We start from the raw sequence: 57,001 nt of genomic DNA, 5'->3' as shown, positions 1-57,001 counted from the left end.
AAACACGTCGGGACATCCGCGCCGACGGTTCAGCCAACGCGCAGCCCGGCTCAATGGGGCGAAACGCCGAACGGCGGCGGAAGCCTGTTAGCGGCCCGGACGCAATTCCAGCGCAGCGAGACCCGCCGCCACGTTGAGGCCGACCTGACCCTGCACGCTGAGCGGTTGCAGCGCGATCGAATTGGCGGAGCCGCCGATCAGAACGTTGCCGCCGAGGCCAACGCCGACCGAAGCGCTGCCCTGTGCGCCCGCGTAGTTACCCGAGAGATCGCCAGGCCCGAGCCGCGCCACCGGAGCGTAAACGCCCCAGGCCAGCGCCGATTCCTGGGTAATACCGAGATCGACCCCAACCTTGCGGATCGTAGCCACATAACGGTCTTCCGGCAGGCCGTCGGCGTGAAACACGCAGCCAAGATGGGTAACGGAGCCGACGACAAACCCAACGCTCGCTCCGCCGCGGCATTCGAGAACGCCGACCTTGACAGGTTGCCGGGGCTGCTGCGCAACGGCGCCCGCATACAACGCGATCAGCGCCGCCGCCGCGCCCGCCAGAGCTGGAAAACCCCGCATGGCAAAACTCCGGATGAATTTGGTGGTGTGATGCAAAAACGGCCACTTTAATGAGTTGCGAAACGTGCTTTTTTATCGCACCTGCCTGCCGCTCACCAGACGCGCCCCGCCGTCATGAACGCCTCAACCATAAGCCATAAAAGTGAGGCCCGCTTTCGCGGGCCCCAATGGTCGTCCGATCCGATCAGTGATGATGGTGGTGATGATGATGATGATGGTGGTGCCGATGCCGCCTGTAGCGTGGCGCCGGACGCAGATCCACCGGGCGCAGATCAACATCGACGATGCCAGCCACGGCGCTAAGGCCGGTCTGGCCCTGCAGGCTCAGCGGCTGCAGCGAGATCGAATTGTTGGAACCGCCGGCCAGCAGGTTCGCGCCGATCCCAACTCCGACCGTCGCGTTAGCGCCGACCCCGCCGAAGTGACCGGCAAGTGCTCCGCGGCCCAGCCGACCACCCGGCGCGTGGACCATCCATGCCAAACCGGTCTGCTGAGTGATGCCAAGGTCAAGACCAAAGCGCTGAATGCGCGCGATATATGGTTCAGGCGGCGCTCCGCTGTTGCTGCGGAAGACGCATTGCAGCTCGGTTGTCGAACCAACGACATAGCTCACGTTCTGGCCGCCCGCACATTCGAGGACACCGGCCTGGACGGTATTATATTGAGCATGGGCGCTCGCAACTGACGCGACGAGCGTCACGGCGGCCACGGCGAGAAGTCTCGGGAAGTTCATGGAATAATCTCCGCTTGGAATCGGGAAAGGGGAAAGGCGTGGAATCGGTAAAGGTGTGGGACATGATGGAATCGCCGTGTCCAAAACAAGGCAATCGCCACATTGCGGCATCAACATGCCGGCACGTTGCTAAAACTTAATGAACATCAGGACAAAGCCACTCCAGAGTTGGGCATGTATTGCTGCCGCGAAGGCGATCAGCGCAGATTACCGCAGAACTGCTGAATGCGCTTGCAGGCCTCTTCGAGATCCGCCGTTTTAGTCGCATAAGAGATACGGAAGGCCGGTCCTAAGCCGAACGCGGACCCCTGCACCACCGCAACTCCCTCGGCCTCCAGCAACTCGGTGACAAAATCCTCATCCGTCTCGAGCTTCCTGCCCGACGGCGTGGTCTTGCCGATGGCGCCGGCGCAGGACGGATAGACGTAGAACGCGCCTTCCGGCCGTGGGCAATCAATGCCCTTGGCCTGATTCAGCATCGCCACCACGAGGTCGCGACGCTCCTTGAATATCTTGTTATTCGCTTCGATAAACCCTTGCGGGCCGCTCAGGGCTTCCACCGCCGCCCATTGCGAGACGGATGACGGGTTGGATGTCGATTGCGACTGGATCGTTGCCATCGCCTTGACGAGTTGCGCGGGACCGCCGGCATAGCCGATGCGCCAGCCGGTCATGCAGTAGGCTTTCGACACCCCGTTCACCGTCAGGGTGCGATCGAACAGTTTTGGCTCGACCTGCGCCGGCGTGGTGAATTCGAAGTCGTCGTAGATCAGATGCTCGTACATATCGTCGGTCATCACCCAGACGTGCGGGTGCTTCACCAGCACATCGGTCAGTGCCTTCAATTCGGCCCGCGTGTAGGCCGCGCCGGTCGGGTTCGACGGCGAATTGAGGATGATCCACTTGGTCTTCGGCGTGATCGCTCTTTCCAGCGCCTGGGGCTGCAACTTGAACCCGAACTCCGCCGTGCAGACCACGGGCACGGGCTCGCCTCCCGCCAACGCCACCATTTCGGGATAACTGACCCAGTACGGCGCAGGGATGACGACCTCATCACCCGGATTGATGGTCGCCATCAGCGCGTTGTAGAGCACCTGCTTGCCGCCGGTACCGACAATGATCTGGTTCGGCTTATAGGTCAGCTCGTTCTCGCGTTGAAACTTGGCGATAATCGCCTGCTTCAGCTCGGGGATACCATCGACCGCTGTATACTTGGTCTTGCCCGCCTCGATGGCATGAACCGCGGCAAGTTTGATATTGGCCGGTGTATCGAAATCCGGCTCACCCGCGCCGAGACCGATCACGTTCCGCCCCTCCGCTTTGAGCCGACGTGCTTTATCCGTGACCGCGATGGTCGCGGACGGCTTCACACGGTCGAGCGCGGCGGACAGGAACGACATCGTCATCTCCTAGCAAGCGTGGTCGGTCACCATTTCCACGCCATTTCAGTGATTGGGATCGCAAACACATTAGTGTGCGTTACGTTGCACCGCAAGAACAATGCTGACCGGCGCACATCTGATAGGTTTCAGAGAACCTTAAATACCAACGATTAGTGTCCGCCGGACCTCCGTACGCGGCGATTGGGACATGACCCGTTTTTGGCAAAAGATTCGAACCGGACAATGGCTGACTGCGGAGCGTCTGCAAGGCTACAGCATCATTTTGCTGGTTCTCTGCGCCATCGCGATCGTTGTGTGGGTCGCGGCGTCGGACGGGCTCATCGACCGACGCGGCCAGCCGATCGGAACGGACTTCTCCAACGTCTACGCCGCCGGCGCCCTGGCTTGGCAGGGGTTAGCGCCTGACGCCTACGATCCCGGGCTGCAGCATGCCGCCGAACAGGCCATCTTCGGCGGCCGGCCGGTGCCCTTCTACGGATGGCATTATCCGCCGTTTTTCTTTGCCATCGCGATGGCCGCCGCCGCCTTTCCTTACGCTTGGGGTCTGCTGTTATGGCTGGTGACCAGTCTGGCCGGCTACCTCGTGACGGTCTGCGCCATCGTCCGGCGTCCCGGGACCTGGCTGCCGGCGCTGGCTTTTCCGGCCGTCTTCATCAATATCGGCCACGGGCAGAACGCATTTTTCACCGCAACGCTTATCGGCGGCGCGCTGGTGCTACTCGATCGCCGGCCGTGGGTTTCAGGCATCCTGATCGGTCTGCTGATCTACAAGCCACAGTTTGGCGTGCTGATCCCCATTGCATTGCTTGCCGGCGGGCGCTGGACGACCTTTGCCGCGGCGGCTCTCACCGCATCGGCACTCGCGGTCGCCAGCTTCGCGATATCCGGGGTCGAAATCTGGCACGCCTTCGCGGTATCGACGACGTTTACGCGAACGGTGATCCTGGAACAGGGCGCCACCGGCTGGCACAAAATCCAATCGCTATTTTCAGCGGTCAGGATGTGGGGTGGCGGAATCCATCTTGCCTATGCAGCTCAGGCAATGCTGGCCGCCGCGCTCGCAATCAGCATTGCGTGGCTATGGCGCTCGCGAGCTTCGTATGATCTGAAAGCCGCCGCACTCTGCACCGCATCGCTGCTCGTCACGCCATATGTACTAGACTACGATCTCGTCGTTCTCGGCATTGCGATCGCGTTTCTCGCCCGTCACGGTCTGGCGCACGGTTTTATATCCTACGAACTTTCGCTGCTGGCGCTGGCGTGGATCATGCCGCTTCTTACACGCACCATTGCCGGCGCGAGCGGTCTCCCCCTTGGCCTCATCGTAATGATGATGCTCTACGTCGTCATCCTGCGCCGGGCGGCGATGGAAGCCGGCGTTATCTTCAGGAGTGATGCCTTTGCCAAGGCTTGACCGGATCCGCGACGAGATCGACGGCATGTTCGCGCAGAGCAGCATGGTGCGAAACCGAACGATCGCCGTGCTTCTCCCTTGCTACAATGAGGAAGTCACGATCGGCGGTGTGGTCCGCGGATTCCTTCGCGCGCTGCCCGGCGCCAGGGTCTACGTCTACGACAACAATTCCACTGACGGCACCTACGACGCAGCGCTCGCGGCCGGTGCTATCGTTCGCCGTGAACTGCTGCAGGGCAAGGGCAATGTCGTCCGCCGCATGCTGGCGGATATCGACGCCGACATCTACGTTCTGGCGGATGGCGATGGCACCTATAAACCGGACGCCGCCGGCGCGCTGATCGAGGCGCTTGTCGTGCGCAACCTCGACATGATGATCGGAACCCGTAACGGCGACGACAAGGCTTTTCCGTCAGGCCATCGGTTTGGCAACCTCTTCTTCAATCGCGTCATGGCGCACATGTTTGGTGACGGCTTCACCGACATTCTCTCGGGTTATCGAGTTCTCTCCCGCCGCTTCGCCAAATCATTTCCGGTGTCGTCGGCAGGCTTTGAGATCGAGGTCGAGCTCTCGGTCCATGCCCTCGACCTGAAGATCGCGACCGGCGAAATGGCACTGCCTTACGGTACACGCCCCGATGGATCGACCAGCAAGCTGCGCACCTATCGCGATGGCCTGCGCATCCTGCTGATGCTTTTCAAGCTGTACAAGGAAACGCAGCCGCTACGATTCTTCGGTGCTGCAGGCACTATGCTTCTGCTCGTTTGTCTTGGGCTCGGCGCCCCGCTCATCGCGACCTATCTGGAAACCGGCCTTGTACCCCGAATACCAACTGCGGTACTCGCTGCGGCGATTGCCCAGCTTGGATTCCTCAGCCTGGCAATCGGACTCGTGCTTGATGCCGTCGCGCGAGGTCGCCGTGAAGCCAAACGGATGCGCTATCTCGATCTTGACGCAGTTGCGAACAAACCTTGATGCTGATCGGGTCGTTGATCGCGCAATAAAATCTTCCGCACGGACTTGCGGCAGTTCAATTTTACTTTTCCAAATGGCAAGACCTTGCGGCGAGTGGCCTGCGACCACTATTCTTCCACTGCGTTGCAGGCGAGCATGCCGGGCGCTCCGGCGATCAGGCGAAGCTCCGTAATGTACAAGCTCTATTCAATGCAGCGCTCGGGAAACAGCTACAAGGTTCGCCTCGCGCTGACTTTCCTTGACGTGCCTTATCATGCCATCGAAATCGATATCCTGCGTGGCGAAAGCCGCACGCCGGATTTTCTCGCCAAGAACCCGAGCGGACAGGTACCGTTACTGGAGGTGGCAGAAGGGCGTTACCTCGCCGAGTCCAATGCCATCTTGTGGTATGTCTCGATCGGAACCGCATTGGCTCCGAATTCGCCGATCGAGCGTGCCGAAGCACTGCAGTGGATGTTCTTCGAACAGCACGCGTTGGAGCCCAACATTGGCGCCGCGTATTTCTGGCTGTCGCTGGTCAAGGGAGGCCGCGAGTTGCAGACTCACGCGCTGGAAGACTGGATGGAGCGCGGCTATGCGGCCCTCCAGGTCATGGAAAACCATCTCAGAACCAATGACTTTTTCGCTGCCGGGCAGCTGACCATCGCCGACATTGCACTTTATGCCTATACCCATGTCGCCGACCAATGCGACTTCGACCTCACGACGTTCCCGTCGATCCGCGCCTGGTTGCGGCGGGTTGAACAGCAACCCGGCTTTGTAACCATGGACGGCAGCGCGACTTTCTCGGACGATGCCGCAGTCAGAATCGCAAGGGCTTGATCCGTGCGGTCGACACCGGGCTAAGAACCGGCTTCGATATCGCAAGGCGGGAACCTCTTCGCCTCATTCAATTTGCCCCAATCCTGGCCGTGCTTGGTGAAAGATTGTCCAGGCTGGTGATTCGCCAGTGCTTGTGGAGATCCGACAATGATGCGGTCGCGAGGTTCGAGCGGATGGTTTGGAGGGCGCTTCGCACCCGTCGCATCCTCGCGTCTGACCAATGCTGTTGCGGCTTCACTGGCAATCGCTGCTTTTGCAGTCGTCCTTTCCGTCGCCTTCGCGATGATGTCGATCAAGGTCGCGATGGCTATGCCAATCGGCATCTGAACCGCACTTCCTTGCAATGTACATTGGCTCCTCACAATTTTGTGACGGCTAACCATGTCTCTCCGTGTGACCATCGCTCGCCGCCAGGAGCGTTCGATGAAAAGACCAATCGTGCGGGTTACGGCCATTCTGGGCGCGGCCACCGTCCTCGCGGCTTTCTTCGCCACCAACGTGCGCAGCGGAAGCAAATCGTTCCGGTCGTCAGCCGGGCCGATCGAGGTCTCAACCATTGCCCACGGCCTTGTCCATCCTTGGGGACTCGCCTTGCTGCCGGACGGGCGGATACTGGTCACGGAACGGCCCGGGCGCTTTCGCATCGTCAGCCGCGACGGTGATCTGTCGCCGCCGCTCAAGAACGTGCCTGAAGTTTGGGCCTCCGGTCAGGGCGGGCTGCTGGACGTTGTGCTGGACAAGTCGTTCGCGGGCAACAAGACCCTCTATTTCTGTTTCGCAGAACGGGCGGAAGGCGGCGGGCGAACCGCCGTTGCACGCGCCACATTAGGTGAGGATCGGCTTCAAGACGTCGAGATCATCTTCCGGCAGGAGGGCCCGCTGTCGTCGGGCAATCACTATGGCTGCCGCATCGCGCAAGCTGACGACGGCAACCTTTTCGTGACGCTTGGCGAGCATTTCAACCATCGCGACGAGGCGCAAAATCTGGCGAACCACCTCGGCAAAGTGATCCGGATCGCGCCCGATGGCTCGGTGCCGGCGGACAATCCGTTCGTCGGCCGCGCAGACGCCAAGCCGGAAATCTGGAGCTACGGCCACCGTAACGAACAGGGGCTCGGCATCAACCCGGCGACCGGCGACCTTTGGGAGGTCGAGCACGGCCCGCGCGGCGGCGACGAGGTCAACATCATCGGCAAGGGCAAAAACTACGGCTGGCCGGTGATCGGCTACGGCATCGACTACGACGGCGCGAAAATCCATGCCAGCACCGCGAAGGAAGGCATGGAGCAGCCCGTGAAATATTGGGTGCCTTCGATCTCGCCATCCGGCATGGCCTTCTACACCGGCACGCTGTTTCCGTCGTGGAAAGGAAGCCTTTTCACCGGCGCGCTGTCTGGCAAGATGCTGGTGCGGCTCTCGCTCAGTGGCAATGAGGTGACTGGCGAGGAACGCCTGCTGGAAGACCTCAACGAGCGCATCCGCGACATACGCCAGGGGCCGGACGGCGCGTTGTGGCTTTTGACCGATAGCACTGCCGGACGCCTCTTGCGGGTGTCGCCGGCCGGGAAATGACTCTAGATTATTAATTTTGACGCGTTTCCTTCACGCGAACCAGATTCCACTTCGCTCGAAAACACTCTAGCACCGTGATCGCCGTGCCTCGCGTCACGGAGTCCTGAGCGCGGCGAGTAGCGCGAAGCCGAAAAGCACGATAACACCGGCTATAAATCCGAACGCGAATGTCCAAAGCCCGCGGGGCGGCTTTTTCACCTCCGCTTGCTCCCACAGCGGCATTACCGATAGCGCACGCTCGCGCTCGATCATGCGGCGAGCGACATAATCCGTCACAGCTTTGACGATCGCGGCCGAGTCATGAGATTCCGCGAGTACAATCCGGCCGTGCCGGGTATCCTGGACGAAACGGTACATGCGCTTATCGCGTCCCATCAGGACGTGGGCTACAATGTCGATCCACAGCCGCGGCGTGTCTCCCTTGCTGAGGCCCCGATCGAATAGATCGATCTGATCCGGCACTTGCGCGAACAGCGGATCGAGCGCCTCGTTCAAGATCTCAAGCCGCGCCACTTCCGCGTCGCGCAGATCAACGACGACGCCGGTGCGATCCGCGGCCTCGATCCGAGCCTGCCACAGTGCCTCGCGCAGCCGCAGCGGCTTCGCCGTTTCCGCCACACTCCTTCCAATGTTCGGTCCGTCCGACATCGGTCGCCTTTCCCGCAGATACTGCCGCCTTCTTAACCTGACGGTAACCATGTAACTTAGCAGGTACTCCGTTTCGGGCAAAGGCCGTTTAGTTCCAAAGGCTTAGGCGCGCAGCCGGCTTAAGCGACCACAATCCGTCTTCTGAACGAACAAACGGCCCTGCCCGATATGCCTGGGCAGAGCCGTTGCTTCCTTGGACGCTTCTTCTTCTACGATAGATGCAACATCAGCTCGCCATTCGATTCGGCTCTTCCACGATGGAGAACCGCACGCCGGCGCGGTGACGGTTTTCCTCAGACACGACCCTCCAGGCGTCCTCCGCTTCCTTCCGCGTTTTGAACGGTCCTTGCACCTGAGCCGAACCTTCCACCAGCTTGTGGAAGTTCATTGAACCAAATTCGCCGCCAATCACCCAGAAATTGCTGCCGGTCATGAGAACCTCCTTCTGTTCCGCCGCCTACTCAGCAGCCTGGACCTTGATCTGCGAACCTTGCGACTTGAACTGCGCGGTTTCGGTGGAGTCGTGAAGCGCAGTGGTCGACGACTGGCCTCCCGTGATCGTGGTCGAAACCAGATCGAAGTAACCGGTGCCGACCTCGCGCTGATGGCGCGTCGCCGAATAGCCGAACTTCTCCGAGGCGAACTCGGCCTGCTGGAGACGGGAATATGCCGCCATGCCCTCGGCCTTGTAGCCGCGCGCCAGTTCGAACATGCCGTGGTTGAGCGAGTGGAAGCCCGCCAACGTGACGAACTGAAACTTGTAGCCCATCGCTGCAATTTCCTTCTGGAACTTGGCAATGGTGTCCTTGTCGAGGTTGGCTTCCCAGTTGAACGACGGCGAACAGTTGTAAGCCAGCATCTTGTTCGGATAGACCTTCCTGACAGCTTCCGCGAACTTGCGCGCGCCCTCCAGATCCGGCTTTGAGGTTTCCCACCACAGCAGGTCAGCGTATTTCGCAAACGCCAGCCCGCGCTTGATGCAGTGATCGAGGCCGGTGCCAGGCTTCAGGCGATAGAAGCCTTCCGCCGTGCGTTCGCCGGTGATGAACTCGTGATCGCGCTCATCGATGTCTGAAGTGATGAGCTTCGCACTCTCCGCATCGGTGCGCGCCAACACGAAGGTCGGCACCCCGCAGACATCGGCGGCAAGCCGTGCCGCGATCAGATTGCGTTCATGCGCGGCGGTCGGGATCAGCACCTTGCCGCCCATGTGGCCGCACTTCTTCTCCGACGCGAGTTGGTCCTCGAAGTGAACGCCAGCCGCGCCCGCCTCGATATAGGCCTTCATGATCTCGAACGAGTTGAGCGGTCCGCCGAAGCCCGCTTCCGCATCGGCCACGATCGGCACGAACCAGTCGATCTTGGCGCCGCCTTCAGCATGCTCGATCTGGTCGGCGCGCTGGAAGGTTCGGTTGATGCGACGGCAGAGTTCAGGACCGGCGTTGGCCGGATAGAGGCTCTGGTCCGGATACATCGCGCCCGCAGTATTGGCGTCGGCGGCGACCTGCCAGCCCGAGAGATAAATCGCGGGCAAACCGGCGCGCGCCTGCTGCATCGCCTGGTTGCCGGTGACGGCGCCGAGCGAATTCACATAAGGCATGTCGTTGAGCTGCTTCCACAGCCGGTTCGCGCCCTTCTCGGCCAGCGTGTACTTGATCTCCACCGAGCCGCGCAGCTTTTCGACGTCCGCCGGGCTGTACGGACGGCTGATCCCCTCAAAACGACCGTTTGGGGCCGGAACGAGCTGCTCAAAGGTCTGGGCCATTTTTATCTCCAGCGCCACTTTTATGACATTGCACTGCAATCGCATTGCAAGGGTGGTTTATAGATAAACGCCAAACAGACTAATCCGTACAGATAGCTTGATCTCAATTGATGATGTCATGTAACATATATACATGTCATAGATGTTATTTTGTAATTATTGTCATAAACGAGCGTAAGGATGGCCACAGATCCCGGCAAAAAACTCTTCGTCGGTCCGCGATTCCGGCGCATCCGCCAACAGCTCGGGTTATCGCAGACCCAGTTCGCGGAGGGGCTCGGCATCTCGCCCAGCTATGTCAACCTGATCGAGCGCAACCAGCGACCGGTCACCGCGCAAATCCTTCTTCGCCTCGCGGAGACCTACGATCTCGACCTGCGCGACCTCGCCACCGCCGACGAAGACCGCTTCTTCGCCGAGTTGAACGAGGTCTTTTCCGATCCACTATTTCGCCAGATCGACATTCCGAAGCAGGAATTGCGAGATCTCGCGGAGCTGTGTCCCGGCGTGACCCACGCATTGCAGCGTCTCTATGCCGCCTATGCCGAGGCGCGGCGCGGCGAAACGCTGGCGGCGGCACAGTTCGCGGGGCGCGACGAAAGCATGGGCGGACGCTTCGACGCGAACCCGATCGAGCAGGTTCGCGACCTGATCGAGGCCAATCGCAACTACTTCCCCGAGCTTGAACAAGCAGCGGAAACCCTGCGCGACGAGATCAACGTTCCCGCACAGGACTTGTTCGCGGCTTTGAGCACGCGGTTGCGTGAAAAGCATTCGATTCAGACCCGTATCATGCCGGTCGATGTCATGCGTGAGACGCTACGTCGCTTCGACCGCCACCGCCGCCAGCTCCTGATCTCAGAACTGGTGGACGGCCCCGGCTGCGCTTTCCAGCTTGCGTTTCAGATCGCGCTTTCCGAATGCACGCCCGCGTTTGATACGATCATCGCCCGCGCCGGCGCGCTCGACGACACCGCGCGCCGTCTCTACCGCATCACGCTTGCGAACTACTTCGCGGGCTGCGCGCTGATGCCCTATCAGCCCTTCCTTACCGCGGCGGAATCGCTCGGTTACGACATCCATGTGCTGGCGCAGCGCTTCAATACCGGCTTCGAGCAGGTGTGTCACCGCCTGACGACGCTGCAGCGGCCAAACGCGCGCGGCGTGCCGTTCTTCATGCTGCGCGTCGACAACGCCGGTAATGTCTCCAAGCGATTTTCATCCGGCACGTTCCCGTTCTCGAAGTTTGGCGGCACCTGTCCGCTGTGGAATGTCCACTCCACGTTTGACACCCCGGATCGCCTCTTGAAGCAGGTGATCGAGTTGCCGGACGGCAGCCGCTACTTCTCGGTTGCGCAGATGGTGCGCCGGCCGGTCGCGCCGCATCCGCTGGCGCAACCACGCTTCGCTATCGGCCTGGGTTGCGAAATCCGCCACGCCGCAAGGCTTGTCTATGCGTCCGGGATGGACCTGGACAAGTCCGAGGGCACGCCGATCGGTATCAACTGTCGCCTCTGCGAGCGCGAGAACTGCGCCCAGCGCGCCGAGCCGCCGCTCACGCGGACCTTGATTTTGGATGAAAACACGCGACGCGTGACGAGCTTTGCATTTTCAAATGCGCGAGAGGTGTGAGAATCCGGCGCATGACCGGGACTTCTCCGTCATTCCGGATGGCGCGCAGCAGCAATCCGGCGTCAATAGAGCATGAGACGGAGAGGATAGATTGCGGTTCGTTCGACACCCCCGCGACGGCATTTTTGCTCACGACAGCCTCCCTCAAACCGGAAGTTAGTTATTGGTTCGCTGCTTAAATACGGCTCCGAAATTTCTTAGAATTGAACCTAATCCGAACCGAGCGCGCGGCTTCGATCAAATTATGCTCGGACGAGCAGCCGGCGGGGAAAGCCATGCAGATCAGGCGATCGCGAAGACCGTTGCGGCTGATGATTCGGCGAGGACCGAGAGGTTGCGGCTTGTGACGTGAGCCCCCATCTGCAAACGGCAGCGCATTCTGCTGTCTCACCATCGCGTTCGCACACCAGAACAGACAAAGGCATTCCATGTCATTCTATGATTCCGCTCCGCCGGCCTTTCTGCAAACGCTCGGCGCCCTCTCCGACATTCTCAGGAAAGCCGAAGGCTACGCCACCGCCCGGAAGATCGCTCCCGAAACGCTGCTCGCCGCGCGGCTCTATCCGGACATGCTGCCGCTGACGCGCCAGATCCAGATCGCCTGCGATTTCGCCGTGAAGACTTGCGCGCGGCTGACCGGTTCAGAGGTGCCGAGCACCCCGGATACGGAAAAGACCTTCGACGAGTTGCAGCAGCGGATCGCCCAGGCAACGGATTTCGTCAAGAACGCAGCGCCCGGAAAATTCGAAGGCGCGGAAAGCCGCGATATCACCTTTCCGGCAGGTCCCGACAAAACAATGACTTTGAAGGGTCAGCAATATCTCAGCCATTTCGCCTTGCCGAATTTCTATTTCCACGCGACGACCGCATACGACATCCTGCGTCACAACGGCGTCGAACTCGGCAAGCGAGATTTCTTGGGCGTAAAATAAGGCTCGAGGCGAGACTTATGGCCGTGCTTCCGCTTCCCTTGGGCGGCCGGCCTCCGTCCGCTCCGCGAACCAGGATTCAAGCTCCGCTATGTCGGCCGCCGACATGCGCAAGCCGAGCTTGGAGCGTCGCCAGATGACATCCTCCACGGTGCATGCCCATTCGTCGGAAATCAGATAGCAGACCTCGCGTTCAGTGAGCGTGGCTCCGAATTCCCGGCCAAGATCCGTCGTCGTCTTCGCTGTACCCAGCATCTTGGCCGCGCGGGTGCCATAGGCGAGCGCGAGACGTTTCGCGTGTCCTTCCGTCAGAAAAGGATAGCTGCGCAGCAGATTAGCCGTCAACGCCGCCACCGCCGACACCTCCATGTCTCCGCCGGGCAGCGCCGCCTTCGCAGTCCAGCCCTCGCGCGCTTTTGTCCCTTTCAGATATGGCGATAGCTTTTCCAGCGCCTCTTCGGCCAGCCGGCGATAGGTCGTGATTTTTCCACCGTAAACCGAAAGCAGCGGCGCCCCGCCGGGCGTATCGAGTTCAAAGGCGTATTCGCGGGTGGCGGCCTTGGCTTCGCTGGCGCCATCATCGTAAAGCGGCCGCACCCCGGCATAGGACCAGACCACATCCTGCGGCTTCACCGGCTTCGCCAGATACTCGCTGACCGACGCGCAGAGATAAGCAATTTCCTCGCTTGAGGCCTTTACCTTGGCGGGGTCCCCCTCATAGTCGCGATCCGTGGTGCCGATCAGGGTGAAGTCATCCCGATAGGGAATGGCGAACACGATTCGGCCGTCACCGTTCTGGAAAATGTAAGCCCGGTCGTGATCGTAGAGTTTCCTGACCACGATATGCGATCCTTGCACCAGCCGCACTCTCGCACGGGTGTTGACGCCCGCGCCCAATGTCAGCACCTGTTCGACCCAGGGGCCGCCCGCGTTGACCAGTATCCGCGCGGCGATCGTGCTGCGTTCGCGGCTTAGCGTATCCTCGACCGTGATGCGCCAGAGGCCGTCGGACTGATGGGTCTCAACCGCGCGCGTTCGGGTCCGGATATCCGCTCCGCGGTCGGCCGCATCGCGCGCGGTAAGAATGACGAGGCGGGCATCGTCGACAACGCAGTCAGAGTATTCGAAACCCTTGCGGTAGCGGCCGGGGTTCAGCGGCTTGCCGACACTGTCGCGCGCCAGATCGACCGATCGCGTCGGCGGCAACAGCTTCCGGCCGCCGATATGGTCGTAAAGGAAAAGGCCGAGCCGCAGCAGCCATGCCGGCCTCAGGCCGGCGTGATGAGGCAGCACGAAGCGCACCGGATGAATGATGTGAGGCGCGATCCGCCAGAGAATTTCGCGTTCGATCAATGCCTCGCGAACCAGATGAAACTCGTAATACTCCAGATATCGCAGCCCCCCGTGCACCAGCTTGGTCGACCACGACGACGTGCCGCTGGCGAGGTCGTTCATTTCACACAGGAAGACCGAGTTGCCCCGCCCAGCCGCGTCGCGCGCGATCCCGCACCCGTTGATGCCGCCGCCGATGATAGCGAGGTCGAAAACCTGACCCACGGACGCGCCCTCTCCATCACCTTAACGCGAGATGAGATCGTCGAACCGGCGCGCGGCCGACGATCACCTCGATGCGAGGAGGGCGATAGTCGTTACAACAACAGCACCCAAGACCCGCAGGACATGCCATGGTGCTGATGTTGGACGAAGCCGTCAACGCAGTTTCCTGCGTCGGCCAGTATCTCTATCAAAAGGGAAGTTTCGGCAAAGCGCGCCGCAGCGATTTCACGAACTCGGGACACGTGGATTTCTTGGACGACGCACGGTTTTTCGCCGCGCGCTCCGCTTCACGGGCGCTGCGAAACAGCTTGCCGTCGAGGCAACTGAACCGCCGGGAGGCCGAAAAGAACCGGAACCCGGTGCGATCACGCACCACGATCCCGGCGGATTCAGAACCGACTTCGATAATATAGGTCTTCGACATGTCCCACTCGCATTCTTCCGGCCCTAAAGGCCGCGCCAATAACGGGCAATGGCGGGAAACGTTCCCTGTCGTACCAACAGGATATGGACATGGGTTCTGACGTTCGCAACTAGAATCGGTCGAGGTTGGGCACCGAGAGCATTTTGCTTCTGACGCGTTTTCTTCAGGCAAACCGCATCCACTTCGCTCGAAAACGCCATATCGGATCGACGAATTGGCGGCTGGCGGCGTAAACCGTTCCGGTTCAGCAAACAGGCTGGCTGGGAGTGCCGGCTATGCCGTAGCCGGCCGCCCGGCCTGGGGGATTTCCCGCGGGAGGCCCTGATCGTCGATCGCGACGTAGGTAAATTTGCCGTCGGTGACAAGGATGAACTGCTTCTCCTTGCGGCGCATCACCCAGGCTTCCAGATGCACCGTGATCGAAGTCTTGCCAATGCGGACGAGTGTTGCATGCACGGAGACGAGATCGCCGACAAAAACCGGTTTGCGGAAATTCATGGCGTCGATTGCAACCGTCACGGTGCGGGACTTCGCGAGCTTGGAGGCGAAGACGCCGCCCCCGATGTCCATCTGGCTCAGCAGCCAGCCGCCGAAAATGTCACCATTCTGATTGGTGTCGGCCGGCATCGCCAGCGTGCGCGTGCAGAGTTCGCCGAGCGGCGTGGCTTCACTGATCGCCGGGGCGTGAACGGCTGTGAGGTCGGTCATGATGTCTGTCATTCGTTGGTCTGAAGCAACATCACGCATCGCCTCACTTGAACGTATCCCAGCCCGGGTCCGGCGCGAAACGAGCGCCGTATTTTGCCGCGAGCTCGCGCAAATTGGCGGCGACATTCTCCGGGCCACGAGTGCGCGCATACTTCAGCGGACCGCCGCGGAACGGAGCGTAGCCGGTGCCGAAGATCATGGCCCCGTCGACAAGGTCGGGATCGTCGACGATGCCTTCGCGCAGGCATGCGACGCAGACGTTCGAGATCGGCAGCATCAGGCGGTCGATCAATTCCGGCTGAACCCGCGAATTCCCGGCATCGCCCTTCTCAGCCTTACCTCCGCGCCAGGTATAAAAACCCTGGCCGGTCTTGCGGCCGAGTTCGCCTTTCGCAACTTTCTCACGCAGCCAGTCCGGCGGCTGCGGAAGAGCTTCGCCGAACTTCGCGCGCAACTCGTCGCCAACGGCGAGGCAGATGTCCAGCCCGACCTGGTCGGCGAGTTCGATCGGTCCCACCGGCATGCCGAATTTTTCCGCCGCGGCATCGATCACCGTCTTGTCGATCTTTTCGTCGAGCATGACCATGGCTTCGAGCATATACGGCGTCAGTGCGCGGTTGACCAGGAACCCTGACGAGCTCTGCACGGGCAGCGGCAGCCGGTCTATTGCCCCGACGAATGCCATGGCCTGTTTCAGCACCTGCGGGTCGGCGGTTTCGTGGCTGACCACTTCCACCAGTTGCAACCGCGACACCGGATTGAAGAAATGCAGGCCCACCAGGCGCTCAGGACGCTGCAATGTGGTGCGCAGCTCCTGCAGCGGAATGCTCGAGGTGTTGGTAGCGAGGATCGCGCCCGGCTTCATTCTCGGCTCGATTGCGGCATAGACTTTCTGCTTCAGTTCGAGCTTTTCGGAAACCGCCTCGATGATGAGATCGGCGTGGCGCACGCCTTCGCCAACCAGGTCGGGTATCAAACGGTCGAGCGTATCGCGGATACCGGTCCGCTTGCGGACGATCTTGCTGTAAAGATCGGCTGCGCGCCTGATCGCGGCGGCGATCGGCTCCGGCTTCATGTCCGCGAGCGTGACCCGGATATTCTGATGCGCGCACCACGCGGCGATGTCGCCGCCCATGGCGCCGGCGCCGATGACGTGCAGATGCTTCACAACGTTGTCGCCGGCCGCGAGCTTCTTCATCTCCTCGCGGAGGAAGAACACCCGGATCAGGTTCTGCGCCGTCGACGTTACCATCAACTCGGCGAAGGACCGCTTTTCAGCCGCCAGCATCGCCGTCTTGCTACCGCCATGCCTCTCCCAGAGATCGATCAGTGCATAGGGAGCGGGATAATGCTCCTGCGGCGCCGCCTTCGCGGCCTCCTGGCGCATCCGCTTGGCTAGAAAGCCGCGAACGGGGCCGAGATTCAGCAGTTGATTGAGCACGCTTGGCCGGCCACGCTTCAGCCGGCCGGCCACCACATCCTTCACGGCGTTGCGGACGTGCCGCTCCTGGGTCACGGCATCGACAAGACCAAGCGATTTCGCTTTCCGCGCGTCGATGGTCTTGCCGGTGAGCATCAACGTCATCGCCTGCATCGGATTGACAAGCCTGGTAAAGCGAACGGTGCCGCCGAGGCCGGGATGCAGGCCGAGCATCACTTCGGGGAAACCGAACCGCGCATTGTCGATGGCGATTCGTGTCCGGCATGCCAATGCTACCTCGAGTCCTCCGCCGAGGCAGAAGCCGTGGATCACGGCGACGGTCGGAATCTTCAGCGCCTCCAGCCGGCCGATAATGCCGTCGGCGCGCCTGAGCGTCGTTTCGACCTCGCCTGGATCGGCGGCGCCACGGAATTCGTTGACGTCGGCGCCTGCGATGAAGCCGGACGTCTTGGCCGAACGGAGCACGACGCCGGCGGGCGGATGGTTTTCCAGCGCGGTGACGATTGCGCCAAACTCCTCCATCACGTCCGACGACAGCGTGTTGGCGCTGGAATCGGCGCGGTCAAACAGAACCCAAGCCACACCATCGCTATCGCGGGTCAGCTTGAAGTTGCGATAGGGACCGCTTGCATGGGGCGTTGGCCCAAGCTCCAGCACGCGATCCTTGAGAGCGTCCAATACCTTTGATTTCATGACGCCCTCACACCATCTCAACCAGCATCGCACCGCCCAGCCCGCCGCCGATGCATTCGGTGGCAATCCCGCGCCTTGTGCCGAGCCGCTTCATAGCGTTGACAAGATGCAACACGATGCGGTTGCCCGAAGTGCCAACGGGATGACCGAGGCTGACCGCGCCGCCATCGACATTGAGCCTGGCGCGATCGATCGTGCCGGCGGCGTCCTCAAGTCCGAGCACCTCGCGGCAGAACTTCTCATCCTCCCACGCCGCGAGGCAGCCGAGCACCTGCGTCGCGAATGCTTCATTGAGCTCCCAGGTTTCGATGTCGTGAAGCGATAGCTTGTTGCGCTTCAAAAGTTCGGTCGCCGACAGCACCGGACCCAGTCCCATGACTGAAGGATCCAGCCCCGACCACTGGCTGTCGATGATCATCGCCTTCGGCTTGAGACCGTGTTTGATGACGGCGTCTTCTGATGCGAGAATCGTCCAGCAAGCGCCGTCAGTGATCTGCGAGGAATTGCCGGCGGTGACCTGGCCCCATGGCCGCTCGAACACCGGCTTCAACTTCGCCAGCGACTCCATCGAGGAGTCGGGGCGCACGCCGTCGTCGTGATCATAGAATTTGCCGTCGCGCGCGAAAGTGGTTTCCAACTCGCCTTTCAGCCAGCCTTCGGCCTGCGCCTTGGCCAGGCGTTTGTGGCTCTCGACCGCGTAGGCATCGGACTGTTCGCGCGTGATGCCGAAAAGATGGCCGACCACCTCCGCGGTCTGGCCCATGTTGAGTTCGGTGATCGGATCGGTCAGCCCCCGCTCAAGCCCGATGATCGGCTTGAAATAGGGCGGTCGCGCTTTGGCGATCGCCTTGATTTTCTCAACGATGCCCTTGGCGGCGGCAACACCTGCGAACCAGCGCACGCCCTGCTGCGGCCATACCAGCGGTGCATGGCTCAGCGCCTCCGCTCCGCCAGTCAGAATCAAATTAGCGTCGCCATCGCGGATGTAGCGGTAGCCGGTGTCGATCGACTGCATGCCCGAGCCACAGTTGATCTGCACCGTGAACGCGACCATCGCCTCGCCCATGCCGAGCCGCAATGCCGCGACGCGGGCCGGGTTCATTTCATCGGCAATGACGTTGACACAGCCGAGGATGACCTGATCGAACGCGTCAGGCGCGAACGGCTGGCGCGCCAGCAACGGCCGGCCGCATTGCACGGCCAGATCGACCGGCGTGAACGGCCCCGGACCGCTGCGCGCTTTCAGGAACGGAGTTCGGCTGCCGTCGATGATATAGACTGGGCGCACCATCAGCCTGCCACCCTCGTCTCGGCCCGCTCCTGCACGACTTGCACGCTGACGGGCTTCTCGTGAGGCGACAATGCCTCCGGCGCAAAGTCGTCGACCTCAATAACCCGGGCCACTGCCTCTTGCGCTGCCTTGTACTGCTCGGCTTCGACCTGGGTGATGGTGCCTTGCCTGACGGCGGCATCCGCATCGCGCAGGCGCGCAGCGTGCATCCGCTTAAACACGTCCTCGGCGGCGGTAACCAGCAGGAATGCCTTCTCCAGCCGGGCTGGCCCACCGTCATCATCGACATGCGACAGTCCCTGCGTCAGGCGATCGCGCGCGACGGAAGGCTCCAACACCAGTTGCGCGCAGGCGTGGATGACCTTGTCGCTGGGTCCGCGCGCTTGCGCGCCGAGCGGCTGGATCATGAATTTGAGCATGATCGCGACAAAGCGGTTTGGCAGATTCGCCAGGATATCCGCAAACCGCTGCTCCATGGTGCGGAAGCCGGTCGCCATGCACCATTCGACCGCTGCGAGATCGGCCTCCTGACGGCCCTCCTCGTGCCAACGCTTGAGTACGGCCGACAAGAGATACAGCTCGGAAAGAATGTCGCCAAACCGTGCGGATAGCATCTCCTTCCGCTTCAACTTGCCGCCGAGCGTCAGGAGCGCCATATCGGCGCATAATGCGAAGGCCGCCGAATACCTCGAGAGTTGACGATAGAATCCGGTCACCGCGCCAGCGTCATCCGGCGCGGGCGCAAAAACTCCGCCGCTCCAGCTTCGGCCCCAGGCACGGAACAAAGTCTTGAAGCTGTGGACGATGTGAACCCAGAACGTCTTGTCAAAAGCATCAAGGCCTCGGGCCTTGTTCGTGTCGCCGAGCGCATTCATCTCCTGCAGCAAATAGGGATGCGCACGAATCGCACCCTGCCCGAAGATGATAAGATTGCGCGTCAGGATGTTGGCGCCCTCCACGGTGATCGAAACCGGCACCCCCCGATAGAGGTTACCGAGATAATTTTGAGGTCCATCGATGACCGCCTTGCCGCCATGGATATCCATTGCGTCATCGATCACGGTGCGCAGCCGCTCGGTGGCGTGCAGTTTCATGATGCCGGAGATGACCGCGGGATGGTGGCCCTCGTTCAGCGCAGCGCAAGTCAGCCGCCGCGCCGCATCGATCAGATAGGCCGTGGCGGCAATCCGCGCCAACGGCTCCTCGATACCCTCGAACTTTCCGATCGGAATGCCGAATTGTTCGCGGATGCGCGCATAAGCGCCGGTCGTCCGCGCCGAAAAAGCCGCGCCCGCAGCCGACAACGAGGGCAACGAGATGCCGCGCCCGGCAGCCAGCGCGGTCATCAGCATCTTCCAGCCCTGACCCAGACGCTCCTTTCCGCCGATGACGTAGTCGAGAGGAACGAAGACGTCCTTGCCCCAGGTTGGGCCGTTCTGAAACACCTGCATCGCAGGAAGATGGCGACGGCCGATCGAAACTCCAGGCAGGCTGGTTGGAATCAGCGCCACGGTGATGCCCAGGTCCTCCTGCGAGCCAACCAGATGATCCGGATCGTAGGCTTTGAAGGCGAGGCCGAGAAGTGTCGCCACCGGACCAAGCGTGATGTACCGCTTGTGCCAGTTCAACCTGATCCCAATGACCTCGTGGCCCTCGAACATGCCCTTGCAGATGATGCCGCTGTCGGTCATCGCCGCCGCGTCGGAGCCGGCTTCCGGGCTGGTGAGGCCGAAGCACGGAACGTCGCGACCGTCAGCCAGACATGGCAGCCATTTGCTCTGTTGATCCCTGGTACCGAAACGCATCAGCAATTCGCCGGGGCCAAGTGAATTCGGCACCATCACCGTGACCGCAGCGACTAGCGAGCGCGATGAAATCTTCCGCACGACCTCCGAATGCGCATAGGGCGAAAAGCCGAGTCCGCCATGCTCGGTCGGAATGATCATGCCGAGAAATTTTTTCTGCTTGATGAAATTCCAGACCTCCGGCGGCAGATCTCGCAATTCCCAATTGATCTTCCATTCGTCGAGCATGGCGCACAGTTCGTCCACGGGCCCGTTGAGGAATGCCTGCTCTTCTGCTGTCAAAGTTGCCGGCGGGGTATCCAGGAGCTTCGCCCACTCTGGATCGCCGGTGAACAGGTCGGCATCCCACCAGACGTCCCCGGCTTCCAGCGCCTCGCGCTCGGTATCGGACACCGAAGGCAGCACACGGCGCGCCCAGGAGAAGATCAGCTTGGAGATCACGTCACGGCGAAAGCTCATCGCAATGTCCTCTTGTTCGGGTACTCGACGCCGTCGGTCCGATTCGGGATTACTACAGGCAATGATCTTACCGCTATAAGGAAAATATCTTTAAAATAGGGAAAGGCCGGCTTCATTTCATATTTTTCATAATCGAAAACCAAACGGAAAAACGCGGTTAGAGCCTGAACCGAACGCAAGGTTTGGTTGCGAGACATCATCCACTCGCGTTTATTGGTAAAATTTTAATCCTGTAGCTCGAAGATACCGCCGATTTGAACGGTTCATGTGTCGTACCGCGGGGCCTTCTCGCCACTCAGCCGCGCATCAAAGCACAACGTCCTAGCCCGTACTACAGCGACCAAACACCAGCCTCGATCAACTGAGAACGGTTGATCGGCGAAGAGTTCACCTGCATCGGAAGGATCCGAAAATGAAGGCGAAGATAAGCGTTACACTGCCCGCGATCGTCTCCGCGCTCGTCATGATAGGCGCACTTTCCGCCGGAATGTCGGCCTATCAAGCCTACGAACAGCGACAGCAATCTGAAGCATTCCTCGAAGTGAACCACATCTCGCAATTGCTGTTGCGAAGCGCGGGACAGTGGGCGGTGGAGCGCGGACTTACGAACGCGCCGCTGAAGTCTCCCGATGCGCTGCCCGCAGAACTCCGTCCTCAGATCGCCGAAACACGGCAAGCCGCCGATCGCGCATTTTCGGAGGCCGCTCAACTGCTGCGCGGAAATCCGGCGATGAAATCTGCGGAATCGAAAATCTCGGAGGCCGAGAGCGCTTTCCAGGGGTTCGTCGGATTTCGCACGCGCCTCGACGAGAATCTTCCCAAGCGGGGATCGGAACGGAACCCGGACGTCGTGGAGAGCTTCTCGCCGACCATCACCAAGCTGATTGACGTATCCGGCAACAGGCTGCGGCTCACTTTGGAAACGCTGACCCGCCCGCCTACAGCGGCCCTGACGCAATTGGTCAGCTTACGTCATCTGACTGCGCAGATGGCAGAGAACGCCGGAAGGGAGCGCGCGCTCTTCGGAGGGATGGTTGGCTCCCGCGCCAAGATTTCCACGACCAACTTGCGGACGATCGCTCGTTTCCGCGGAAATGTTGAGCTGGCATGGGAAACCATTTCACCGGCTCGTATGCGCGCCGACTTGCCGAGAAAAGTTGCTGATGCGATCTCGGGTGTCGAGAGAGATTATTTCCAGATCTACGGCCAGACTCGCGACGCCGTACTCGCGGCAGCCGAGACGGGTGAATACAAGATCAGCGGCAACGACTATGTGGCGCAGGCGACGACCGCGATCAATTCGATACTTCGGCTGGCCAATGCAGTCGGTGAAGCGGCCGACCAGGAGGCGGCCAAGGAGGCTGCAAACAGCTCATCCAAACTGCTCATCGCCGGCTTGATATTTCTGGGCTGTATCGCCCTCGCTTTTGTCAGCTTCTGGATAGCGTTCTCGCGAATCCTGCGGCCGTTGGCGGCGCTGACGACAGCGATGGGTGAACTCGCAAAAGGCAATTTCTCCGTCGTCCTGCCCGGGCTCGACCGCAAGGACGAAATGGGCGACATGGCGCGGGCGGTCGAAACCTTCAAGGTCAAGGCCGAGCAGAAGGCGCGCGATGAAGCGGAAGCCAAGATGCAGCAGGATCAACTTGCTGCGCAGCAGCGCAAAGCGGACATGCACCGCCTTGCCGATGGCTTCGAAGCGGCGGTCGGCGCAGTGATCCAGACCGTATCCTCGGCGGCGACCCAACTCGAAGATTCGGCGACCGCCTTGACCAAGACGGCCGAGCAAACCCATCAGCTGTCATCAGCTGTGGCAGCGGCTTCCGAGGAGGCAACGGTCAACGTTCAGTCTGTGGCCTCTGCAAGTGAGGAAATGGCGGCCTCCGTGAATGAAATCAGCCGGCAGGTGCAGGAAGCCTCGAGGATCGCAAACGACGCGGCGCAGAAGGCTCATAGCGCCGACCAGCGTATCAATTCGCTGTCGCAGGCATCCACGAAGATCGGAGACGTGGTTGAACTTATCAATACGATTGCCAGCCAGACCAATCTCCTGGCACTCAATGCAACGATCGAGGCCGCTCGCGCTGGTGAAGCCGGCCGGGGGTTTGCCGTCGTAGCGTCCGAGGTCAAGGCGTTGGCCGAACAGACCGCGAAGGCCACCGCCGAAATCGGCCAGCAGATTACAAGCATCCAGTCGGCGACTGACGACTCTGTCGATAACGTGAAGGAAATCGGGATCGTCATCGGAAAGATCGCGGAGATTTCTGCCACGATCGCTTCGGCAGTCGAAGAGCAGGCGTCGGCAACTCAGGAGATATCCCGCAACGTCCAGCAGGCTGCTGCCGGAACCTCAGAAGTTTCCTCCAACATTATCGAGGTCAGCAACGGAGCTTCGGTGACAGGCAGCGCCTCCACGCAGGCCCTTGCGGCGGCGAAGTCCCTGTCCGGGGACACTGGTCGTCTCAAGCAGGAGGTCGAGAAATTTCTCGCAACGGTCAGAGCTGCTTAGTCGGGGACGATATCCTCGATCCATAGCCGCATCTGGCGCGAACATGAATCATGAGCGGATCACCCTTTCGACCCGCTCATGGACCTCTCTTCTGAATTTCTTTTTGAATGCGGAACGGCACGTCCCTTTTCCACCGCAGGAACCCTTCAACGCATTGCACGTTATGGTGCAGGCTGACGTGAAGGAGAAAAACTTATGGGTTCCACTACCGACAAGATCAAGGGTACCGTCAACGAAGCAATCGGTAAGGCCAAACAGGGAATTGGCGAAGCGGTCGGTTCGGAGAAGCTTCAGGGTGAAGGCGCGATTCAAGAATTAAAGGGTAAGGGTCAGAACGCGCTTGGCGACGCCAAGGAAGCGACCAAGGACGCTGCTGACAAAGCAGCAGCCGCAATCAACAAGAAACTCTGATCTGACTAATCTTGATCCAACTAAAACGTGCGTCGCATTTTGACGTGAATGGCCGGCCCTTTGCGGGCCGGCTTTTTCTATGCGACGAAGTATTCCCTGACGGTCGAACGGCAACAGAACCTCGTATGCAACGGCCGTTGCAGATGGCAGCAGAAGACCGGTCTGCACGACGAAGCGGGACAGAAAGGGACATTATCCGCTATCGACCCTCTATTGAATTATTGCATGGGTTTCGCGACGCGGTGCTGGCTGCTAAACCCGCCCCATGCTCAAGGTCGCCGCTTTGTACCAATTTACGCCGCTGCCGAATTTTCGCGAGTTGCGCGAACCGCTGCGCGCGCTGTGCGCCGGGCGGTCCATCAAGGGCTCGATCCTGCTCGCTGCCGAGGGCATCAACGGGACCGTCGCCGGAATGCCGAGCGCAATCGACACGCTGGTATCAGAATTACGGACCGGCCCGCTGTTCTCCGGCCGGCTGAATAATCTCGAGCTGAAATTCTCGCATGCCTCGACGATGCCGTTTGCACGGCTGAAGGTCCGGCTCAAGAAAGAGATCGTGACGCTGGGCGACCCCGCGACCGATCCGACCCGCGCGGTCGGCATCTACGTCGGCCCGAGGGACTGGAATGAACTGATCGCCACGCCCGGCACACTTCTGATCGATGTCCGCAATGCCTTCGAGGTGGCGATGGGCAGCTTTGAAGGCGCTGTCGATCCGCAACTCTCCCGTTTCGGAAAGTTCAAGGATTTCGCCGCGCGAGAACTCGATCCGCACAAGCATCACAGGATCGCAATGTTTTGCACAGGCGGGATTCGTTGTGAGAAAGCAAGCTCCTACCTGCTGTCGCGCGGGTTCGGGGAAGTCTATCACCTCAAGGGCGGCATCCTGAAATACCTCGAGGACATTCCTGAAAGCGAAAGCCGCTGGCGAGGCGAATGTTTTGTATTCGATGACAGAATCGCTCTCAGTCACGGGCTGAAGGAATCCCGATCCCCGGACCAGATGATGGACGGAATGCCGCGCGATGACTGACAAGACTTCCGCGGACCGTATCGATGCGCTGGAGATGCGCGCAACGTACCAGGAGGAATCCATCGAGGCCCTGAATCAGGTCGTCACTGCGCAGTGGAAGCAGATCGACTCGCTGATGCGACAGATTGCCGAACTCGGCGAGCGCTTGCGGGAGGCGGAAGCCGGGCGGCCAGCCCCGGCTAGCGAGCCGCCGCCGCATTATTGAGGCGCGCGTGACCCGTTTGCTCCGGATCGCCGTTGATCGGCAATCGTTCTCGGCTTATCAGGAAGCGCAACACCGCGCATCGGTGCCGCGGTCGTTGCACCGTCAACAGAACAAGCGACGTACGCCGGAAAGGATCGCATGAGCGCGGAAGTCTCGATTGGGGACGCAGAGTCCGCCCGGCTTGCTCCGCATCCGCTCCGCACCGCGATTCTCGGCGAGCTCCATGCGCGGCCCTTCACGGCGCTGACCGTTCCCGCCCGAATTCTGCATTTCGCGTTCGACACAACCGGCGAGCGCGCGCAGATAGACCTCGCCAACCTCGCGAAATTCTGCTCGGCACGTGGCCTGCCCGTACCGACCGCCTCCGAACGGCACTATCGCGTGGCCTTCGGCACCACGACGCTGCGGTGGGAGCAGCATTCCGAATTTACGACCTACACCTGGGAATTGCACTCTCCTGCCGAGGGCATTCCGTTTCACCCGCCCGCCGCCGCGCTAGCTGCCCCAATGCAACTTGTGCCGCAGCCCGGGCCGTTGCTTGTGGCGATCGACATGCATGTGCTCGCCGACGGGCCCGCTGTTCAACCGCCAGAGCGACTGTTCGAGCGAACCAGTCTGGCGCTTGCCGAAAACAACGATGGCGCAGCGATTTACGCCACGGACTTCCAGCCCGACCCGTCCGGATTCGTGAAAATCCTGGTGGTCGACCGCAAGCTCAATCCCGATCGCGCCGGCGCGCTGGCGCAACGCGTGATCGAGATTGAGACCTATCGCACGCTCGCTTTGCTCGGCCTGCCCGAGGCGCAGCGGCTCGCGCCTTCGATCAGCGAGGTCGAGCAGCGCCTTGCCGAAGTGACCGACAAGATGCGCAATAACGGCAATCTCGCGGACAACCGCCACCTGCTCGACGAACTGACGGCGCTGGCCGCGGAGGTCGAGGCTGGCGCGGCGGCGAGCGTGTTTCGTTTCGGCGCCAGCCGCGCCTATTACGAGATCGTGCAGCAGCGGCTGACGACCATCGGCGAGCGGAAGGTGTCCGGTCTGCCGACATGGACGTCATTTCTGGCGCGGCGAATGGCGCCGGCTATGCGAACCTGCGTGACCACCGAGGCGCGTCAGGAAAACCTGTCGTTCAAGCTGTCGCGGGCGGCAAACCTGCTGCGCACGCGGGTCGATGTCGAACTCGAACAGCAGAATCAGGAACTGCTAAAATCGATGAACGCCCGCACCCGGATGCAACTGCGGCTGCAAACCACCGTCGAGGGGCTGTCGGTTGCGGCCATCACCTATTATGTGGTCAGCCTGTTCGGCTACGTCGCAAAGGCGCTCCATGAGTCCGGAACGGTCGCGATCGAGCCGGGCTATCTGACGGCGGGCTTCATTCCGGTGGCGGCGTTAACGATCTGGTCGATCGTGCGCCGTATTCGCCACAAGCACATCGGCCACGACAGCTAAGTTTTCGAAAGCGCCGAGACCACAGCCGATTCTCGAATCCGCTAAGCCATAGCCATTTTGCCGTCGAGCAGACCTGTCAGCCGCTGACGGATGATGCGCTCTGCACCGCCCATGATGCGATCGATCAGCTCCTTGCAGCTCGGCACGTCGTCGATCAAACCAACCGTCATGCCGCAGCTCCAGGCGCCGGCATCCAAGTCGCCTTCAACCATGACCTTGGGATAGATGCCGGCGACCTCCTCGATAATGTCTTCGATCTTGAGGCTCTCGCCTTTCTCCCGCTCGATCTCCATGAGTCTCTCGACCTTGCGGTTGTTCAAGACACGCTCAGTGTTGCGCAGCGCGCGCATGATCAGCCGGGTATCGCGTTCGGAGGCCGCGACCAGCGCCTTCTTCACGTTGTCATGCACCGGCGCCTCTTTCGTGGCTATGAAGCGCGTGCCCATGTTCATGCCGTCGGCACCGAGCGCCAACGCGGCGACCAGGCTGCGCGCATCTGCCATGCCGCCCGACGCCACGAACGGAATCTTGAGTTCGTCGGCGGCGCGCGGCAGCAGAATCATGTTGGGGATGTCGTCCTCGCCCGGGTGACCGCCGCACTCGAAGCCGTCGACGCTGACCGCGTCGCAACCGATCTGTTCCGCTTTCAGCGCGTGCCTCACGGAGGTGCATTTGTGGATCACCTTGATGCCGGCAGCCTTGAGCGCGGCCATGTACTGCTCCGGATTGCGGCCCGCCGTCTCGACGATCCTGACGCCGCCTTCCACGATCGCCTGGATATATTCAGGGTATGGCGGCGCGGTGAACGCGGGGAGAAACGTCAGATTTACACCGAACGGCTTATCGGTCATGCCACGGCAACGCGCGATTTCCTTCGCCAGCAGGTCCGGCGTCTTCTGGGTCAATCCGGTGATGATGCCGAGACCACCCGCATTCGAGACCGCGGAGGCAAGCTCGGCGAAGCCGACATAATGCATGCCGCCCTGGATGATCGGATGCTGGATGCCGAATAGTTTTGTAATGGCCGTTTTCACACATAGCTCCCGATTCGCTTGCTGTGGCGGACGCTCCGGCAAGGTCCCATTCTGTCATCAATCCGACAAGCGCGTTCCGCGCTGCTGACCACGCAAGGGCAGACAGACCCTTCATATGGGATCACTTGACAGGCCGCTTTGCGTCGGTTTCACTTGCCCTGATAGACCATTCCGTGGCCTGCCTGTCGCAATGAGGCAGCGTATTGCTGATCGTGACGCCGCTCTGAAACAGCACCAGCGGCTTTCTCCGCGCCGGAAAAAGCGCGGGCCGGGAAATGAGCAACGTAAAAAGAACCGAGCAGCGATCAAATCAAAACAAGAATTCAAGACATGGCTGATGCAGAAGAGGGAACGATGGAGCGGCGCCCTGCTCCCCAAATTTCTGCCGAGCATACGGACCCCGGCCTGAGGCCGATCGGGGTGGTGGCTTACGATGACGGTCTCGTCAGGGATGCTCTGATAGCTCAATGCGCTGCCGTTCTGATCGCTTCCAGCTACAAGCTCGGTGGCGTCGTCCAGTCAAACCCGCATCGGGAAGGCCGGCGTCGATGCGACATGTATGTCAAGGATCTGTTGTGCGGTGACGAGGTCAAGATCTCGCTGGACCGCGGTAACGAAGCAAGGGGCTGCCGGCTTGATCAGGACGCCTTCGCGCGCATCGACGCCTGGATCGAGCGCGCGGTGCTCGAACACGTCGATTTGGTGGTCATCAACAAGTTTGGCAGGGAAGAAGCGCACGGCCGGGGGCTGCGAGCGGTCATTGCCGAGGCCCTGATTGCCGATATCCCGCTTCTCATCGGTGTTTCCACGCAAAACCTCGGTGACTTTCTGGCTTTCGCCGGAGATTCAGCCACGCGTCTGAAACCCGACATCGAGACAATGACGGCCTGGTGCCGGAACGCGATTGAACGCCGGGCTCACGATCGATGCGAACCGGGACTTCCGTCGGTGGGAGCCTAGTCAAAAGCCCGATTGCAACGGATAGGCAACGACGGATCGGCAAAGAAAGGCTGCTGGCTGGATGAACTGGAAAAGGCTAGTCTCGAATCTGGCGCACCTTTGTTAGAGAGCGGACGGCGCCATGCCACCACCGGCCCGCGCCCAGAACGACTCCAAAGGCTCCAAACGGTACCAGACAAACAGCAACCTCTAAATTCTCTGACACAAACAGATGAAACGACGCGATGGATGATAAACAGATCCTCCAGAATGCAACTCGCAGTGCAGCCCAGGCGGGTATGATTACGCTTGTGTTCGAGAATTTTACCGCCCAACTGATCCGATATGTCCTCAGTGGGCACCTCCTCGATGATACGTCTCTCATGACACTCCGAGACAACTGCCTCCGCGACCTGAAGAACTCCACAATCACTGGAATGTCGTTGGAAGACGAGGCGGAGATCTTCAGGCAGGCCGTCGAAAACGCAGAGAAGCTACTCGATGCCGCGATCGCCCGGGGACGGGAGATCTAGCATCTGCGGCCGGTTCCGACCTCCATCATGATAATGGAGCGACGCATCGCCCCCAAAGGAACGACAGTTTGTCGGCCGTCTCGCTCTGCTTGCGGGATCGCAGCGGGCGCGTCCTCTTTCCTGGTCGTTCTGATTTCCAGCTAGCTGGGCACGTTGACGCCTTGGTTCCAAGCCCTTACAGACTCGAGCCCACGGGAAAATCTGATAACCGATGGAGCGCGGGGGCACGGAACGGCGGTAGCCTTGACCACGATTTTACCCGGCCTCCCGACATGGGGCCGACGCAAGCAAGGGCAGCCAGTTCGAACCGACAGCCCCGAGCTGAGGGAATGAAGAATGCCGTGAAATAGTGCTTGACTTCGAAAGCTCGTACGAGGCTTGCTCGGCGCTTACCGCGTCACGGTGCACACTATTGCTGTTATCGTTTCGCAGAACTCTAACCTAGCGGCTTCGGCCACTTCGTACCCGTGACGGCTGTGTACCCGTGACGGCTGTGGTGGTTTCGGGCTGGAGCGCTGCCGGTCCGGACTTGAACACCTGCCGGCGGACACCGACTTTGTACGACGCATGCTTCCAGCGATCGTTCGAATGCGGACCATGCCGAGAGCTTTTCACGAGGCGCCAGTCAAGATCTTCGCGCCGTCGGTACGGCGCTTCGGCGCGAATTCGACGATCGTCTTTTTGGCGGATGTCGCGGCCAGGTCGGATTTGTCCGACTCCACGACGATGTTATAAACTAGTTGTTCAGTGAGGTTTCCACGATGTCGGTATCCGTTAGCAGCACGATCGAGGAGATGCAGGCGGAGCGCAACGTGCTCCAAAGCTTTGCCAACGATCGCGCACGCGACTTCGTCGGCAGGCAGTCGGTCCTTGCGCGCGTCACCGACCTCTGTCTCTCCCCTGCCAAGGAGCTTTCCCCCACGAGGGAAGGCGCGCCATGGGGGATCTGCATCACCGGCGATCCGGGCTCGGGCAAGAGCGCACTGTTCGGCGAGCTTCTCCGCCGCATGAAGGAAACTGATGCCTTCGTTCTCGCCCATGCTGCGGAGGCAGCCCCGCGGGCTTCATCGATCGATGCCATGCTGCGCCGCTGGATTACCGAACTCGGCAGCGCCCTCGGCGCCGGCGATGTTGACCTCGCCGCCAATATCGACCCGGAGATTGTCGAGCGGGCTTTCGCCTCCCTGCTCGCGCGGATGGCTTCGCAACGGCGCGTGATTATCCTGATCGACGCGATCGATCAGTTCAAGAAGACCTCGCGCGGGAAGTTTACCACCTGGTTGCCACGGCTTTGGCCGATCAATGCGCGCGTGGTCGCAACCGGCCTTGCCGGAGGCGCCTCCAAGGCGCTGGCCGAACGTTCGGGCATGGAAGCGCTGACCCTCCCGCCACTGGAGGCGCCCGAAGCGATCATCGACGCGGTATGCAAACGCAACCAGCGCAAGCTGGCCTCCCCGGTGATTGACGCTCTGCTCGCGAAGAAGCATGCGGGCGGGTCGGCTTGGGCCAATCCGTTGTGGCTGATGGTTGCGCTCGAGGAACTCGAGCTGCTCGCTACCAGTGATTTTGCCGACATGCAGCGCGAATATACTGGCACTCCGGAGGAGCGTCGGCAGAATGCGATGCTGGATGCGGTCGGCGCCATGCCTACGGACATCCTGCTCCTCTATCGCGCAACATTCGATAGCGCGGCCGAGCTGTTGGGTCCGGCGATCGCGGCGGCGTTTATCGGTCTTCTTTCGGCAGGCCGGACTGGATGGCGAGAGAGTGACTTTCGTCAATTGTTGCCTCAGGTCAGCGGCGAAGCCTGGGACCAGAAGCGCTTTGCTGCGCTGCGCAACCTGTTCCGCGGCCAGATTCACCAGCATGGCGATCTTGCGCAACTGGATTTCAACCACGCTCAGGCGCGGGCTGCCGCCCGCTCGCGCCTTGCCGCGCTACGCGTCTCGAATCCCGAACTGCACCTGCTGATCGCAGATCACCTTCTGACGCTTGCACCCGGCGACCCGCTGCGGGTGTCTGAAACCATGATCCATCTTTTGGCAAGCAAGGACGATGTCCGTGCTGCCCGGTACTATGGCGATCCAGCGCTTGGCGAAAAGGAGCTGCGAGGCGCCACACAAGCGCTCGCTGATGCGATCATCTCGCCGGCTGCCGGCACTTCGGCGAGCGCGGCCCGAGAGATATGCCGTCTGCTTGAGAACCCCGATAATTCTGTCCGCGCAAGCGCGGCCGAGCGTTTGCTCGTCAGTTTTGACGATGTGGCGGGTCGGCACCTTCCTTCCGATGTTCGCCTGATCGTCCTGAATGCGATCGAACAAACGTTTCAGCAACTACTCCGCGCCGAACCCGACAATGCCGGCTGGCAGCGCAATCTGTCGGTTGCACATGATCGTGCCGGCGACGTGCTGGTGGCGCAGGGCAAGCTGCCTGAAGCGCTCAAGTCGTTCCGTGAAGGACTTGCGATCCGAGAGCGGCTGACGAGCAAGACTCCCGACAATGCCGGGCTGCAACACGATTTATCAATCTCGCACGAGAAGGTCGGCGACCTGCTTGCGGTGCAAGGCAAACTGGACGAGGCGCTGGAATCGATCCGCAAGCAGCTCGCCATTGTCGAACGGCTGGCGAACGGCGCCCCCGGCGACACCGATCTGCAGAGCGAGCTGTCGCTGTGTCACGAGAAGATCGGTGAAGCGCTGATGGCGCAAGGCAATCTTCCGGAGGCGCTGGGAGCGTTCCAAAACCAGCTCGAGATCACTGAGCGGCTGGCGCGCGGCGCCGACACCGACGACAACAAATGGCAACGCGATCGGACGCTCGCCTACGACCGCGTCGGCGACGTGCTGTTGGCGCAGGGCAAGCTGCCGGAGTCTCTCGAATTTTTCCGCAACGGGCTCACGATCAAGGAGCGGGTCGCCAAGGCCCATCCCGATAACACGAGCTGGCAGCGCAGTCTGTCAATCTCTCATGATCGTATCGGGGATGTGCTGGTCGCGCAGGGCAAGCTGTTCGACGCGTTGAAATCCTTCCGCACAGGGCTTGAGATCGCGCAGCAGATGGCACGCACCGAGCCCGAGAATGTCGGCTGGCAGCGTGATCTGTCAGTGTCGCACGCCAAGATCGGCGACGTGCACGTGGCGCAGAGCAGTCTGCCCGACGCGTTGAAAGCCTTCCATGAAGGGATGACCATCAGGCAGCGTTTGGCAAACGCCGACCCCGACAATGTTGACTGGCAGCGCGGCCTGGCGGTGTCCTACGACCGCATCGGCGACGTGCTGATGGCTCAGGACAACATGGCCGATGCGCTGAAGGCCTTCGAGGATCAGTTCGCGATTGCCGAACGACTAGCGCGGATCGACCCGGGCAACGCCGGCTGGCAACGCGATCTGTCTGTATGCCATGAAAAAGTTGGCGACGTGCAGATGGCGCAGGGCAACCTGCCCGAGGCGTTGAAATCCTATCGCGCGGGACTCGCGATCAGAGAGCGGCTGGCGCGCAACGATCCCGATAACGTCAGCTGGCAACGCAGTTTGTCGGTGTCACACGATTGTATCGGCGACGTGTTGGAAGCACAGAGCGAAGTGGAGGAAGCGCTGAAAGCCTTCCGCGAAGGGCTTGAAATCAGGAAACGGCTGGCGCAGCGCAGTCCTGATAACGTCGGTTGGCTGCGCGATCTGACGGTATCTTACGATCGTATCGGCGAAGTGCTGGAAGCGCAGGGCAATGTGGACGAGGCCGAGAAATCCTTTCTTGAAGGGCTTGCGATCATGGAGCGGCTGTCGCTTGCCGATCCCGGCAACGTCGATCTGCAGCGCGGTGTTGCTGTGAGCCAAGGGCACCTGGCGGAGATGTATCGCCGGTCCAACGACCACAATAACGCGCTGGCTGCGCTGCGGCAGGGACAAGCTGCCATGGAACGGGTTGTCATGCGCGCACCCGACAATGCCGGCTGGAAAAAAGATCTGGACTGGTTCACCGAACAGATTGCGACCTTGACGGATTAGTCGGTCCATCCTCCAGGTAAACAAAGATCAGCACGGCGCTTTGCAGCTGCGCTGGCGATCGCTTGCGCCTCGTTAAAAGCGCTCAATGGTTCTGCCCGCGCGTGGGATTCTACCCGCGCGTGTCGAGTCCGATTCGCGCGCGGCTACCCCGGCCTCGCCGTTGCACGATATACAGATATCTGATATGCATTTGAGTGATAACGGCGCTGCCTGAACGGGGCGGTGATCGGAAAAATCAAATACACAGGGGGGAACGCAATGGCCGATTATGCGAACGCCAGCGTTGTGATCGAAACGGTGCCGCCGTCCGATATGGGCGCCGCGATTGCGGCGGATGCCGCCAAGAAAGCTAAGTTCGGTACCATTCACCTACTCATTCGCGGCTTCTTGTGTACACCCTTTCTGGCCTATGGAGCCTGTGTGACCTTCGCCATGGTTGCAGCGGGCATACCGCTCGCGGTAGCCGGACTTGTCTTCCCGGCGGGCTACGTCACACTGAGCTTCCTCGGCCTGGAGATGGCGACGGGCAGCTTCGCGACGATGCCCATCGGCATGTACGCCGGGACGATTACGCCGTTCCAGTTAGTTCGTAACTGGACATGGACTATGGTGGGCAACCTTCTGGGAGGCATATTCTTCGGCTGGCTGCTGTGGTTCTCATTGACCAAAGGCGGGTCCATCGAGCCGGACAGCATGCTCAAAGTGATCGCCAAGACCGCCGAGAGCAAGGTGAGCTATATCCATTACGGCGCGATTGGCTGGTGCGCCGCCATTGGCAAAGGCGTCCTTTGTAACTGGCTGGTGAGCCTCGGGTCCGTCATGTCCAAAGCCACGCGCAGCACCCTGGGCCGGGTGGTGCTGATGTGGATCCCGATCGGGATGTTCTTCGCGCTGGGATTCGAGCACACCGTGGTCAACATGTGGCTGTTCCCAACCGCTATCCTCTCGGGTGCCAACGTGAGCATCTACGAGTGGTGGGTATGGAATCAGATCCCGGTCACAATCGGCAATATCCTGGGTGCGATGGTGCTCAACGGCACACTGTGGTACTTCACGCATACCCTGCAGAGGGACTAGAGCTTTTCCGCTTCTGATTCCGATGGAATCAGAAGCGGAACTCTATCTTATGTTTTGACGCGTTTTCTTTACGCGAACCGGCATCCACTTCGTTCGAAAACGCTATAGAACGATTGCCGATTGCATAGACCCGATCTGTGCTCTTGCAATATGCGCGGGGATGGCCGGTTCGAAGAACGATGTTGTTCGACCGCCTATGACCCGCGCATCCTGATAGTTCTCGAAAGAAGAATTGCGCGGTCAGCGCCCAGACATCTGTGATCAGAACAAATTGCGAGCTATGGCTGCGGGTTTCCGATCCGGCAGACAGCGTGAATCAGATCACAAGCTCCTTGAGACTCATCAACGATTCAGTTCGCTCGGAAAGGCTCTGGAGCTTTCAGAAGGTTGTCCGTCTGAACTGAACCGAGGAAGCTGAGGTTGCAAAGCTTCGATATCCTCGAGCCTATACAACATCCACAAGAATGCGCCCCTGACACCGAAAGGTCGAGCGGCTGGTGCCGAGCGTGATCGAAGGCGGCCTCACAAAGGCCGCGGCTGCGCTCCGTTATGCCGCGATCGTCCCCACCAACCCGTTCACTTCAAAGCGTCGCCGCGCCAGCTTCGTTTTACGCAAGGCTATTTCCTCGGCATCGCCGCACGGGCAAGGACATCCAGCAGTCCCTCCGTAGCATCCGCGTCGGCCTCCTTCTGCCTTTCCGCAACTCCGAGAGCCTGCCGCCAGCGGGTGACGCGCTCGCCGAGAGCCTTCAGACGATTTAGGACGGCATCGGCGCGATCACGATGCTGCTCAAGATAGGCGTGGCCTTCGTCCGTGATGGTGAAAAGTCTCGGAGGATCAGCAGATGCGGTCAGACAGCGCTCTTCCACAAGCTTGGCCAGCATCGGATGAACGACGTTGGGACCGGGTAAAAACCAGTCAGCCGTCATTTTCTCGATCGTTTGGATGACGTCGTAGCCGTGACGGGGCGCCTCGGAGATAAGTGAGAGCGCAATGAGACGCAGATCCTCTTCGGCCACACCCTTCGATGATGGAGCCGTCATTTCTATTCTCCGTGAAGATATCTTTGCTCGAAAGAAACCCATATTATGCTGTAACGCAAGATATTTCCTTTGCTATCCTGACTGCCCGGTCGCATTCCGTGCCGGTTCCAACAACCGTCGGCGGTTCAGCTCGTCGTGACGTCAGGATCCCGCTCTAATCGCGGCCGCCCTTTTCATCCATCCGCTTCACGGTGAGGCCTCGCGGCAAAACCTGACCGCCTTGCTCGTCGGCGACGGGAATATCCGAAATGAGGCCAGCCCGCAGCGCATTTTGCCAGGCACCCAATTCCGTCGACGCTGATTCGCCGATACGTACGTCGTGATCAAAGAGTGCGTAAGGCATGGCGTTCCTCCCGATGATTCAATTTGCCAACCGTCAGAAACACCGGTCGTTCCCTCGCCAATAAAGGGGTACGCCTTTCCGCAACGGCGAGTGTCTGCTGGTGGGCAATCCCGAACGCCTCGTAAGACACCCGCGAACAGACCCGCACGCTCCACAGTAACAGCCGGATCAGCGCGGCACCGCCTGACACTGCACGATCGGACTATTGCTTGCGCCTCTGAAAAGCCGACCGAAAAGAACTGTGTCAATCATGTTGCAGCCGAATCAGCAAACATGGGCCATTCTTGCCGCGTATGGCTGCAAACAAGGTAACGGCAGTACACAGGGCTGGACGACCTCCATAGCTCGCCTTAGCCATTCCTGAAAGGGAATGGCTTTTTTTCTTGATCCCCTTGAAGCCACCCTCACAGCATCATCTGGGCAAATGTCAGCAAAACATCCGCACACGATTTCTCCACGTCGCCGGCACGTAGGCTTGACGCGAAACGGGCATAACCAGCATCACTTCGGCGTCTGCAACCCCGAGGAATTTGCCCAGCCCTCTATATGGGCCGCAATGTCCGATAGACGGCGTTTCCTCAACGCTTCATCCCCGCGCGCGTACGGAGGAAGTTCGTCGGTAGCCTTGCGGACACCTGCCACAAACTCGGCCAGACGATCTTTCAAGGACTTTAGCTGACGAGAACCACGTTGCACCCTCATGGCGTTGCTCCCTGCTTCAAAAGGGGGCGGAGCGCGGGCAGCGTTCTCCGGAACCTTAAGAGTATGCACCTGGCGCTGTCGGAAAGCGAGTCAGTTGTTCGGGAATGAGATCGTCCGCCAACCGCCCTTGCGGGATCCGCTGGCGGTTCAGGTTCAGTGATGGCCCGCTGACAGACGTAGACGGCTGGACCGCAGTGACTGGTTATGGTTCGGAACTGCCTTGGTTTCCCTTGGCTTCCCTTGGCTTCGAGCGGCAGGTACAAGTTCGCTTGACACTCCTGCCCTGCATTCCCTAAATCGCGGCTTCGTCGCCGCGCCGGGTCGGATTCGACACCGAGGCCTGGGAATCCTTCACGGCAGATGGCGATTCCGGGCGCATAGCTCAGCGGGAGAGCGTTCCCTTCACACGGGAGAGGTCCAAGGTTCGATCCCTTGTGCGCCCACCATTTTGGATTTAGCCACGCGGCGCGCCCTCATGGCCCCGCCCGATCAGTCACAACAATTTTGTTCGCGCGAACAACGCTCGCAATGCATCGGTCGCCTTGCGGCTCAGCATCGCGTTGCCAGCGGCGGCCTCGAGCGCGGCGCACGCGTCCTCGTGCAGCGTGCTAAACTCCACCCACTCGGCGGTGCTCAGGCGGGTGATGAAGTCGTAGGCCTGTCCGACCGTAGCGATGGCGACGGACTCGCCATTCAGCGTGATGCGGAACGTCGCCTGCAGTTTCGTAACCGAGTTCGAGACCTTGTCCATTGCCACACGAAGACCTGCGCCGCGAGCAGCCGTCAAGATAAAACCATCCGGCTATCCCACGAAAGAAACCGGTCGTCTTCTTATCCGAGGGGCGTGCGGTTCCAGCTTTAACCTCTTCAAAGCCGGCGTCACGAGGTCGAGGTCCCTTGAGTCGAGCCATGAACGACGATGAAATCGACCGGCCCACCAGGATATGCATCATCGAACACGCCAGTCACGAGGCGGCCGGTTCGCCACGCCCTGGTGTCGAGATTGGTCCGGCCTTGGTACATTTCCGGTCCCTCAGCAAACGAGTTGTGTCCATGCACGATATGACGGCCCTCGAATCCGGCCGCTTCGCCTTGGGGATAGCGTTTCCAGAGCAGCGTGATTTCGGGCTGCGCGTCAAGTCCAACTCCGGGATCGAGCCCGGCGTGAACATAGATGCGGTGCGCATCGATATGCATGAGCGGCAGCGCCTCGAGCCAGGCAATGTCGGCCTCCGGAATCACGAAGGGATCACTGCCGTAGGATTCCAGGACCGCATCGCCGCCGTGTTCCAGCCAGCGCGTCATTTCCGCGGGGTCACGCCACGCCGTAACCATCATCGCATCGTGATTGCCCTTGAGCGGAACGAAGGTCCAGCCGTCCGGCATTCCGCGCCGCAAGCGAGCGATGACCTTGCTGCTGTCCGGCCCCTTGTCGACATAGTCGCCGAGCATGACGAGCGTCCCCCCATTGCCAGCGGCGTGGGCATGAACTCCGTGCAAGGCCTCGCTCAACAGATCGAAGCGGCCGTGGATGTCGGGAATGACATAGGTCAGGCTCATGAAGGCTCCCGCACCCGGGGCACCTCCCCGCCGCGCTCAACGCATCGACCATTGTTTACGACTGCATCCTGCATCGTCGTCACATCTGTACGTCGATCAAGCGCGGCCCCTGCTCGGCCATGGCCTCGGCAAGCGCCTTGTTAAACTCGTCGGCCGTGGTGACAGCGCGGCCCTGAACCCCCATGCCTCTGCCAAGCGTCACCCAGTCGAGCGCGGGACGATCGAGGCTCAGCATGTCCATCGCCTTCTTGCCGGGTTCGCCAGCGCCAACACCGTCGAATTCGCCTCGCAGAATTTGATACATGCGATTGGAGAAAACGATCGTGAGGACGTTGAGGCCTTCGCGGGCCTGCGTCCATAGCGATTGCAGCGTGTACATCGCGCTGCCGTCGCCGACCATGCAGATCACTTTGCGTTCGGGGCAAGCCACCGCGGCGCCGATCGCCACCGGCGTCGAAAATCCGATCGAACCGCCCATGTTCTGCAGCCAATCATGCGGCGCGGCGAAGGCTGTCGACGGAAAGAATTTACGGCCCGTCGTGATCGCCTCGTCGATGACGATGGCATTTTCCGGAATCGCCATCGCGATGGCCTGCGCGATGGACGTATGATTGAGCGGCCCCTCCGGCCACCCCGTTTCCATTGGCTGCTGCGGTTTCGCGTCCCGCAGCCTGGCGCCGACAGCACTCGCCAATGCTTCCAGCGCAGCTATCGAGTTTTCGCCATTCGCCGTCATGCGATGCACATCGCAGCCCTCCGGCTTCAAGAAGCTCGGCTTGTCCGGATAAGCGAAGAAAGCGACGGGGTCGTTGGCTTCAACCAGGATGATGTTCCTGAACGGCTTCAGAACCGACAACGCCTGTTCGACCGGGTAGGGAATGCGATCCACGAAAAAACGGCCCCGGCCGCGCGCCATGCGCGCGTTAAAGGTCTCTCCCATCACCTTGCAGCCTGTCTTGCCGGCGATGCCAGCAGCCAGCGCCAATCCCCTTTCAGTCAGCGCGCTACCGGCGAGTAGAAGCAGAGTCTCTCCGCTGCCGCGCAGGATCTTCGCTGTGCTCTCGATCGCCTGCGACGAATAATCCGGGCGCTGCAACGTCTCGGTTACGTCGGCAACGTCATCGGCATCGCTCCATGCGGCGTCGGCGGGCAAGATCAGCGTTGCGATTTGCGGCGGCGAACTCTGGGCCGCGGCGATGGCCGCGGCGCCGTCTCGAGCGACCGACCTCGAATCCGGCGAGGTGCGGACCCAGGCCGACATCGGCCGAGCAAGCCCCTCGATATCCGATGTCAGCGGTGCGTTGCATTCGATATGGTGGAGCGCGTGCTGGCCGACAATATTGACGATGCCTGAGCTAGCTTTCTTGGCGTTGTGAAGGTTGGCAAGGCCATTGGCGAGGCCTGGACCGAGATGAAGCAGGGTACAGGCCGGCGCGCCCTTCATACGAAAATAGCCGTCTGCAGCGCCGGTCACCACGCATTCGAACAACCCGAGCACGCAGCGCATTCCCTCCACCCGGTCCAACGCTGCGACAAAATGCATTTCCGACGTGCCAGGATTGGCGAAGCAAATATCCACGCCGTTTTTGATCAGCGTTCGGACCAGACTTTCGGCGCCGTTCATCGTTGCGCTCCGGTTTCATTTTTCGGTAACCCTGAGATCAACATTATTCCCGCCACGTCCTTATCCTGGCTTGCCCTATGACTGTTGGCGGTCCCGCATAAACCAGGACTTGGAGCTGGGGCTTTTTCGTAAACGACGGCGGAGAAGGGGTATCCTTGCACGGCCGCGGCTTGCGAAATTGGACGAATTATGGCCAGTCTCACAGTGAAATCGATTGATGCGAGGAAATAATGACGCGCATTCTGGCTCTTTTGATTGCCATCGCCTTTGTTTTCAGTGGAAAGTCCGCTTTCGCCCAGTACGTTGATACGGGCGACTTCATGAATTTCGGTCCCAATTTTACATCCGCAAGTCCGGTCCCGCGACAGCTTGTCTATTTCCCGAGCCGGTATGCGCCGGGCACCATTGTCATAAGGACCGGGGAACGGAGGCTCTATCTCGTCCTCCCCCAAGGCCAGGCGCTGAGATACGGTATCGGCGTCGGCCGCGACGGATTCCGCTGGAGCGGCGTCCACCGCATCAGCGCCAAGAAGGAATGGCCGAGCTGGACCCCGCCCGCGCAAATGATCGCGCGTCGCCCCGATCTGCCGCGCCACATGAAGGGCGGACTCGAAAACCCTCTCGGCGCGCGCGCGATGTATCTCGGCTCCACGCTCTATCGCATCCACGGCTCCAACGAACCGGAGACGATCGGTCAGGCGGTGTCCTCTGGTTGTTTCCGCATGACGAACGAGGACGTGGTGGACCTTTATAACCGCGTGCCGATCGGCACGACGGTCGTCGTCGTCAATAACTAGACTAACGCAACTAGACTACCGCCCGCGACACATGGATCGGAACGCGCGCGACGCCCTGAGTGTCGCGGCGCGGGCTGAGAAAGCGCGAGCGTGAGGCAGCCTTCCGTTCAGGCTCTTTGCCACGCTGATCAGCGCAGCATTTTCATGAACGTGATCGATTCCAATATTTTGAGAAACGGGGTGCAGGCGGAAAGCCGCTGCGTCCTTTCCTCATTCCGCTCTAGGTGCTCTTCTCGAATAGCTCGCGACCAATCAGCATGCGGCGGATTTCGCTCGTGCCGGCGCCGATTTCATAGAGCTTGGCATCGCGCAGCAGGCGGCCGGCCGGATAGTCGTTGATGTAACCATTCCCGCCCAGCAACTGGATCGCATCCAGCGCGCACTGCGTCGCCTTCTCCGCGGAGTAAAGGATCGCTCCTGCCGCGTCCTCGCGCGTGATCTCGCCGCGATCGCACGCCTTTGCCACCGCATAGACATAGGCGCGGGACGCATTCATGGTGACATACATGTCAGCAACCTTGCCTTGAACGAGCTGGAAGCTGCCGATCGGCTGCCCGAATTGCTTACGCTCGTGCACATACGGCATCACGACATCCATGCAAGCCTGCATGATGCCGAGCGGACCGGCAGCGAGCACGGCGCGCTCGTAATCGAGACCGGACATCAGGACATTGACGCCGCAGCCGGCTTCACCGAGGACGTTTTCCTCTGGCACCTCGCAATCCTCGAACACCAGTTCACAGGTATCGGAGCCGCGCATACCGAGCTTATCGAGCTTCTGTGCAGTTGAGAATCCATTCATGCCTTTCTCAACGATAAAGGCGGTGATGCTTCGTGCGCCCGCCGCGGCGTCGGTCTTGGCGTAGACCACCAGCGTTTCCGCGAGCGTCCCGTTGGTGATCCACATCTTGCTGCCATTAAGAACGTAGTGGTCACCTTTCCTGTCAGCACGCGTCCTCATTGAGACCACGTCCGAACCAGCGTCCGGCTCGGACATTGCCAGCGCGCCGACATTCTCGCCGGAAATCAGCTTCGGCAGATATTTTCGCTTCTGCGTTTCGCTGCCATTGCGGCGCAATTGATTGATGCAGAGATTAGAGTGAGCACCATAAGACAATCCGACCGAAGCCGAACCGCGCGAGATTTCCTCCATTGCAATGCAGTGTTCGAGGTAACCGAGACCGGCGCCACCATAATCTTCCTCGACGGTAATCCCGTGAAGACCGAGTGCGCCGAGCTTCGGCCAGAGATCGCGCGGGAACTGGTTGGACCTGTCGATCTCGGCAGCACGCGGCGCGATCTCGTTCGTGGAAAAATCACGGACCATCTCGCGGATTGCATCGGCGGTTTCGCCGAGACCGAAATCGAAATCACCAGGACTATTGGAAATGGCCACGCGAATTCTCCCGCAGGCGCGACCGGAGACCGATCGCGTACCGTCCCGGAAGCAACCATGCCATGGCGAGATGACGGAGAGAAGAGCCGGCGCAACGACCTCTATACCAACGCTTACGCCACCGCGCGAGATGCGTCCTTGACTTTGCGGGTTGCGGCGTCGACGGACTGCGTGACGTCGGCTATCTCGCTCATGCTTGCCGTGATATCGGCAACGCTCTTGGCGGCGACCTGCATATTAGATGAGATACTTTGCGTCACAGACGCCTGCTCCTCGACCGACGCAGCGATGGCCGCAGATATTTCGTTGATCCGCGATATGGTCTGGGTGATGGCCTCGATGACGCCCACCGCGCTTCCGGTGGTGTTTTGCACTTCGGCAACCTGACCGCTGATTTCCTCTGTCGCCTTGGCGGTTTGTGATGCCAGGCTCTTCACTTCCGACGCAACCACCGCAAAACCTCGACCGGCCTCGCCTGCGCGGGCCGCTTCGATCGTGGCGTTGAGCGCCAGCAGATTGGTCTGCTCGGCAATGCTGTTGATCAGCTTGATGACGTCGCCGATTTTCTGCGCGGCGGTCGCAAGCCCGGCAACGATGGTGCCGGTCTCGTTCGCCTGGGTGACCGCCTGCTGGGAGATAGCAAGCGCGTCCGCTGCCTGGCGACTGATCTCGCCGACCGACGCCGCGAGTTCTTCGGCGCCAGCCGCGACAGCCTGCATGTTGGCGGACGCTTGCGTGGACGCATCGGCGGCCGAGCTAACGCGCCGCGACGTCGCGGCAACGGATTCAGTGATCTGACCGAGGTCCGTATCGATGGATTTCTGCAAATCCGTACGACGCATACGGTCTTGGACTTGAGCCGTCACATCGGTCGCAAACTTGACCACCTTCATGACCGCCCCCTCCGAATCCTGGATTGGGTTGTAGGATGCTTGGATCCAGACCGCCCGGCCGCCTTTTCCAATTCGTTTGTACTCGGCGGCCTGATATTCACCGCGCCGGAGCATGTCCCAAAAAACCTGATAAGCCACGCTGTCTCGCTCGTCCGGCTCGACGAACATCCGGTGATGGTGGCCCTGGATCTCGTCCAGACTGTAACCAACCGTCTTAAGGAAATTGTCGTTCGCTGTGATGATACTGCCGTCAGGATTGAATTCGATCACGGCCTGCGACTTGTGGATCGCCTTCAGCTGACCTTCATAATCGGCATTGCGCAGCCTCTGCATCGTGATGTCGGTCGCAAACTTGACGACCTTGTAAGGCTTGCCTCGCGCGTTCATCAGAGGATTGTAGGAAGCCTGAATCCACACCGTTCGCCCGCCCTTGGCGACTCGCTTAAACTCTCGCGCCTGATATTCGCCGCGACGCAGCGAATCCCAAAATTCGCGATATTCAGCATTGTCACGACGTTCCTTGTCGACGAACATGCCGTGATGCTTGCCGCGGATTTCCTCGAGCGTATATCCCATCGCATTGAGAAAATTCGTATTCGCGGTGATGACCGTTCCGTCGAGATTGAACTCGATGATAGCCTGAGATCTGCTCAGCGCGTCGAGTTTCGCGTTCGCATCGCGAGATGCCGGTAGAAAGCTCATGATTGTCGTCCCCAAATGCTCGCAAATACAATCTACGCGAGTAGTTAAACTTCTTTTACACAACTGGAGGGAGAGAAAATTTTACGAAAACGGAACAGACAGCCAGCCGAAGTGGTAAATTCATGCCCGAGATCGTCGATGTTGCGCTCGTATGAACAGCAAACGCGCGCCAACCGTTAGCGGCGCAAGATTCCCGGAGCGAACCGCGACCATTTCGAGGAGTCGTCCGCGTCGTTCCACTCGCGCATAAGACGCACAGGCCAGGACGAGGTCGATCACAGCCCATATAAGACAGGCTCCGCCAAGTTCTGAAGATCACGCCGCAGCCGTAGAGCAGCCGCGGGTCAACGAAGCCTCAACCTAATTAATGTACATCTCACTTGGATACGGAACTTGATTCAGGCTCGGCAGTCGCCACTTTCCGGTTGCCACGAACCATAGGCGCGCCATTGCAGGCTTCATCACCGACATCACATCAATATGGCCGCCAGCTTTTCCGATATCTTTGAAGGAGCGCGCCTCTCGGCACGCGCGCTGCTGGACTACGGCGAAAACTTCTTCAACCCGACGATCAGGCTCGGCGTGACAGGCCTGTCACGCGCTGGCAAAACCGTGTTCATCACGGCGCTTGTGCACGGTCTGTCGCGTGGCGGCCGGTTTCCGGTTTTTGAATCTCTCGCCAGCGGTCGCATCGCCCGCGCGCAGCTTGCCCCGCAACCGGACGACGCCGTACCGCGATTTAGCTATGAACATCACGTCAACACCCTGATCACGGAGCGGCGCTGGCCAAGCTCGACGGTCGACATCAGCGAATTGCGGCTCGTAATCGGCTATCAGCGGCAGAATGGTTTGGACCAAACGCTGACGCTGGATATTGTCGACTACCCCGGAGAATGGCTGCTCGATCTGCCGCTGCTCGATAAGAGTTATGAACAGTGGTCGGCAGAGAGCTTGGCGCTATCGCGGCAACAGCCACGGGCGCGCCTCGCACACGCATGGCACGATCATCTCGCAACGCTGCGGCCCTCGGCCCGCGAGGATGAACAGGCGACACTCGCCGCCGCCCGGCTGTTCACCGACTACCTTCGCGCGTGTCGGGACGAACGTTTCGCCATGAGCCTGCTGCCGCCCGGCCGTTTCCTGATGCCGGGCAACCTTGCAGGCTCGCCCGCGCTCACTTTCGCGCCGCTTGATTTGCCCTCCGGCGGAATCCCGATTGATGGATCGCTTTGGACGATGATGCGGCGGCGATACGAGGCCTACAAGGATCTCGTGGTGCGGCCGTTTTTCCGCGATCACTTTTCGCGGCTCGACCGCCAGATTGTGCTGGTCGATACACTTGCCGCCTTCAATTCGGGGCCGGAAGCCTTATATGATCTCGAAGCGGCGCTTGCCGGAATTCTCGATTGCTATCGCGTCGGCCGCAGCACGTTACTCAGTACACTATTGCGGCCGCGGATCGATCGCATCCTGTTCGCCGCTACCAAGGCCGACCATTTGCATCACACCAGTCATGACCGGCTTGAGGCGATTCTTCGACGCATTGTGGAACGCGCCGCCTCGCGGGCCGAAGTCGCCGGCGCCGCCATTGATGTCGTCGCCCTGGCAGCGGTCCGCGCCACGCGCGAGGCGCAGGTGCGATGCGGTCGCGAGAAACTGCCGTCCATACTCGGCACGCCCCTTGCCGGCGAAGCCGCCAATGGCGAGACCTTCGACGGCAACACCGAAGTCGCAACATTCCCCGGAGACCTGCCCGAGGATGTCAAGGAACTTTTCAGCGGAAACGGCGCTTTCCGCGGGCTGTCGACATCCGCTATGGATCAGGCCGACTTTCGTTTTCTGCGCTTTCGTCCCCCGCGCCTCCAAAACGAAGGAACTGGCGAGCCGTCGCTGCCCCATATCCGCCTCGACCGGGCGCTCCAGTTCCTAATCGGAGACCGACTGCAATGAGTGAGCGTTCCGGCCTGCGTCGTCCCGTCACATTCAAGCTCGACGATCCGCTCGTCGTGGTCCTGGAACACGACGAGGCCGCGAGCCGGGTTGCTCGCGGCAGCATCAGCATCACGCCGGAAGCTGAACCCGAGCCGGAGCCCGTACTCCTCCCGGAACCGGCGGAGATGCCTCCGGTTCCGGCGCGGAAGGGATTTCGTTGGGGGGCATTGTTCTGGTCGTCATTGGCCGGGTTCATCCTGCTCGGCACCGTAATCGGCGCTATCGATCTGGTCGGCGACCTGTTTGCACGCAGCGAGGGGCTTGGTTTCCTCGGGCTGATGCTGGCGGCGCTGTTTGTCATCGCGTCGATTGCCATCGCGGCCCGCGAGATCGCGGGTCTTACCCGTCTCGCCACCATCGAGAATCTGCATCGGCGAGCGCTGGCCGCAATCGCGGCTGACAATCGCAAGGAAGCCGACGCGGTCGTGCGCGATCTGGTGAAACTCGCCCACAACGATCCGCACCTGGCCCGGGCACGAGCAACGTTGCGGAGCCATAGCACTGACATCATCGACGGCGCCGATCTGGTGCGGCTCGCCGAACGCGAACTGATGGCTCCGCTGGACCAAGAGGCGCGCCGACTCGTATCAGTGGCAGCGCAGCGTGTGTCGATCGTCACCGCGGTCAGCCCTCGCGCCGTCGTGGATGTGCTGTTCGTATTCGCCGCAGCGATGCGGCTGGTGCGGCAGCTTGCGCGTCTGTATGGCGGAAGGCCAGGTACGCTCGGGATGATCCGCCTGATGCGCCACGTCATCGCGCATCTGGCAATCACCGGCGGCATGGCGGCGAGTGACACGCTGATCCAGCAAATGCTCGGCCAGGGCATCGCCGCGAAACTGTCGACGCGTTTGGGCGAAGGCGTCCTCAATGGATTGCTGACCGCCCGTCTCGGGCTGGCGGCGATCGACGTTACCCGGCCGATGCCGTTCACGGCGCTGCCGCGGCCCGCGCTCGGCGACCTTGTAAAAGATCTGTTGCGCAAGCGAGACGGCGGCAACTGAGTTAGCGCGTATTCCGCAAAAGTGAGTACCGGTTTTCGGATAAGATCATCCTCTCTCACAAGGATGCGGCTAGAGTCTGATTCGCTCCTGTTGAAATAGACCCTAGACGGCAAACCGCCCCGCCCTCGGCTAGTTGTCGCCATTTGTAAAACGGCGAGGCCGGCGGCGGCGAGAGATCGGGCGTCCAGCCCGTCAGCTTTTCCAGCACATAGGTGTCCATGACCCGCCCACGCCAGGTCCGTTGAACCTGACCGAGGGGCGTGAGCACCGCCGCGGTCGAGGCCAGAATCGAGGCATCATCCGGCTCCCGGGCGACATAGAGCCCGGCATGCCCGGCAATCATGTCGCAACCCGGATCCCGAAAGCCTAAGAAACGACTGCGCTCATTGATCTGGATCACCGGCACGCGATCCCTGAGATACCAGCGCAGCATCGCATAAACGCGGTAGTCGACTGTTGCGATCCAGGTTGCACCGGAGTTTTGCATTTCGCTTTCAGCGCGGCTCGCGACCTGCGCGAATCCCGCCTCACCGCCGATCGGATCGGTCTTGCCGATGAAATTCCACGGACTGACGGTGTAATAAAGAAAGATCGCGACGACGAGACAGAGACCCGACACAATCGCGGCGTTGGCCCAGAACGTTGACCATTTCAGCATCCACGCCGGCCAGTTTTCGCGCCGTCGCATTGCAATGTCGATCGCCGCCGCCGCGAAACCCAACGGCCAGATGAACATCGGCCAGGTGTCGCCGACCCGAAGCGTCAGCGATTTCCAGAGAAAATACCCGAACGGTACGAGTACGGCGGTAGACAACAGCACGGCGACGGGATCGCGATGCCGGTAGCCACGCCATGCCGTGACGCCTACCGCGAACAGCACCACAGGCAGCAGGATCGGTCCGACCTGACCGAACTGAAGGCCGATGTAATCGCCGAGCGTGCGAAGTGTAAGATCATGTTCCGATGTCGCACGAACGAACTGAAACCTGAACGAGGCCCAGTCGTGCATCCCGTTCCAGATCAGGACCGGTGAGAACACCGCAACAGCTATCAACGCCGCGGTCCATGGGTACGGACTGCGTAGCCAGCGCCAACGCCAGTCCGGCACGAGGATGAAGGCGGCAATGGCGGGAATCAGCATCAAAGCAGTCAGCTTCGACAGCAGAGAGAGCCCCCCGAAAACACCGGCCGCGAGCCACCAGCGCGCGTCGCCGCTCTCCGTGAGCCTCACCAGCGACCAGACCATCGCCAGTTCAAACGGAATCAGCGCAATGTCGGGCGCGACCTTCGCCATCAGCAGGCCGTAGTACAGCGCCGCTTCCATCATCAGAACCGCCAGCATGGCGGCACGGATGTCGTGCGTGACTCGGCGAACGATGTCGGCAAGCAGCAATTGTGAGATCGGCATCGCCAGCAGCCCGGCAAACCTGACGCCGAAATTTGTATCGCCGAAAATCGCGGTACCGAAACGAATGAACCACGCAATCATCGGAGGATGATCGAGGAAGGACAGCGCGCTTTCCTTTGACCAGGTCCAGTAATAGGCCTCGTCGGTGCGCAGATCCAGCGTGCCGGCAAAGACGCATCGCATCGCGGTCATCACAGCGATCAATGCCGCGACCCAAAGCAGCGACGAAAGCGCGGGACGCTCCGGTGGCAACGCGGGTTTATCGGACTGTGCGATTGTCATCTGGATGTCGAGGATTACACCTGTCGCGCGTCCTCGCATGGTTCTCCGGCAGCTTCCTCGCGTTTCTTGACCACCCGGTCCTCGGTGTCAATCTAGGGCGAGGTCGGCCCGTCGCCGCTTGGTTCACGCATATTTTTCAGCGGCATTCGCACCGTGTGAGATTTCGCACACGCATAGGGCTCGAAACCCCACTTGTCTGAACGTCCATTCAGAAAAATGTCGGCCGGATTCTTCGAACCGCCTTTTCAAAGCAAGCGACGAACTTGCGACGGGCAAGAGCGAGACCAAGCAAGAGCCCGCAACTGGAAACTGAAAATCGCTTTGAACCTGAAACCCGCGCATCCCACGCTTCATCTAAAAGGAGAACGACCATGTTTCGTAAGATTGCTCTCGGGCTTGTTGCCGCAGCATCCCTCAGCGCGATGACGCTGTCTCCGACCGCCGCTTCGGCTCACGGTTGGCATGGCGGAGGACACGGTGGATGGCATCACGGTCACCACTTCGGCCACGGCCATTTCGGCCACGGTTTCGGCGTTGCCTATATCGGCGGTTACGACGACGGCTGCTACGTCGTGCGCCGCGTGCCGACCCCGTTCGGCTTCCGCCTGCGGACCATCAACGTCTGCGACTAATCGCACCTTCCTGTCCGGTCAAAAAGCTCCGGCCGCCCAGCGGCCGGGGTTTTTACGTTGAGAGCAACGGGCTGTTGTCATACCGCCGCATCAAAATCTCGCGATCCGATCCATCGATCGCATCGAACGGCATATTCGGAACTCGTCGATTGACTTGCCGCTGTCCGGTGACAAACTTGCAGAGTTGTGATCCGTGATGACGGGCCATGTCAATAAAGCTTCGGAGGAAGCCAATGCTCGACAGACGAGAAATGCTGAAACGCATCGGCGCTGGACTGACGCTTAGCATCGGCCTGACCCCTTTCAAAGCCTTGGCGCTCGACAGCGTGACGATGCCCTTCGACAACGGCGAACGTCCACTGGTCAAATATCCACAGAAGCGTCCGATGATCGGAATCACCAGCCGGCCACCACAACTCGAAACACCGTTCTCGGTTTTCAACGAAGGCCCCATCACGCCGAACGACGCCTTCTTTGTCCGCTATCATCTTGCCGACATCCCGCTCAACATCGATCCCGACACCTTCACGCTCGAGATCAAGGGCAAGGTTGATCGTCCGCTCAAGCTATCGCTTAAGGACATCAAAAAGATGAAGCAGACGGAGATCGTCGCGGTCAATCAGTGCTCGGGCAACAGCCGCGGATTCGTCAATCCCCGCGTCGCAGGCGGCCAGCTCGGTCACGGAGCGATGGGCAACGCACGCTGGCGCGGCGTTTCGCTCAAGACCCTGCTCGATCAGGCCGGCGTACAGCACGATGCCAAGCAAGTGGTTTTCGGGGGCATGGATGGCCCCGTCAGCGACAAGACCCCGGATTTTGCCAAGGCGCTTGATGTCGATCACGCACGCGACGGCGAGGTCATGCTGGCCTATTTGATGAATGGAAGAGACCTGCCGTTTCTCAACGGCTTTCCGCTTCGGCTGGTCGTTCCCGGATATTACGGCACCTACTGGATAAAGCACCTCAATGAGATCACTGTCATCGACAGCATCTATGACAATTTCTGGATGAAGACGGCCTATCGCATTCCCGACAATGCCTGCGCCTGCGTCGAACCGGGCACCACGCCGACAGCGACGGTCCCCATCAACAGGCTCAATGTCCGCTCCTTCATCACTAACGTCACCGAGGGCGCGCAACTCAGGCGCGGCGGAAAAATTTTGAAGGGAATCGCGTTCGATGGCGGCACGGGTGTCAAGAATGTCGAGGTTTCAGTCGACGGCGGCAAGACCTGGAAGAGCGCGCGGCTCGGCCGGAACTACGGTAAATACTCGTTCCGCGAATGGAAGGTTCCGGTCAAGCTCACTGCCGGTCCACACGAATTGAAGGTGCGCGCGACCAGCGATGGCGGTCAGGTGCAGCCGTCTGATGCCACGTGGAATCCGGCCGGTTACATGCGCAACGTCACCGAGACCGTTCGCGTCTCGGTCTCTTGAGGGAGAGGCTCATGACGCGTTCAGTTGTTGTTGCCCTCGCGACCGGCATCGGACTGGCCGCGAGCGCCTGCGCCTACGAGTCGACGGGGGCCATCGCCGAACCGCTTTCCTACAAGCTCCCGCGCGAAACGATCGAATTCAAACCAGGACTCAATGTCGACGTCGTAAAGAACAATTGCCTGGCCTGCCATTCGGCGGATTACATCGCGACCCAGCCACGCGGCCCGAAATTCAAAAAGGATTTTTGGCAGGCGGAAGTGAACAAGATGATCAAGGTGTACGGCGCGCAGATCGATGAGACCGACATCAGCAAGATCGTCGACTATCTCACTGCTACGTATTGACGTCGCAAGGGTATTCGCCGAGAGCCCCCCGGAAAGCTTGGGACACCGGCCGCTGTGGCCCCCCGGCGCTACCCCGGTCGGGCGAGACCCCTTGTACTTGGCGGTCTGAGGCCTCTCAGAATTGTGGCAAAATGGTACCGGCCTTCATGTTTGATCTATCAAGCCGGACCGAGACCGCGTATCTTGTGCGCCGTCGGACAAGCCGGTTCCGGGGGCCGACGACTGTTTCAATCCTGCGGAGACTTGGGAATGGCTAAGGGTACTGTGAAGTGGTTCAACCCGACCAAAGGTTATGGTTTCATCCAGCCGGCCGGGGGTGGCAAGGATGTGTTCGTCCATATTTCAGCCGTGGAAAGAGCAGGTCTTTCGACCCTCAACGAGGGGCAGACGGTTGAGTTCGAAGAAGTTGCCAATCGAGGCAAAACTTCGGCCGAAAACCTGAAGGTTTGACGCGCCGACGCAATCCTTCAGGCTCGGATAAAAGCGCGTCCTGGCAGGCGCGATCCATTCCGGGCGAACGACATGGGCTCCGCCGACGCCATCAGGTTTACGCTATCCGCGCAGACTGAATTCGCCGGCGACGACGATCGGGTAATCTTCGTGGCAAAGTCGCGCAGGAAGGCATTTTCTCAGTTCTGCTTGGTCCATTGATCCACGGTCATGACATCGGGCAATTGCGCAAAGCCGCGCGTCCACATGTCAACGACCCACTCCACACGCGTGGTGCGCTCCACCAGCACTGCGGTGTTATGCGGAGTCTGCAAGACAAGCGCGTTGCCACGATAACGCGGATTTCCCACGGTGTGAAATTTGAGAAGCCCCCAGCCCTGCAGGACCAGCAACAGGCTCGTCACGTTGCGCGTCGTGTCCCAGCAATCGAAGTTGTGCTTGTCATCGCCGGCGCGGAAATCAGCCCGCGCCACACGCCTGTCAGTTCCGAGGATCGATCCCATGCGGCGATCGAACCAGACCACCGCCTTCTGCACAGCCCGGCGTTCCGCAGCGGCCGATGAGCGGCCGGCCGCCAGAACCCGCCCTAACGCGGCACGGTCAGCGGCCGTGAAATCAAGACTTTCGCGACGCCGGCAGACGAAACCGTAGCAGACCGTCATGGATTCCGCGGTCGGGGGATTGATCGAAACCGAGGTATAAAGCTGCGAGATTCCCGGACTGAGTTCTGCGGCTTCGACAGGATGATCCACGCCGTTAGCCATGAGCAGCATCGCGCCCACCACAAGCAGACGAGACAGGCGGCGCACGCGGGCGCGGTCATGTTGTCGTTCCGGAAAGCCCGCCATCGTCCCTCGACCTGATATCCGATCCCGGACTGAGATTAGCCTGTTCGCGCGGAGAGAGGGTCGCGCAGGCGCAACAGCGATCCTATTTATCGATGACGCGTGCCGCTCACATGCTGCTACCAGAACCGGAAAGTTTGTGCACGGAACTTAGCGGGACCGCTCTCGCTCAAAAATCGGGAAATCGATCACGTTCGTGATTTTGCATCGATTCAATCCAGAATCATCGTGATCAGGAATCACCGATGTCGCCCCAGCTTCCACTGCCGTTCTCGGTTCCCTACGCTCCGGATGACCGGCCAATCGCGGAGCGGCTGCTCGCCGAGGCCCGGCTGACACCTGAGCGGGAAACGCGGATCGATCGGACGGCGCGACGCCTGATCGATGCGATCAGGCAAAACGACGACCCACTCGGCGGCGTCGAGGATATGCTGCGCGAGTTTGCACTATCGACCAAGGAAGGCCTCGCGCTGATGGTGCTCGCAGAGGCGCTGCTGCGGGTTCCCGATGCCGAGACCGCGGACAGATTCATCGAGGACAGGCTCGGGCAAGGCAATTTCATCCACCACGAGACCAAATCCAGCGCCTTTCTTGTCAACGCGTCCGCGTGGGCGCTCGGGTTGTCGGCGCGGGTCATCCAACCGGGCGAGACGCCGCAGGGAACCATCGGGCGGCTCGCGAAACGGCTCGGCGTTCCGGCGATTCGCGCGGCGACGCGGCAGGCGATGCGGCTGATGGGCAGTCACTTCGTACTGGGCGAAACCATTGAGGCTGCGCTCGAGCGGGCGCACGCGCATTCGGCGGGATGCACCCGCTACTCTTTCGACATGCTCGGCGAGGGCGCGCGCACCGCTGCGGATGCGGACCGCTATTTCAGTTCCTACGCCGCCGCCATTGAGGCGATCGGCCGCGGCGCGGGCGACAGGACCCTGCCCGACCGCCCCGGCATTTCCGTCAAGCTGTCGGCGCTGCATCCGCGCTTTGAGGCAGTGAGCCGAGGGCGGGTGATGGTGGAGCTGGTTCCGCGCGCCATCGATCTTGCCAAGCGCGCCAAAGCGCTCAATCTCGCTTTCACGGTCGATGCGGAGGAAACCGATCGGCTGGAGCTTTCGCTCGATGTGATCGCCGCCATTGCCGCCGACCGCTCGCTCGCTGGCTGGAGCGGCTTTGGCCTCGCCGTCCAGGCCTATCAGAAGCGCGCCGGTGCCGTGATCGACTATATCGACGACCTCGCACGAGCCCTGAACCGGCGGATGATGGTTCGTCTGGTGAAGGGCGCGTATTGGGACACTGAGATCAAGCGCGCGCAGGAGCGCGGGCTCGACGGCTATCCCGTGTTCACCCGCAAGGCGATGACCGACCTGAACTACATCGCCTGCGCGAAAAAACTGCTGACGCTGCGGCCGCGCCTGTTTCCGCAGTTCGCAACCCACAATGCCCTCACTGTCGCAACGCTTCTCGAACTGACGGACGGAGAGACCGGCTTTGAATTCCAACGCCTGCACGGCATGGGCGAAGCCCTCTACACCACGCTCTGCAAGGATCGCCCCGTGATCGCCTGCCGCATCTATGCGCCGGTCGGCAGTCACCGCGACCTGCTCGCTTATCTGGTGCGCCGCCTGATCGAGAACGGAGCCAACTCCTCCTTCGTCGCGACGGTCTCCGATCCCAATATGCCGCTAGACACGCTGCTGCGCAGACCGGCCGATATCATAGGAAGCGCCGACAGCGCCGAGCACGCGAGGATTCCACTGCCGCGCGATCTTTTCCAGCCGCAGCGCATCAACTCGCGCGGAGTCGAATTCGGCGAGCGCGCCGCGGTGAACCGGCTGGTTGCCGAGATCGCGGTTGAGCATGTCTCAATCGTGCCGGTGAACGATAGCGGGCCGGAAGATGTGAACCGAGCCGTTGCCGCGGCGCGCAGTGGGTTTTCATCGTGGAGCCGCGCACCGGCGGCCGTGCGAGCCGCCGCCATGGATCGCGCAGCCGACCTGTTGGAACAGCGATCGGCGCGCTTCATCGCGCTCTTACAACGGGAAGGCGGTAAGACGCTGGATGATTGTGTGTCGGAGGTTCGCGAAGCCGCCGACTTCTGCCGATACTATGCCGCGGAAGGCCGCAAGCTGTTCGGCGACGCGCAGCCGTTGCCCGGGCCGACCGGCGAACGCAACACGCTGCGTCTGCGCGGGCGCGGCGTTTTTGCCGCGATCTCGCCCTGGAATTTTCCGCTGGCTATCTTCTTGGGGCAGGTGACGGCGGCGCTGATGGCCGGAAATACCGTGGTTGCGAAGCCGGCTGAACAGACGCCGAGGATCGCCACGGAAGTTGTGCACCTGCTGCATCAAGCCGGGATTCCGGAGGCGGCGCTTCACCTCATTCAGGGCGACGGACACATCGGGGCTGCGCTTGTCGCGCATCGCGACATCGCGGGCGTGGTCTTCACCGGCTCAACAGAAGTGGCGCGATCGATCAACCGCACGCTCGCCGCCAAGGACGGCCCGATCGTGCCGCTGATCGCCGAGACCGGCGGCATCAACGCCATGATCGCCGACGCCACCGCGCTGCCCGAGCAGGTCGCCGACGATGTCGTGACTTCGGCATTTCGCTCGGCCGGGCAGCGTTGCTCCGCGCTGCGGCTTCTGTTCGTGCAGGAGGACGTGGCCGACCGCATGATCGAGATGATCGTTGGCGCAGCGCGCGAATTGAGGATCGGCGATCCGTCCGATCCCGCCACCCATGTCGGCCCGGTGATCGACCGCGAGGCAAAGGATCGGCTCGATGCGCATATCGCGCGCATGACGCGCGAGGCTCGGGTACATTTCGCGGGACTTACGCCGTCATCGGGCAATTTCGTCGCGCCGCATATCTTCGAGCTGGACGACGCGCGGCAACTGACCGAAGAGGTGTTCGGACCAATCCTTCACATCGTGCGCTATAGCGCCTCCGGTCTCGATGGGGTGTTGGACTCCGTCGCCGACACCGGCTATGGCCTGACGCTCGGCATCCACTCGCGCATTGACGATACGATCGAGACCGTCGCTGACCGGCTTCAGGTCGGCAACATCTACGTCAACCGCAACATGATTGGCGCTGTGGTCGGAGTGCAGCCCTTCGGTGGCCATGGGCTGTCGGGGACAGGACCCAAAGCCGGCGGCCCCCACTATCTCACCCGGTTTGCCACCGAACAGACCGTAACGGTAAATACCGCAGCCGCCGGCGGCAATGCCGCATTAATGACCGAAGTAGGCTAGAGCTTGTTGATTAGACGCGTTTCTCTCCCGCGAACCGGATTCCACTTCGCTCAAAACGCTATAGTGGCGGCAGAGACAAGCCGCGCCGTCTCACGCTTTGCGAAGCCCTCAGACGTGCAACGACCATTATCGATTCAGCCCTGGCCGCCCGAGGCCTCTGCTTGGGATTGCAGGCTGGCGCCAGCAACGATGGGCACTGCGCGGTTCGCTCGCGGTTTTCCGATAATCGCTCAAGCGCGGGGATGTCGCCCGAACGCAAACCGGCCCGAACGTCATGCATCGGGGCCGCTGCTAGGCGGGCGATCAGCAGATCAAGTAGTTGGTCAGGCTGCTAGTGTTGCGAGGCCCGCCACTTTCAAAAGCGCTGCGAGTTGTTTGCGGGCATAGAACATACGGGTCTTCACGGTGCTCGGCGGAATGCCGATGATCTCGCCGGCTTCTTCGACCGTCTTCTCGTGATAGTAAACGAGATGGATGATCTCGCGATGAGCCGGGGACAGCTTGGCGATGCAGGCTCGCAGAATTTCGCTGACGTTGCTGCGATCGAGCGACGCCTCGGGCGTATCGGCGCCATCAGCGATTTCCCGGACATTCTCCTGGTCGATATCCTCATGCCGGCGCTGGCGCATCGTGGTCAGCGTTTTGAACCGGGCAATCGAAAGCAACCACGTTGATACCCGTGAGCGGCCTTCGAACTGGCCGGCAGTACGCCAAACGTCCAGGAATACCTGGCTGACAATATCTTCGGCCGCCGTCGTGTCGCGCAAGCTACGGAGCACGAAGCGATAGACCCGGACGTTATGCCGCAAATACAGGGTATGCATCGCCGCCCGGTCGCCGTGGGCGATCCGCTCAAGAAGCATCTCATCGGTGGTTGCCTGGGCAGCGATAATGCCTTGGCAGGCGGCTGCGTTAATCGCGATGACATTTTGCATGACGGCTCCCCTTATCGTTGGGCAGAATATTAGCCGTCTCACGTTTCAGCACGCCTGCACGGAAAGCAGAAAATGGTTTCGCGGGAAGGTGCAATTGTTTCGTCCCCTCCCCAGCGATGAAACAATCAGCGAAACCCAGCGTATACTCCGCAAAAAAACGCATACCGGTTCTGTGGCGCAAACTGTTGAATATTAAAGTATTTTTTGTCAGTTTCGACTGAGCTGGGAAAGCACCTGTTCGTTTGAACGTCGTTAGACTTAGCCGTTGGAGCAACTCAGGATTTGTCGCCGGAAGGTGAAAACAGATAACCGCCGCCCCGGATGGTCCGAATCACCGCGGGCTTTGCGGGGTCGGGCTCGATCTTCCGCCGGATCCGCATGATTCGCAGATCAATCGCCCGATCAAAGGCTTCGCTGTCGCGTGCATTGGCCAGTTCCAGCAGCCGCTCGCGCGACAGAACCCGTTTCGGATTGGCGGCGAAGACCTTCAACAGACCAAACTCCGACGCCGTAAGCGGATGTTCGTTGCCCTCGTCGTCCCGTAAGGCCTGAGCCTCCAAATCGAGCCATTTGGTGCCGAAGCGAACGAGTTGACCTGCCGGCGTGGCGGCGACGACATCGGGCACGCCCTCCATTTTTGGCGCACTTCGCCGCAGTACCGAGCGGATACGCGCCATCAGTTCGCGCAACTCACATGGTTTTGCCACGTAGTCGTCGGCGCCGAGTTCGAGGCCGACCACACGATCAATCGGGCTGGCCGTCGCCGTCAGCATGATCACCGGAATGTTGGTGCGGCTCTTGAGATCGCGGATGATCGAAAGGCCATCCTCCTCCGGCATGTTCAGATCGAGTACTACGAGATCTGGCGTTGTCCTGCCGATCGCGTCGCGCAAACTTCGGCCGCCGTCGCACAACGTGATGGCGAAGCCATGCATCTTGAGATAGTCACCCACCATCTCCCGGGCAGGCGCCTCGTCGTCAACCACAATGATATACGGATTCCTGTTCATGTCAGATTGTCGTAGGCAAGATGATGGTGAAGGTCGATCCCTGTCCGGGGCCACCACTATCGGCTTTGATCTGGCCATCATGCATTTCGACGATCCGTTTCACGATCGACAGGCCAAGGCCGGTGGAGCTTTCACCGGCGGTGGGTTTTGCGGACAATCGCTGGAAACGGCCGAACAGTCGTCCTAAATCCTCGGGCGACAGGCCGGCGCCCTCGTCCGTGACGCGGATGATTGTGTGGTCCGCATCCTGGCCGACCAGAAGCGTGATCCTGCCTCCCACCGGGCTGTACTTGATGGCGTTGCTGACAAGAT

The 57,001-nt window shown here is 60.7% G+C and carries 49 protein-coding genes and 1 tRNA gene (1 of these 50 only partly in view); 24 read left to right on the top strand and 26 right to left on the bottom strand.

Translation table 11 applies throughout. From position 1 onward, the window contains the following. Positions 1 to 87: 87 nt before the first annotated feature. From AC1RT6_RS15350 to AC1RT6_RS15340, 3 genes are all read right to left on the bottom strand, one after another. A complete protein-coding gene (locus AC1RT6_RS15350; protein ID WP_079445883.1) occupies positions 88 to 570 on the bottom strand; it encodes a DUF992 domain-containing protein in 483 nt (160 codons plus the stop codon). Between the two features lie 184 nt (positions 571 to 754). Beyond that, positions 755 to 1,303: a DUF992 domain-containing protein gene (locus AC1RT6_RS15345; RefSeq protein ID WP_079445882.1), complete on the bottom strand. Its 549-nt coding sequence runs from the start codon at positions 1,301 to 1,303 to the stop codon at positions 755 to 757. 197 nt (positions 1,304 to 1,500) lie between these two features. Next, positions 1,501 to 2,703 carry a pyridoxal phosphate-dependent aminotransferase gene (locus AC1RT6_RS15340; protein ID WP_079445918.1) on the bottom strand — a complete coding sequence of 401 codons (1,203 nt, stop codon included), beginning with the start codon at positions 2,701 to 2,703 and terminating at the stop codon, positions 1,501 to 1,503. A 190-nt stretch (positions 2,704 to 2,893) separates the two neighbouring features. Here AC1RT6_RS15340 and AC1RT6_RS15335 point away from each other — a divergent pair, with 190 nt between their 5' ends. From AC1RT6_RS15335 to AC1RT6_RS15325, 3 genes are all read left to right on the top strand, one after another. Beyond that, positions 2,894 to 4,120 (top strand): glycosyltransferase family 87 protein, encoded by a 1,227-nt coding sequence (locus AC1RT6_RS15335; protein ID WP_079445881.1) that lies wholly within the window; start codon positions 2,894 to 2,896, stop codon positions 4,118 to 4,120. Further along, complete coding sequence (locus AC1RT6_RS15330) at positions 4,107 to 5,096, top strand: glycosyltransferase (protein ID WP_244553422.1); 990 nt, start codon at positions 4,107 to 4,109, stop codon at positions 5,094 to 5,096. The genes AC1RT6_RS15335 and AC1RT6_RS15330 overlap by 14 nt, the downstream gene beginning before the upstream one ends. 171 nt (positions 5,097 to 5,267) lie before the next feature. Beyond that, positions 5,268 to 5,918 carry a glutathione S-transferase family protein gene (locus AC1RT6_RS15325; RefSeq protein WP_087881104.1) on the top strand — a complete coding sequence of 217 codons (651 nt, stop codon included), beginning with the start codon at positions 5,268 to 5,270 and terminating at the stop codon, positions 5,916 to 5,918. A gap of 20 nt (positions 5,919 to 5,938) precedes the next feature. On the opposite strand, the gene AC1RT6_RS15320 is transcribed toward AC1RT6_RS15325, so the two are convergent. Further along, positions 5,939 to 6,214: a hypothetical protein gene (locus tag AC1RT6_RS15320; RefSeq protein WP_158081498.1), complete on the bottom strand. Its 276-nt coding sequence runs from the start codon at positions 6,212 to 6,214 to the stop codon at positions 5,939 to 5,941. Positions 6,215 to 6,341: 127 nt separating this feature from the next. Here AC1RT6_RS15320 and AC1RT6_RS15315 point away from each other — a divergent pair, with 127 nt between their 5' ends. Continuing rightward, positions 6,342 to 7,490 (top strand): PQQ-dependent sugar dehydrogenase, encoded by a 1,149-nt coding sequence (locus AC1RT6_RS15315; protein ID WP_079445916.1) that lies wholly within the window; start codon positions 6,342 to 6,344, stop codon positions 7,488 to 7,490. A gap of 93 nt (positions 7,491 to 7,583) precedes the next feature. On the opposite strand, the gene AC1RT6_RS15310 is transcribed toward AC1RT6_RS15315, so the two are convergent. From AC1RT6_RS15310 to aceA, 3 genes are all read right to left on the bottom strand, one after another. After that, positions 7,584 to 8,138: a hypothetical protein gene (locus AC1RT6_RS15310; protein ID WP_079445878.1), complete on the bottom strand. Its 555-nt coding sequence runs from the start codon at positions 8,136 to 8,138 to the stop codon at positions 7,584 to 7,586. A gap of 226 nt (positions 8,139 to 8,364) precedes the next feature. After that, positions 8,365 to 8,571, bottom strand: coding sequence for a DUF4170 domain-containing protein (locus tag AC1RT6_RS15305; protein ID WP_011509641.1), 207 nt, complete (start codon positions 8,569 to 8,571; stop codon positions 8,365 to 8,367). Positions 8,572 to 8,595: 24 nt separating this feature from the next. Then, positions 8,596 to 9,903 carry an isocitrate lyase gene (aceA, locus tag AC1RT6_RS15300; protein WP_079445915.1) on the bottom strand — a complete coding sequence of 436 codons (1,308 nt, stop codon included), beginning with the start codon at positions 9,901 to 9,903 and terminating at the stop codon, positions 8,596 to 8,598. 180 nt (positions 9,904 to 10,083) lie between these two features. Here aceA and AC1RT6_RS15295 point away from each other — a divergent pair, with 180 nt between their 5' ends. Beyond that, positions 10,084 to 11,535 (top strand): helix-turn-helix domain-containing protein, encoded by a 1,452-nt coding sequence (locus AC1RT6_RS15295; RefSeq protein ID WP_079445877.1) that lies wholly within the window; start codon positions 10,084 to 10,086, stop codon positions 11,533 to 11,535. Between the two features lie 428 nt (positions 11,536 to 11,963). Beyond that, entirely contained in the window at positions 11,964 to 12,467 is a 504-nt protein-coding gene (locus AC1RT6_RS15290; RefSeq protein WP_079445875.1) for a DUF1993 domain-containing protein, read from the top strand. A 15-nt stretch (positions 12,468 to 12,482) separates the two neighbouring features. On the opposite strand, the gene glpD is transcribed toward AC1RT6_RS15290, so the two are convergent. The 6 genes from glpD to AC1RT6_RS15260 form a co-directional block, all read right to left on the bottom strand. Then, positions 12,483 to 14,021: a glycerol-3-phosphate dehydrogenase gene (glpD, locus tag AC1RT6_RS15285; RefSeq protein WP_079445874.1), complete on the bottom strand. Its 1,539-nt coding sequence runs from the start codon at positions 14,019 to 14,021 to the stop codon at positions 12,483 to 12,485. A 187-nt stretch (positions 14,022 to 14,208) separates the two neighbouring features. Then, positions 14,209 to 14,445 carry a hypothetical protein gene (locus tag AC1RT6_RS15280; RefSeq protein WP_079445873.1) on the bottom strand — a complete coding sequence of 79 codons (237 nt, stop codon included), beginning with the start codon at positions 14,443 to 14,445 and terminating at the stop codon, positions 14,209 to 14,211. Positions 14,446 to 14,718: 273 nt separating this feature from the next. Then, complete coding sequence (locus tag AC1RT6_RS15275) at positions 14,719 to 15,165, bottom strand: acyl-CoA thioesterase (RefSeq protein WP_079445872.1); 447 nt, start codon at positions 15,163 to 15,165, stop codon at positions 14,719 to 14,721. A gap of 31 nt (positions 15,166 to 15,196) precedes the next feature. After that, positions 15,197 to 17,287: a 3-hydroxyacyl-CoA dehydrogenase NAD-binding domain-containing protein gene (locus tag AC1RT6_RS15270; RefSeq protein WP_472791002.1), complete on the bottom strand. Its 2,091-nt coding sequence runs from the start codon at positions 17,285 to 17,287 to the stop codon at positions 15,197 to 15,199. Between the two features lie 7 nt (positions 17,288 to 17,294). After that, on the bottom strand, positions 17,295 to 18,578 hold the full coding sequence (locus tag AC1RT6_RS15265; RefSeq protein ID WP_079445870.1) for an acetyl-CoA C-acetyltransferase: 1,284 nt from the start codon (positions 18,576 to 18,578) through the stop codon (positions 17,295 to 17,297). After that, complete coding sequence (locus AC1RT6_RS15260) at positions 18,578 to 20,842, bottom strand: acyl-CoA dehydrogenase (RefSeq protein WP_079445869.1); 2,265 nt, start codon at positions 20,840 to 20,842, stop codon at positions 18,578 to 18,580. Before AC1RT6_RS15260 ends, AC1RT6_RS15265 begins: the two co-directional genes overlap by 1 nt. A 412-nt stretch (positions 20,843 to 21,254) precedes the next feature. On the opposite strand from AC1RT6_RS15260, the gene AC1RT6_RS15255 reads away from it, so the two are divergent. The 5 genes from AC1RT6_RS15255 (at position 21,255) to AC1RT6_RS15235 (ending at position 26,455) form a co-directional block, all read left to right on the top strand. Beyond that, a complete protein-coding gene (locus AC1RT6_RS15255; RefSeq protein WP_079445867.1) occupies positions 21,255 to 23,351 on the top strand; it encodes a methyl-accepting chemotaxis protein in 2,097 nt (698 codons plus the stop codon). A gap of 195 nt (positions 23,352 to 23,546) precedes the next feature. Then, positions 23,547 to 23,762, top strand: a complete 216-nt coding sequence (locus AC1RT6_RS15250) for a CsbD family protein (RefSeq protein WP_079445866.1) — start codon at positions 23,547 to 23,549, stop codon at positions 23,760 to 23,762. A gap of 265 nt (positions 23,763 to 24,027) precedes the next feature. Further along, positions 24,028 to 24,795 (top strand): oxygen-dependent tRNA uridine(34) hydroxylase TrhO, encoded by a 768-nt coding sequence (gene trhO / locus AC1RT6_RS15245; RefSeq protein WP_079445865.1) that lies wholly within the window; start codon positions 24,028 to 24,030, stop codon positions 24,793 to 24,795. After that, entirely contained in the window at positions 24,788 to 25,000 is a 213-nt protein-coding gene (locus AC1RT6_RS15240) for a SlyX family protein (RefSeq protein WP_079445864.1), read from the top strand. Before trhO ends, AC1RT6_RS15240 begins: the two co-directional genes overlap by 8 nt. Positions 25,001 to 25,138: 138 nt before the next feature. Continuing rightward, positions 25,139 to 26,455, top strand: coding sequence for a DUF3422 family protein (locus AC1RT6_RS15235; protein ID WP_472791003.1), 1,317 nt, complete (start codon positions 25,139 to 25,141; stop codon positions 26,453 to 26,455). Between the two features lie 41 nt (positions 26,456 to 26,496). Here the strand turns inward: AC1RT6_RS15235 and AC1RT6_RS15230 are convergent, their stop codons facing one another. Next, positions 26,497 to 27,489, bottom strand: coding sequence for an NAD(P)H-dependent flavin oxidoreductase (locus AC1RT6_RS15230; protein WP_079445862.1), 993 nt, complete (start codon positions 27,487 to 27,489; stop codon positions 26,497 to 26,499). A gap of 330 nt (positions 27,490 to 27,819) precedes the next feature. On the opposite strand from AC1RT6_RS15230, the gene AC1RT6_RS15225 reads away from it, so the two are divergent. From AC1RT6_RS15225 to AC1RT6_RS15210, 4 genes are all read left to right on the top strand, one after another. Further along, positions 27,820 to 28,449: a DUF2478 domain-containing protein gene (locus AC1RT6_RS15225; RefSeq protein WP_244553421.1), complete on the top strand. Its 630-nt coding sequence runs from the start codon at positions 27,820 to 27,822 to the stop codon at positions 28,447 to 28,449. Positions 28,450 to 28,673: 224 nt separating this feature from the next. Beyond that, positions 28,674 to 28,961, top strand: a complete 288-nt coding sequence (locus AC1RT6_RS15220) for a hypothetical protein (RefSeq protein ID WP_079445861.1) — start codon at positions 28,674 to 28,676, stop codon at positions 28,959 to 28,961. Between the two features lie 761 nt (positions 28,962 to 29,722). Then, a complete protein-coding gene (locus AC1RT6_RS15215; RefSeq protein ID WP_079445913.1) occupies positions 29,723 to 32,965 on the top strand; it encodes an ATP-binding protein in 3,243 nt (1,080 codons plus the stop codon). Positions 32,966 to 33,223: 258 nt separating this feature from the next. Further along, positions 33,224 to 34,042: a formate/nitrite transporter family protein gene (locus AC1RT6_RS15210; protein ID WP_079445860.1), complete on the top strand. Its 819-nt coding sequence runs from the start codon at positions 33,224 to 33,226 to the stop codon at positions 34,040 to 34,042. Positions 34,043 to 34,660: 618 nt separating this feature from the next. On the opposite strand, the gene AC1RT6_RS15205 is transcribed toward AC1RT6_RS15210, so the two are convergent. Both AC1RT6_RS15205 and AC1RT6_RS15200 read right to left on the bottom strand, forming a co-directional pair. Continuing rightward, positions 34,661 to 35,086, bottom strand: a complete 426-nt coding sequence (locus tag AC1RT6_RS15205) for a PadR family transcriptional regulator (RefSeq protein ID WP_079445859.1) — start codon at positions 35,084 to 35,086, stop codon at positions 34,661 to 34,663. Positions 35,087 to 35,240: 154 nt separating this feature from the next. Next, entirely contained in the window at positions 35,241 to 35,429 is a 189-nt protein-coding gene (locus AC1RT6_RS15200) for a hypothetical protein (protein WP_079445858.1), read from the bottom strand. A gap of 1,073 nt (positions 35,430 to 36,502) precedes the next feature. Here AC1RT6_RS15200 and AC1RT6_RS15195 point away from each other — a divergent pair. After that, positions 36,503 to 36,577: transfer RNA gene (locus AC1RT6_RS15195), tRNA-Val, on the top strand. Between the two features lie 47 nt (positions 36,578 to 36,624). On the opposite strand, the gene AC1RT6_RS15190 is transcribed toward AC1RT6_RS15195, so the two are convergent. From AC1RT6_RS15190 to AC1RT6_RS15180, 3 genes are all read right to left on the bottom strand, one after another. Continuing rightward, positions 36,625 to 36,882 carry a hypothetical protein gene (locus tag AC1RT6_RS15190; protein WP_079445857.1) on the bottom strand — a complete coding sequence of 86 codons (258 nt, stop codon included), beginning with the start codon at positions 36,880 to 36,882 and terminating at the stop codon, positions 36,625 to 36,627. A gap of 128 nt (positions 36,883 to 37,010) precedes the next feature. Further along, positions 37,011 to 37,691, bottom strand: coding sequence for a metallophosphoesterase (locus tag AC1RT6_RS15185; protein ID WP_079445856.1), 681 nt, complete (start codon positions 37,689 to 37,691; stop codon positions 37,011 to 37,013). A 79-nt stretch (positions 37,692 to 37,770) separates the two neighbouring features. Further along, the gene (locus tag AC1RT6_RS15180) at positions 37,771 to 39,315 is read right to left on the bottom strand and encodes an acetolactate synthase large subunit (protein WP_472791005.1); all 1,545 of its coding nucleotides are present in this window, start codon (positions 39,313 to 39,315) and stop codon (positions 37,771 to 37,773) included. Positions 39,316 to 39,545: 230 nt separating this feature from the next. On the opposite strand from AC1RT6_RS15180, the gene AC1RT6_RS15175 reads away from it, so the two are divergent. Continuing rightward, entirely contained in the window at positions 39,546 to 40,112 is a 567-nt protein-coding gene (locus tag AC1RT6_RS15175) for a L,D-transpeptidase (RefSeq protein WP_079445854.1), read from the top strand. 220 nt (positions 40,113 to 40,332) lie between these two features. On the opposite strand, the gene AC1RT6_RS15170 is transcribed toward AC1RT6_RS15175, so the two are convergent. Both AC1RT6_RS15170 and AC1RT6_RS15165 read right to left on the bottom strand, forming a co-directional pair. After that, on the bottom strand, positions 40,333 to 41,508 hold the full coding sequence (locus AC1RT6_RS15170; RefSeq protein WP_173815909.1) for an isovaleryl-CoA dehydrogenase: 1,176 nt from the start codon (positions 41,506 to 41,508) through the stop codon (positions 40,333 to 40,335). A gap of 113 nt (positions 41,509 to 41,621) precedes the next feature. Next, positions 41,622 to 43,103 carry a methyl-accepting chemotaxis protein gene (locus tag AC1RT6_RS15165; RefSeq protein ID WP_079445853.1) on the bottom strand — a complete coding sequence of 494 codons (1,482 nt, stop codon included), beginning with the start codon at positions 43,101 to 43,103 and terminating at the stop codon, positions 41,622 to 41,624. A 480-nt stretch (positions 43,104 to 43,583) separates the two neighbouring features. Between AC1RT6_RS15165 and AC1RT6_RS15160 the strand changes: the two genes are divergently transcribed. Both AC1RT6_RS15160 and AC1RT6_RS15155 read left to right on the top strand, forming a co-directional pair. Then, complete coding sequence (locus AC1RT6_RS15160) at positions 43,584 to 45,053, top strand: YcjX family GTP-binding protein (protein ID WP_079445852.1); 1,470 nt, start codon at positions 43,584 to 43,586, stop codon at positions 45,051 to 45,053. Beyond that, positions 45,050 to 46,096 carry a YcjF family protein gene (locus AC1RT6_RS15155; RefSeq protein WP_079445851.1) on the top strand — a complete coding sequence of 349 codons (1,047 nt, stop codon included), beginning with the start codon at positions 45,050 to 45,052 and terminating at the stop codon, positions 46,094 to 46,096. The genes AC1RT6_RS15160 and AC1RT6_RS15155 overlap by 4 nt, the downstream gene beginning before the upstream one ends. A 55-nt stretch (positions 46,097 to 46,151) precedes the next feature. Here AC1RT6_RS15155 and AC1RT6_RS15150 read toward each other — a convergent pair whose 3' ends face one another. Beyond that, positions 46,152 to 47,825: a glycosyltransferase family 39 protein gene (locus AC1RT6_RS15150; protein ID WP_079445850.1), complete on the bottom strand. Its 1,674-nt coding sequence runs from the start codon at positions 47,823 to 47,825 to the stop codon at positions 46,152 to 46,154. A gap of 332 nt (positions 47,826 to 48,157) precedes the next feature. Between AC1RT6_RS15150 and AC1RT6_RS15145 the strand changes: the two genes are divergently transcribed. From AC1RT6_RS15145 to AC1RT6_RS15130, 4 genes are all read left to right on the top strand, one after another. Then, complete coding sequence (locus tag AC1RT6_RS15145; RefSeq protein WP_079445849.1) at positions 48,158 to 48,418, top strand: hypothetical protein; 261 nt, start codon at positions 48,158 to 48,160, stop codon at positions 48,416 to 48,418. Between the two features lie 233 nt (positions 48,419 to 48,651). Then, on the top strand, positions 48,652 to 49,854 hold the full coding sequence (gene sorA, locus AC1RT6_RS15140; protein WP_079445848.1) for a SorA family sulfite dehydrogenase catalytic subunit: 1,203 nt from the start codon (positions 48,652 to 48,654) through the stop codon (positions 49,852 to 49,854). 11 nt (positions 49,855 to 49,865) lie between these two features. Next, positions 49,866 to 50,198 carry a SorB family sulfite dehydrogenase c-type cytochrome subunit gene (sorB, locus tag AC1RT6_RS15135; RefSeq protein WP_079445847.1) on the top strand — a complete coding sequence of 111 codons (333 nt, stop codon included), beginning with the start codon at positions 49,866 to 49,868 and terminating at the stop codon, positions 50,196 to 50,198. A gap of 249 nt (positions 50,199 to 50,447) precedes the next feature. Beyond that, positions 50,448 to 50,648: a cold-shock protein gene (locus AC1RT6_RS15130; protein WP_011316219.1), complete on the top strand. Its 201-nt coding sequence runs from the start codon at positions 50,448 to 50,450 to the stop codon at positions 50,646 to 50,648. Between the two features lie 179 nt (positions 50,649 to 50,827). On the opposite strand, the gene AC1RT6_RS15125 is transcribed toward AC1RT6_RS15130, so the two are convergent. Then, the gene (locus AC1RT6_RS15125) at positions 50,828 to 51,421 is read right to left on the bottom strand and encodes a hypothetical protein (RefSeq protein ID WP_079445911.1); all 594 of its coding nucleotides are present in this window, start codon (positions 51,419 to 51,421) and stop codon (positions 50,828 to 50,830) included. 317 nt (positions 51,422 to 51,738) lie between these two features. Between AC1RT6_RS15125 and putA the strand changes: the two genes are divergently transcribed. Next, positions 51,739 to 54,744, top strand: coding sequence for a bifunctional proline dehydrogenase/L-glutamate gamma-semialdehyde dehydrogenase PutA (putA, locus tag AC1RT6_RS15120; RefSeq protein WP_079445846.1), 3,006 nt, complete (start codon positions 51,739 to 51,741; stop codon positions 54,742 to 54,744). A 323-nt stretch (positions 54,745 to 55,067) separates the two neighbouring features. On the opposite strand, the gene AC1RT6_RS15115 is transcribed toward putA, so the two are convergent. From AC1RT6_RS15115 to AC1RT6_RS15105, 3 genes are all read right to left on the bottom strand, one after another. Further along, positions 55,068 to 55,679, bottom strand: coding sequence for a sigma-70 family RNA polymerase sigma factor (locus tag AC1RT6_RS15115; RefSeq protein ID WP_425906948.1), 612 nt, complete (start codon positions 55,677 to 55,679; stop codon positions 55,068 to 55,070). A gap of 275 nt (positions 55,680 to 55,954) precedes the next feature. Further along, positions 55,955 to 56,689 (bottom strand): response regulator, encoded by a 735-nt coding sequence (locus AC1RT6_RS15110; protein ID WP_079448157.1) that lies wholly within the window; start codon positions 56,687 to 56,689, stop codon positions 55,955 to 55,957. 1 nt (position 56,690) lies between these two features. Beyond that, positions 56,691 to 57,001 carry the 3' portion of an ATP-binding response regulator gene (locus AC1RT6_RS15105; protein ID WP_472791008.1) on the bottom strand. 1,432 nt of this gene lie beyond the right edge of the window, so the window shows 311 of its 1,743 coding nt (coding positions 1,433-1,743); the start codon falls outside the window, past its right edge; it ends in the stop codon at positions 56,691 to 56,693.

It is taken from the genome of Nitrobacter sp. MLSD-S21 (assembly GCF_058809865.1).
Note: the sequence above shows the minus strand (reverse complement) of the source record. Positions and strands in the feature narration are given on the sequence as shown.

What these genes read in the sequence shown, in the direction of transcription:
- AC1RT6_RS15305 (WP_011509641.1), bottom strand. Translation starts at nt 8,571, where the DNA reads ATGACCGGCAGCAATTTCTGGGTGATTGGCGGCGAATTTGGTTCAATG.
- aceA (WP_079445915.1), bottom strand. Translation starts at nt 9,903, where the DNA reads ATGGCCCAGACCTTTGAGCAGCTCGTTCCGGCCCCAAACGGTCGTTTT.
- AC1RT6_RS15255 (WP_079445867.1), top strand. Translation starts at nt 21,255, where the DNA reads ATGAAGGCGAAGATAAGCGTTACACTGCCCGCGATCGTCTCCGCGCTC.
- AC1RT6_RS15185 (WP_079445856.1), bottom strand. Translation starts at nt 37,691, where the DNA reads ATGAGCCTGACCTATGTCATTCCCGACATCCACGGCCGCTTCGATCTG.
- putA (WP_079445846.1), top strand. Translation starts at nt 51,739, where the DNA reads ATGTCGCCCCAGCTTCCACTGCCGTTCTCGGTTCCCTACGCTCCGGAT.
- AC1RT6_RS15235 (WP_472791003.1), top strand. Translation starts at nt 25,139, where the DNA reads ATGAGCGCGGAAGTCTCGATTGGGGACGCAGAGTCCGCCCGGCTTGCT.
- AC1RT6_RS15310 (WP_079445878.1), bottom strand. Translation starts at nt 8,138, where the DNA reads ATGTCGGACGGACCGAACATTGGAAGGAGTGTGGCGGAAACGGCGAAG.
- AC1RT6_RS15145 (WP_079445849.1), top strand. Translation starts at nt 48,158, where the DNA reads ATGTTTCGTAAGATTGCTCTCGGGCTTGTTGCCGCAGCATCCCTCAGC.
- AC1RT6_RS15205 (WP_079445859.1), bottom strand. Translation starts at nt 35,086, where the DNA reads ATGACGGCTCCATCATCGAAGGGTGTGGCCGAAGAGGATCTGCGTCTC.
- AC1RT6_RS15180 (WP_472791005.1), bottom strand. Translation starts at nt 39,315, where the DNA reads ATGAACGGCGCCGAAAGTCTGGTCCGAACGCTGATCAAAAACGGCGTG.
- sorB (WP_079445847.1), top strand. Translation starts at nt 49,866, where the DNA reads ATGACGCGTTCAGTTGTTGTTGCCCTCGCGACCGGCATCGGACTGGCC.
- AC1RT6_RS15280 (WP_079445873.1), bottom strand. Translation starts at nt 14,445, where the DNA reads ATGTCGAAGACCTATATTATCGAAGTCGGTTCTGAATCCGCCGGGATC.
- AC1RT6_RS15315 (WP_079445916.1), top strand. Translation starts at nt 6,342, where the DNA reads ATGAAAAGACCAATCGTGCGGGTTACGGCCATTCTGGGCGCGGCCACC.
- AC1RT6_RS15190 (WP_079445857.1), bottom strand. Translation starts at nt 36,882, where the DNA reads ATGGACAAGGTCTCGAACTCGGTTACGAAACTGCAGGCGACGTTCCGC.
- AC1RT6_RS15210 (WP_079445860.1), top strand. Translation starts at nt 33,224, where the DNA reads ATGGCCGATTATGCGAACGCCAGCGTTGTGATCGAAACGGTGCCGCCG.
- AC1RT6_RS15155 (WP_079445851.1), top strand. Translation starts at nt 45,050, where the DNA reads ATGAGTGAGCGTTCCGGCCTGCGTCGTCCCGTCACATTCAAGCTCGAC.
- AC1RT6_RS15220 (WP_079445861.1), top strand. Translation starts at nt 28,674, where the DNA reads ATGGATGATAAACAGATCCTCCAGAATGCAACTCGCAGTGCAGCCCAG.
- AC1RT6_RS15165 (WP_079445853.1), bottom strand. Translation starts at nt 43,103, where the DNA reads ATGAGCTTTCTACCGGCATCTCGCGATGCGAACGCGAAACTCGACGCG.
- AC1RT6_RS15250 (WP_079445866.1), top strand. Translation starts at nt 23,547, where the DNA reads ATGGGTTCCACTACCGACAAGATCAAGGGTACCGTCAACGAAGCAATC.
- AC1RT6_RS15325 (WP_087881104.1), top strand. Translation starts at nt 5,268, where the DNA reads ATGTACAAGCTCTATTCAATGCAGCGCTCGGGAAACAGCTACAAGGTT.
- AC1RT6_RS15110 (WP_079448157.1), bottom strand. Translation starts at nt 56,689, where the DNA reads ATGAACAGGAATCCGTATATCATTGTGGTTGACGACGAGGCGCCTGCC.
- AC1RT6_RS15115 (WP_425906948.1), bottom strand. Translation starts at nt 55,679, where the DNA reads ATGCAAAATGTCATCGCGATTAACGCAGCCGCCTGCCAAGGCATTATC.
- AC1RT6_RS15350 (WP_079445883.1), bottom strand. Translation starts at nt 570, where the DNA reads ATGCGGGGTTTTCCAGCTCTGGCGGGCGCGGCGGCGGCGCTGATCGCG.
- AC1RT6_RS15175 (WP_079445854.1), top strand. Translation starts at nt 39,546, where the DNA reads ATGACGCGCATTCTGGCTCTTTTGATTGCCATCGCCTTTGTTTTCAGT.
- AC1RT6_RS15345 (WP_079445882.1), bottom strand. Translation starts at nt 1,303, where the DNA reads ATGAACTTCCCGAGACTTCTCGCCGTGGCCGCCGTGACGCTCGTCGCG.
- AC1RT6_RS15260 (WP_079445869.1), bottom strand. Translation starts at nt 20,842, where the DNA reads ATGAGCTTTCGCCGTGACGTGATCTCCAAGCTGATCTTCTCCTGGGCG.
- AC1RT6_RS15125 (WP_079445911.1), bottom strand. Translation starts at nt 51,421, where the DNA reads ATGCTGCTCATGGCTAACGGCGTGGATCATCCTGTCGAAGCCGCAGAA.
- AC1RT6_RS15215 (WP_079445913.1), top strand. Translation starts at nt 29,723, where the DNA reads ATGTCGGTATCCGTTAGCAGCACGATCGAGGAGATGCAGGCGGAGCGC.
- AC1RT6_RS15275 (WP_079445872.1), bottom strand. Translation starts at nt 15,165, where the DNA reads ATGACAGACATCATGACCGACCTCACAGCCGTTCACGCCCCGGCGATC.
- AC1RT6_RS15150 (WP_079445850.1), bottom strand. Translation starts at nt 47,825, where the DNA reads ATGCGAGGACGCGCGACAGGTGTAATCCTCGACATCCAGATGACAATC.
- trhO (WP_079445865.1), top strand. Translation starts at nt 24,028, where the DNA reads ATGCTCAAGGTCGCCGCTTTGTACCAATTTACGCCGCTGCCGAATTTT.
- AC1RT6_RS15225 (WP_244553421.1), top strand. Translation starts at nt 27,820, where the DNA reads ATGGCTGATGCAGAAGAGGGAACGATGGAGCGGCGCCCTGCTCCCCAA.
- AC1RT6_RS15240 (WP_079445864.1), top strand. Translation starts at nt 24,788, where the DNA reads ATGACTGACAAGACTTCCGCGGACCGTATCGATGCGCTGGAGATGCGC.
- AC1RT6_RS15265 (WP_079445870.1), bottom strand. Translation starts at nt 18,578, where the DNA reads ATGGTGCGCCCAGTCTATATCATCGACGGCAGCCGAACTCCGTTCCTG.
- AC1RT6_RS15270 (WP_472791002.1), bottom strand. Translation starts at nt 17,287, where the DNA reads ATGAAATCAAAGGTATTGGACGCTCTCAAGGATCGCGTGCTGGAGCTT.
- AC1RT6_RS15295 (WP_079445877.1), top strand. Translation starts at nt 10,084, where the DNA reads ATGGCCACAGATCCCGGCAAAAAACTCTTCGTCGGTCCGCGATTCCGG.
- sorA (WP_079445848.1), top strand. Translation starts at nt 48,652, where the DNA reads ATGCTCGACAGACGAGAAATGCTGAAACGCATCGGCGCTGGACTGACG.
- AC1RT6_RS15340 (WP_079445918.1), bottom strand. Translation starts at nt 2,703, where the DNA reads ATGTCGTTCCTGTCCGCCGCGCTCGACCGTGTGAAGCCGTCCGCGACC.
- AC1RT6_RS15290 (WP_079445875.1), top strand. Translation starts at nt 11,964, where the DNA reads ATGTCATTCTATGATTCCGCTCCGCCGGCCTTTCTGCAAACGCTCGGC.
- AC1RT6_RS15130 (WP_011316219.1), top strand. Translation starts at nt 50,448, where the DNA reads ATGGCTAAGGGTACTGTGAAGTGGTTCAACCCGACCAAAGGTTATGGT.
- AC1RT6_RS15160 (WP_079445852.1), top strand. Translation starts at nt 43,584, where the DNA reads ATGGCCGCCAGCTTTTCCGATATCTTTGAAGGAGCGCGCCTCTCGGCA.
- AC1RT6_RS15335 (WP_079445881.1), top strand. Translation starts at nt 2,894, where the DNA reads ATGACCCGTTTTTGGCAAAAGATTCGAACCGGACAATGGCTGACTGCG.
- AC1RT6_RS15200 (WP_079445858.1), bottom strand. Translation starts at nt 35,429, where the DNA reads ATGCCTTACGCACTCTTTGATCACGACGTACGTATCGGCGAATCAGCG.